The sequence below is a fragment of the Psychrobacter sp. NG25 genome (assembly GCF_015234355.1).
GTDB lineage: Bacteria > Pseudomonadota > Gammaproteobacteria > Pseudomonadales > Moraxellaceae > Psychrobacter.
The window spans coordinates 1-57,671 of record NZ_JADGMV010000003.1 but is presented as its reverse complement, the minus strand read 5'-3'; the positions used below and the strand labels follow the sequence as shown (position 1 = coordinate 57,671).

Below are 57,671 nucleotides of genomic sequence, written 5' to 3'. Positions count from 1 at the left end.
GATCCGTCAATGGTAGTACGGCAAGGGGACCTGCTGGGCTAAAACGCTCAATCGCGACATGCTCATGTGCTTTGTCAGTTTCTACCACACCCACGATAGCTGTTTGCTGATAGTCATAAGTGGTTGTGCCAATATCCAATAGCTGACGCACGGTAGAGTCGCGGCCATCACAAGCGACCAAAACACTGCCCTGTAATTGCTGCTCATGCTCTTCTTCACCATAATGGCTAAAGCTCAGCGTGACACCGTCCGCTTTTTGTGTCACTGCGCTGACATTGGCATTATCAATCAACGTGACCAATGGTGCTTGCTGCGCGGCTAATAGAAGCTTGCGTCCGAGCCATGCATTTTCTATCACTTGACCAAACGACTCGACCTTTTCTTCAGCTTTATTGAGTTGCGCACGGCCAAAGCTGCCTTGTTCGCTAACCTGTACTGAGTCGATACGGCAGGCATGGCTTTGTAACTCATCCCACAGTCCAATCTCTTGGTAAATCTGTACCGTGCGGCGTGATAGTGCCGTATTGCGACTGTCCAAATAGTGACTACGATTGTCATCATCTTTTGGACTGATAGTTGGATAGCTGTTTTTTTCTAATAACGTGCTGGCAATACCCTGATTCGCTAGCAGCAGTGCAAAGGATAAACCGACATGGCCACCACCAGCGATAAGTACTTGCTGCTCTGTGATTGCCTTACTATTATTAGCTATGTTTTCAACCACATTGTTTTCAACCACATTTTCAGCGTTGCTTTTAGCATTCGATAAAGTTACATCATCATTTTGTGTCATTATTATTCCTACTTTATTATATGGGGCGTGCTTTCTATAATTGATCAGTGGGCTATTGGTTGCTGCTAATTAATTGCTGCTAGCAGTCACTGAAATCTGATGACCTTTGGTCAAGTTAACTCTGTTTTAGGTGCAATCAGAGAACACTATGATAGACTCAATAGATTAACACAAATAACCCATTATTCTGTGCGGTTAACGGTAGGCAAAACGTGTACTAAAACAGCTTTAATATTGATAACAATGAACGCAGTAACCACGAAGCATTGAGAAGTAACCAAACCTGAAAAATGCACTCTACTAAAATTATTAAAAAACTACTAACGATTGCAATCACCATACAAAAACAGCGTCACGTATATGATGTATGGCTTGAAATTTAAAAACTATCTACCATAATAAAGGCAAGACCGTTACTTATCACCATTCCTAAAACAAACAACAAAACTAATAGCACTGCTACCGTCATTTCTATCTCTACCATTTAAAGCCAAGACAATAACGACCGACTACTTTATCTCTTAAGTCCAAAGCTTAATAAAACAACATCACTTTGGGCACACAATAAAAGGATAATCGCTTGACTGATTCCATGAGCCGCCGTATAAAGTTTGAATCATTGACGCCAGCACAGCTCAAAATCGTGCTAGGTGAATACAACAATCACATGAAATACATCCAAAAACGCCTCGATATCAAAATCATGCAGCGTCAAGGTGATTTTTGCCTGAGCGGTGATGTGACTGGTGTTGAGCGTGGTGAGCGTATTATCTACAAGATGGTAGATGAAGCACAAAACAAAAAAGACATCAGCGCAGAAGAGCTGCATCTCATTATCCAATCAAGTATCTCTCGTGACGAAGACATGGCAGCCGATGCACAACAGGCAGAAGAAGCTGCCAAAGAAGAAGATTTCGATATTGCTAGTGAATTTACGCCCGTTAGCTTGCGCACCCGTAAAGGTCGTATTATTCCTCGCGGTGGCAACCAGCAGACCTATGTCCAAAGTGTGCTGAACTCTGACGTCTCATTTGGTATTGGTCCTGCTGGTACTGGTAAAACGTATCTAGCGGTTGCCTGCGCCGTGGATATGCTTGAGCGTAATGAGATTGAGCGAATTTTACTCGTGCGTCCAGCGGTAGAAGCTGGTGAAAAACTGGGCTTTTTACCGGGTGATTTGACGCAAAAAATCGATCCCTACTTGCGTCCATTATACGATGCGCTATATGAGATGATCGGCGTTGAAAAAGTTGGCAAGCTGATCGAAAAACAAGTCATCGAAATCGCACCCCTTGCCTATATGCGCGGTCGTACATTAAACAACTCGTTTGTCATCTTGGATGAAGCGCAGAACACCACGCCTGAACAGATGAAAATGTTTTTGACCCGTTTGGGATTTGGCTCACGAGCTGTCATTACTGGTGACGTCACCCAAGTGGATTTACCCCGTGGTCACAAGTCTGGCTTAGCACAAGCGATGGAAATCTTAAGCGGTATTGAAGAGATTCATATCACTAAATTTGACTCAAAAGATGTGGTACGCCATCAACTGGTACAAAAAATCGTCGAAGCGTATGATGTGTTTGATGAAGAACAAATCATATTAGAAGAAAAACGTAAGTTTGAGCGCATCAAAGAACAAGAGCGCAGACAAGCTATCGCTAATGCTGCAGCCAAGCTATAAAATGGCAGGTTTGATATTTGCCACCTTAGAAGTGCAAATATAGAAATGCAAAACCGGATTACTGATTAGTAGTCCGGTTTTTTGCTGCTAGACTGATAATTAGCGTAGTAGATTAGGGTTAGTAATTTAGCCTTGAGTAGTTTTAGCAAATTAAAAAAATGGCATGATAATAGAGTAAGGAGAGAAAAACATGAGCCAGTATGACGATAATGAGAACTCTAACCAAAATAAGGCAACTGATATCACTAATAATGATGAAAGCTTTGAGATATTAGACATCAGTGCAACGAGTAGTATTGATGACACACTACTCGATACTTTTTATCATCGTGACACGCTATTACCTGTGATGGTGGCAACTTTAGATTACATAGATAAGCAAATTAATAGTGGTTTAGTACTGCCTTATTTTGCAGATATTGATGTTGAATTATGGCAAGAAAAAGCCAAATCACTCGATATATATATCACTGATGAGACTGAAGGTCGTGAGTTGAATTTGGAAGCACGAGGCAAGGATTATGCGACCAACATTCTGTCTTATCCTAGTGACTTGCCAGCCGCTATCATCGGGCTGATGCCGACCTTAGCGCTTGGTGAGCTGATTATTTGCCATGACGTCATAGTGCGTGAAGCCGCAGAACAAGAGAAAACAGTCGCACAGCACATTAGCCATCTATTAACACATGGTGTGCTGCACTTGCTTGGATTTGATCATGAGCTTGGACAAGCTGAACAAGATGAGATGGAGCAGTTTGAAATTGAGGTTTTGGCAGGCCTAAACCTACCAAACCCCTATTTATAATGAATACGATTTAAAGGTTTTGATCTTTGTCTAAAGATGGCAATGGCGATTCGTTTTTGTTGCCCATCAACATCTCTAAACCTTTAACATGTACACTGCGCTGCGGGAATGGAATGTCGATTTTATTGTCATCAAGCGCATATTTAAACTGCTCAAGTAAATCACATTGCATGCTCCACCAGTCCGCATTGGTAGTCCAAACGTTCAAGGTCAGGTCCACTGAATTGTCCCCTAAATTGGTCACACGGACGATAGGTTCAGGGTCAGTAAATGCCAACGGATTGTCGGTGGCCAGCTTTATCATGATGTCTTTTGCGGTCTTAATATCGGCATCATAACCAATACCGATAGTGATATCCACGCGGCGATTGGGTAACGACGAATAGTTGATAGTCGCGGTTGTGGTGATGTCACCGTTAGGGATAATAATATCGTGATTGGTGGTCGTGGTCAGATGCGTATTAATCAAACTGATCTCTGTCACCGTACCTGTGTGACCCAGTATTTGCACATAATCACCGCGTACAAACGGGCGAAACGTCACAATCATGATACCAGCGGCAAAGTTAGACAGTTGATCTTTCAGTGACAGACCAATCGCAACGGCTGCACCACCTAATATGGCGACAACTGAAGTCGTCTGCACACCAACTTTGCTAAGTGCTGCTAGTGCGACTATTACCAATAGCACGCCGTAGATTAAACGACCCAAAAAGCTAGAAACCGTGTCATCTAAGTGACTACGCAGCATGATTTTTTGTGCGATAGCGACCGATTTTTTGGCAAGCCAACGTCCTACGACGAATATCAATATCGCTAGTGCTACTTTTATAACCAAACTTACTGCATTACTGGTTAAGGCCGCAATATCTATGGTAAAACCTAAAAATTCCATACTGACTCTTTATTTTATAGCTGTGTTTTATGAATTTGGGTGTTTGTCATACAAAAACTAGAATAAAACATGAATTACTATGCTTTATTCTAGTTTTCATCATTGATTACATTTGAACCATCTTAAGAAGCATCTTAATAAGTCACATTCACTTTATCGCTGTATTGATAAGTACGAATCAAACGTAACTCGACAATATCACTCATATCTTTGGTGAACTCACCAAAAGGCGCGGCTTGTCTAACCGACTGTTTGGCCGCTTCGTCTAATATCGTTGAGTTTGAGCTCTCAAGTAAGCGAATGGCTTTAATATTACCATCGCTACTAATGATTACCATCAGACGTACTTCACCAGTGATCCCTTGCGCGCGCGCTTGTACGGGATAATGTAGATTGCCGATGCGCTCGACATGTTCACGAAACGTATTGATATAGTCCGCTGCTGCACCGCGTGTCGTTGAATTACTATCGACAGTCACCACTTTCGATTTGGTGGCATACACTTGCTGGCGCTGAGACAACTGAGCTTCCAAGGTGGCGACTTGTTTTCGCAGACGCTCCTCTTGTGCAATCATGTCATCTTGTGCTTCTTTGCTGTCATTATCCGACTCTACATTGGCCTGACGCCAACTCAAAGTAGTACGTAGGTAGCTCTCTTGATACTGCTGCTGTCGAACCTGCCGTTGCAAGCTAATCACATCTTGTGTCTCACTCATTTGCTCAGCGGACAATGGGCTAATCTGATCCGTTTCTTGCCTCAGTTGCTCTTGTACCGTACCACCACCTTCTTGGGAGGCATCAGCAATAAAGTGAGCATCTTCATTTGGCTTCATATTGTCAGTCAGTGCTTTTGCGACATCTTGCATCATCGCAGCGGGGTCTTTCCCCATAGAAAAACTAACACCAAAAATAATAAGCGCATGTACACCAACTGCGATAACGATAGCAACAGGTAAGCTAATATCTCGCTTAGGTACTTGTGCGGAAAAGTGATAGCTTTGTGAATCTTTAATATAGGCCACAGTCGATCTCAGCTTATGGGTACGAGCTTATAAGTATAAAACAGCAAAAAATAAGCATCATAATGGTATGTATGATTTATTCTGGCGCTATCATACCATGACATAGAATCATGTCACCACGAGAACCTGTACGTTAGCAATCTAACGCACTCATACAAGGTTTACAATTCTTTAGTCGAATGATTAAAAAAATACCGTCAAACCTAATACAAATCGCATACGCCAGATGATAAAGCGTTAATGATTGCGCTGTAAGCATCTTATATACCAACGTTTATAGGGTGAACACTATTATAAAAAATAGATTTCTTATTACCCACAATTTATATTTCCCCAAAATAATCGATGTCAGGGATATATTCTGATGTTCTATATCGATAGAATGAATGACTACAAAGTACATGTGTGCATTTTGAAGCCATCATATTTGATATATACTGTATTTCAATAAGCATCGTATTATCAATAACAGTCCATCAACTACTTTTGATCAGCGGTTCTGAGCGCTCTATACAATGATGCACCCCGATAACGATAAGGATAAGAAGTTTGAGTGATTTTGATAACATAGATACTTCAGACAATTTTGACGAATTCTTTGAAAATTTAGGCTACCGATTTGACGAGTCATTCAGCGGTGGCTGGGAGCGCCTTACCCAATCTATCAGACAGATATATGATAGAACAACGGATAAATTTGAAGATGAACTTGCGCTGCCAGTGACACAAGAGTACGTCAATGACGCACTACAGAAATTCGTCACAGATAACGTAAAGGCCATTTTAGAGTTGCGTGTTGAGATGCATGATGACTGGTTCCGCTTGTACTGTACGATTAACGTGTCAGGCATTTATGTGGAAATCGCGAGTAACTTTGGCTTGATTCATGTTCAGCTCGATCGTAATGTCCAACGTTTTGTATTTGGTCAGCAGACTTATACTGACGTACTTAACTTACGCTGCGAGTCTTTTCTCAAACGCCAAGGTGTCAAACTGTTCGTCTGGTTCTATCACAGTATTCTTAAAAAAGACCCATTAGGATTTCTGCTCTCTTATATCAATATTGCCCGTGCAAAAGATGAAATCATTTACATTGATATCAATCGCTGGCTAAAAAAGAACAAAAAAATCATGAGTACCTTGCATAAGGTACAAGTGAATTATGGCGAACTTGAAGAAGAGCAAATGATTTTAAAGACTCAGATTAATTATCGTGACTTACTAGCCGCAAGTAGTAACGAAGATATCATTAGTGACGATGATGAACCTGAGTTGATGCAAGGTCCTGTCAATCCCGTAGATGATGCGACTGAACCAAGCCAAGTTTAACTGTTTCACCGTATAAAAAACGCTGAGCTTCAAAAACAATAGTCTTTGAAGCTCAGCGTTTTTATTTTGTCAAAGCAGATCTATAGAATACTCAAACCAGTTATATGGCTACCAATAGTTCTCTACAGCGATATTGCCCTCGCCTCGTCGATTCATCACCAGTCCTAGCGACTTTAATGCTTCTTTGGTGTCATCCACCATATCTGGGTTGCCACATAGCATGACATGGGTAGTCTCGATATCTAAATCGATGCCTGCACGCGCTTGCAACGTACCATCCAGTAGCAGCCTTGGCAGACGTTCTGTCAATGCACCTTCAACAGGTTCACGAGTCACGATAGGGATAAATATTAACTTTGCTGGATTCTCAACCAACGAGCCAAAGTCTGCTTGCAGGCTTTCAATTTTTTCAACGTAAGCAAGCTCCTCTAGCGATCGAGCGCTATAAGCCAATACAATATGTTCGTAATCTTCCCACGTTTTCAAATCCTGTAGCATGGATAAAAATGGTGCCAAACCCGTACCTGTTGCGAGCAACCATAGATCCTTGGGCAGTGGCTTTTGATAACGCGCCAATGTTAAAAATCCAAATGGTAAGGTGTTGAGAAGCAACTCATCCCCTACTTGTAAGTGTTGCAACTGTGAGGTAAATGCCCCGTCAGGAATAACGATAGAGAAAAACTCTAATACTTCGTCGAATGGTGAAGAGATAATCGAATAAGCGCGAAAGATATCTTCATCTAATGCCTCATCAGATATATCAGCATCAGACTTGCCACTCTGCTCTGTATAGTACTTCAGTCGACTGGGATTGACACCCAAGCGCACGAACTGACCGGCAGTAAACTTAAAGCTGTCAGGACGGCTGACCGTAAAACTAAATAGGTTTGGCGTCCACGTGGTTTTGCTGAGCACGGTTACCGTTTGAATATTGTCACTCATAATAATTAGCCACTCGCTTTTTATTGTTATAGTTAGAGAACCACTAAATAGCTACGGCGTTACCCTCCTTAGATGTACGAATTGTACTATCTGCAGTCGGCTGCCTTGTAGCTGTTTTAGACCTCTTTGACTATAGTTATTTTTATAAAAACTTTAAACGATACAAAATAAAAGATGCGCCAAGCTTATCACAAAGCTGGCGCATCTTGGTTTTCTAACCGTAACAGCAGATAAGCCACATGCAGCGACTTATCTCACCTCTCTCAAGACTACCAGATACGTGCCAAACTTGACCATTCAATCATATTGCTCGGCAAGATACCGAAGAAGATAATCATCGCTGTCACCGCAATAATCATGATACCGCCAGTACGCATCGCCCATTGTCCAGAAACATCAAACTCAATAAACTGCTTAGGACGTTTGAACAGCGTAAGCATCACGCGCAAATAATAGAATAAACCGATCGAGCTGCCTAAAATAATCATTGCTGCTAAGAACCAGTTGGTTCCTTGTACCGCAGCCAATATCGCAAATAGCTTCGTGATAAAGCCTGCCGTCAACGGAATACCCGCCAATGACAACATCATGATAGTCATGACAGCAGTCAGCACTGGACGACGCCAGAACAGCCCTTGATAATGAGTCAACTCATCAGCTTCGCCAGATAGACGATACGGACTCGACATGAGAGTCACTACGCCAAAGGCACCGATAGAGGTCAACGCATAAACAGCCATATACATACTAGAGATACTATCTGCTGCCGTACCAATACTGACAATCACGATCATCACATAACCCATATGGGAAATAGAAGAATAGCCCAGTAGGCGTTTCAGACTAGTCTGACGTACGGCTAACAAGTTACCGACCAATATTGACAAGGTAGCCATTACCATCAATAGCATTTGCACAGAGGGTAATGCTAGCAAAGCAGTATCAATTAAGAAGCGAACCGCAAGCGCCATCATCGCAACTTTTGATACAGATGCCAAGAAGGTCGCGATAGGTGCTGGTGCACCCTCGTACACATCTGGCGTCCACATATGAAAAGGTGCAGCAGACAATTTAAACGCGATACCAAACATCATCATCGCCGCGCCCAATATCAACAGTGGCGATTCAAAAAGATTACTCAATTCCACACTAATAGGCTTAAAGGCCAGTGACCCTACTTCTGCATAAATAAACGCCATACCCATCAACAAGGTGGCCGATGCCGTTGCAGATAGCACTAGGTACTTTAGACCAGACTCTAGCGAGTTTTTGCGCATATAGGTGTATGACAGCATACCGTACAGTGGTATAGACAGCATCTCTAAGCTCATAAAGAATGACGCTAAATGCTGAGCACTGACCATCAGCAAAGCACCAATCGTCGATAACAACATGAGCAGATACAGCTCTTCTTTATTATCCTTAAGGTTTGCTAAGTACGCATAAGACAGCGTACAACAAGCCAATGCACAGATAAAAATAATCACCATATTAAACTGAGCAAAGTTATCAATTACAAATAACTGTTCAGCACTCGGTATCATGGTTCCACTATTCACGATGCCAGTCATTTGACCAAGCAAAGTAAATAAGCCAATGTTTAAACCAACGACGGTAACTGTACCCGTCACCATATGTGAGCGTTTAACTGCGATGGTAATCATGACCACCAGTACCGTAATCACTACGGTAATGATTGGCGCATAAGGCAACAATCCCATCAAATCATTCATCGTAATATCATTCATGACTTAACGTGCCTCCATTGCATCAAGCAGGTGCGACGCATCTACTTGTGTTACTTGACTATAGGTATATGCATTGTTAATCCACTGCATCGCGTGACTCGATGTATCAAGGAAAGGCTGTGGATATAACCCAAGCCAGACCAGTCCGGCAGCTAGCATAAGTAACAATGACAACTCACGCTTGCCCAAATCTTTGAGTTTACGCGGTGGCAAACCATGTGATTTGGTTTCTTGCATTGCGACTGCTTCGATGTTGTTTTTACCAAATAACGCGCGATGAATCAGAATCAGCGAGTATAGCCCTGCTAGCACCAAACTGAATGTTGCAAAGACGACAAACACAGGATATTGAGCAAATGAGCCAAATAAAATCATGAACTCGCCAATGAAGTTACCTGTACCTGGGATACCCAGTAACGCTGCGCAGAAGAACATCAGTATCGGCGCATAATAGCGGAACTGCCCCCACATGCCACCCATTAAGGTCAAATCACGTGTGTGCAGGCGCTCATATAACTGACCTGCCATAATGAATAGTGCCGCCGAGCTAAGACCATGTGCGAGCATCTGAATCATCAAACCTTGCAAGCTGAGCAATGTACCAGCATAGATTGCTAAGACCACAAAACCCATATGCGAGATACTGGTATACGCCAGCAAACGCTTCATATCGGTCTGCATAAAGGCCAACCATGCACCATAGAAGATACCAATTGTACCTAAAGTAATGGCAATCGGCGCAAACTCTTGTGACGCTACTGGGAACAATGGCAACACAAAACGAATCAGACCATATGCCGCAGTCTTAATCAGTACACCAGCCAAATCCACTGAGCCTGCCGTTGGTGCCTGTGCATGCGCATCTGGCAACCAACCATGGAAAGGAATGATTGGCAACTTCACCGCAAAACCGATAAAGAAACACAGCATGATTGGATATTCCCAACCACCCAACGACGTACCGAGCAAGTCATTATAGTTAAAGCTTACGACACCTTTTTGGGCATAGCTAATAATGACCAACATCAAGATACCAATGAGCATAATCAGCCCAGAAGCTTGGGTATAAATAAAGAACTTGGTTGCTGCATACTCTTTGGTTTTGCCAACCACATCATGACCCCAAATCGCGATCAAGAAGTAGATAGGAACCAGCATCATCTCCCAAAAGAAGAAGAATAAGAACAAATCAATGGCTAAGAAAACACCAATGACGCCGCCTAAGCTCCATAGCAAGTTCAGGTGAAAGAAACCAACTCGGCGTTGAATCTCATTCCACGAACAAGCAACTGCTGCAATACCTAGCAGTCCTGTCAAAGCCACCATCATCAGTGACAAACCATCTAATGCCAAATGAAAACTAATACCAAAGCTTGGTATCCATGGCACACTGAATTCAGCGACCCAAGGCACGTTTGCACTTGGGGCAATCACTTGCTTACTCATTCCGCTAAAGTCACCGTAATGCCACAATACTAGTGACAATACAAAGGTCAGCGTCATGCCGATTAAGGCAATCCAGCGCGGTAGACGTTTATTAAACCGTTCGACCAACCAACATAGCAATCCTGCAATAAAAGGAATTGCGATTAATGCTGGTAGCATCCACGTTTGTTGTAACTCAATCATCTTATACCACCGTCATCATTACCAGCACCAGCAATACAGCCATACCCAAGCCAAAGCTTGCAGCATAACCTCGAAGTGACCCTGTTTGCGTCGCAGACAACACTTTATTACCTGCTGAAGCCAGCTTAGGTAGGATGAGCCACGTTTTATCAATAGGGTCGGCTTTAAGTAAGCGGCCGATGAACAAAAAGGGTTTTACAAAAATTACATCGTATAGCGCATCGAAGCCTAGGCCATGATAGCACCAGTGATATAGCGCCCCACCAATACGTGAGCGCTTAAAGCTGGTAAGCATTCTACCTTTATCTACGACGTATAATAATGCTGCCAATATCAAGCCCGCGCCCATCGCACCCATCGCGATATATTCTGCGGTATGCTTAGCATGCGCTTGACCCGCGACTTCTAATAAGTGACCAACACTCTCTGGCAATACACCATCTAATGGCGGTGTAATCCATGCACCAACGGCTGTAGATAGTACTAGCAATACCGTCAACGGCAACCAATACGACATACCTGATAATTTGTGTGCAGGCGTTTTTTCTTCACCAAAGAAGATAATCCAAATCATACGGAACGTATAAATTGCGGTTAAGAAAGCACCGAATACACCCATATAGAATAGTACTAAGTGACCTGTGGCATAAGTCTCCCAAAGAATCGCTTCTTTAGAATAAAAGCCAACGGTGACCCAAGGTATGGCTGCAAGTGCACCACCACCGACGACATAGCACCAAAATACCAATGGTATCTTTTTACGCAGGCCGCCCATCTTAAAAATATCTTGCTCATGGTGTACTGAAAGGATGACGGCACCTGATGATAAGAACAGCAGCGCTTTAAAGAAAGCATGTGTCATCAGATGGAAGATAGCCCCTTGCCATGCGCCAACGCCCAGTGCTAAGAACATATAGCCGATCTGACTCATCGTTGAATAAGCAAGAATACGTTTGATATCTGTTTGCGCAAGCGCACAGAAACCTGCAACGATAAGCGTCAATGCACCCACGCCGCCGACCCAATACAATAAGATACCAGGCGTCAGTTCAAACAACGGATGTAGACGGGCGATTAGATAAACGCCTGCCGTGACCATCGTTGCTGCGTGAATCAATGCTGATACAGGTGTTGGACCTGCCATCGCATCAGCAAGCCATGTATGTAGTGGCAACTGCGCTGATTTACCCATCGCGCCGCCAACGAGCATCATCGTCGTCAGCATCATCGTTGGATTATTGATATCGAATACTTCTGGCGCGCGCGTAATAATCTCTTGGATATTAAGCGTACCGAATTCACGGAATAATAAAAACAAACCAAAGGCTAAGAACACATCACCCACGCGAGTAACCGTAAAGGCTTTCATCGCCGCGCGTCCATTGGCTCTGTCATGGTAATAATAACCAATCAGTAGGTATGAGCAGATACCCACGCCTTCCCAACCAAGATATAGCAGAAATAAATCATCTGCTAGTACCAGCAATAACATACTGGCCACGAACAAATTCATATAGCTAAAGAAACGGGCAAATCCAGTGTCGCCTTTCATATACCAAGCGGCAAACAGATGGATTAAAAAGCCAATACCCGTAATGACACCCGTCATCGTTAGTGCCAAGCCATCAAAACTAAGACCAAAGCTTGGCGCAAAATCACCGACTTGGAACCATGTCCAAAGTGGAATCTCGACTACCGTACCCGCTGGGTTACTGGTTAAAAAAGTATAGCTAACGAATAGCGTACATAGTGCTGATAACAGCATGCTACCCACACCGACAATCGCTGCCACCTGCTCTGTTAGCTTGTCGCGCATAAAGGCTAAAATCAAAAAGCCAACGAGCGGGAATATAAAGGTTAATGGTAATAAACTCATGACATCATCCTTTCATCTCATTGGCGCTATCGACATCTAGATGCCCACGCTGATGATAAAACCGCAATAATATTGCCAAACCAATGGCGGCCTCTGCTGCTGCTAACGTCAAAATAAAGATAAACATAATCTGTCCATCTGGATCGACCCAACGACTGCCTGCCACCACAAATGCTAGTGCTGCCGCGTTCATCATGATCTCAAGGCTCATAAGCATAAAGAGAAAATTGCGACGTACCATGACACCGCATAGACCGATAGCAAATAAAATACCTGCCAAAATCAATCCATGGCTCATGGGTATCAGACCCAATACCTGTTGCACCTCAACAGCTGGCTGTACTAAGCCTGCTACTTCATGGGCAAACGGCACATTCGCGACCTCTTGTGCCACGCTCGCTGCTAGTACCATTAGTCTGACTCCTTGCGCGTGACTTTCTTCGTACTCATCTGCGTGCCTACATTCATACTTACGTAGTCATGCGGATCTACTTCTTTATATTCGTAGGGCTCAGCTGTTTTCACGGCATCGTTATCTGTGTGTGTGCTGTCTGGATGAATGTCATCGTGCTGTTTGACACGATCATTCGAGCGTGCTGTTTGGCTATCATGACTGATAACCTCATCATCTACAGACTCTTTGCCTAAATGATAAGCGGCGACCAGAGCTGCCAATAGTAGCAATGCAGCCACTTCTATTAGCATCACGTATTTAGTAAATAACACCGTGCCGACTTCTTTCGCCGAAATTGACGTCACACCAATCATTGCTGCTTCGTCATGATTGAGACCAATCATCGCATATAGCACAACCGCGATAATAATCGTCAATCCTGTCGGTATCGCCCAAGTGCCCGCATCAAGCCAACGCTCTTCACGCTCATCATTGCTCATGCCCAAGTTCAGCATCATAATGACAAAGACAAACAGCACCATAATGGCGCCAGCGTAAACAACGATTTCTAGTGCCCCTGCAAATGGCGCACCGAGCACAAAAAATATGCCAGCAATCGCTAACAATGACACAATCATCGACAAAATAGCATGCACCGGATTGGCTTGGGTTACCACACGCAAACTGGCAAATACTGCCACTGCTGCGAGTGAATAAAACCCTGCCAACTCAGGATGGTTCAAAATATTCATCATGGCAGCAAACTCCTTAGATCAATAGGTGCAGCTTCATTTTGCGCCGCCCCTTTTGGTTTGTCCGCTACCGCCATACCCGTCACACGATAATAGTTATAATCGGGATATTTACCTGGTCCTGAAATGAGCAAATGCTCTTTTTCATAGACCAAATCTTGGCGCTTATATTCACCCAACTCAAAGTCAGGTGTCATTTGAATGGCTGTCGTTGGACAGGCCTCTTCACACAATCCGCAAAAAATACAGCGCGAAAAGTTAATTCTAAAAAACTCTGGATACCAGCGGCCGTCTTCACGTTCAGCTTTCTGTAATGAGATACAGCCAACGGGACATGCCACAGCACATAAGTTACAAGCAACACAACGCTCATCACCATCAGGGTCACGCGTCAGCACAATGCGCCCACGAAAACGCGGCGGTACTGGTACGGGCTCTTCAGGATAAAGAATGGTGTCGCGTGGCCTGAGCGCATGACTATTGACCATCCACATACTGCGAACAATGGTAAATATACCAATGACGGTCTTTTTTATGGTAGTAAACATGGGATTATTATCCTTATCAGCTTTACCCTAGTTCATCAATGATGGCTAGTAATGATTATAACGTTGGGGAAAAGATCAAAATGACCGCAGCAGTAACCAACAGATTAATCAGTGTTACTGGCAGACAGACTTTCCAACCAAAATTCATTACCTGATCATAGCGCGGACGCATAAGTGAGCCACGAGCCAAAACAAACATCGTCATAAAAAACAGTGTTTTAATCATGAACCAAAAAGCTGGTGGAATAAATGGAATATCTAAATTGAAAGGCGCAAGCCAACCGCCAAAAAACAAGCAAGTCATCAATGCAGAAATCAAGACAACGTTGACATACTCTCCGATAAAGAACATACCAAACTTCATGCCAGAATATTCAACATGATACCCTTCGGCCAGCTCTTGCTCTGCTTCTGGTTGATCAAATGGATGTCTATGCGTAACGGCAACACCAGCAACCACAAAAGTCAAAAAGCCAAAAAACTGCGGAATGATATACCAACCGTCTGCTTGTGCTTCAACAATAGCACGTAAGTTAAATGAGCCTGTCAGTGCAACCACACCCATCAAAGATAAGCCTAAAAAGACTTCGTAACTGATGGTTTGTGCCGCTGAACGTAAGCCACCTAATAATGAGAACTTGTTGGCAGAAGCCCAACCACCGAACATCACTGCATAGACAGCAATACCTGCCATAGCAAAGAAGAACAAAATACCAATATCCCAATCAACCACGCCAAGCGTTGGCGAGATAGGAATGATGGCAAATGAGGCCAGTGCGGTAAACATCGCGACCGCAGGTGCCAACGTAAACATAAACTTATCGGTAAAGTTCGGCGTCCAATCTTCTTTAAAGAAGATTTTGAGCATATCAGCGACCAGCTGCAGTGAGCCAAATGGACCCACACGGTTTGGACCATAACGATCTTGCCATAAGGCCAACATGCGGCGCTCATAGATAATCATCATCGCCGCAACCAATACCACGACTAAGAAGATAACCAGTGACTGCCCAACCAGAAATAAGATAGACCAAGCATCAAAGCTCAGGCTACCAGTCAAAAAGCTTGGCACATCAGGGATAATACGGGTAACTTGCATATTACACCTCCTGTGTGGTAATCGGCGCTGCGTTCATTTGCGCAGTATCGTTATCGTTAATCATGTCATTATTGTTCATCATATCGTTAGCCATACTGCCCATCATAGTGACCGGTGCATCTACTTTACGTACCGACGCTGGCATTGATGGGTGAATAATACTCACCTGCCCAACTGGGTAACCGATACAACCTTCCGCTAAGTAACCGACAATCTGTACTGGCAAGGTGATTTGTTGCTTATCAATCTCAATCGCCAAGTAATCACCAGCAGCAATATTCCAGTCCTTAGCATCATCCATACCGATACGCCATGCGGCAACAGGTAGTTGCTCAGCGACGATTGGACTACGTGATGCCATCATTGAGCTGGCATAGATATTGTAGATAGGCACTAGCTTCGCTTGGCCTTGCTGCATATCAGTCGTCGTCGCAGACATCGCTTCTGGCGCAACATATTGACGTGTTTCTAAACGTGATAGCTGATCGAACAAACGCACACCTGGATCACCATTTTTGAGATGACCGCCGACCTTGTCTTGGTATTTGTTCCATGCTTGCGGTGAGTTCCAACCTGCCGCATTGGCAAAAGGAATCATCGAGCTTGGTGTTTCTTTACCACTATAGCCTTCCATTGAGAAGGTCAAACCAGTGTCTAAATCTTTTGGTTGCATCGGCTCATGGACTGATATCGGTGCACGCATGGCGGTACGACCTGAATAACGGCGCGGCTGACGAGCAATCTTCAGACCAGTCATACGGTAAGCAGCATCAGGTGCAGCGCCTTTAATCCCAGCAAGCTTAGGATGCGTGGCGATTAGTGCATTGATGACATCATCTAGCTGCGTCCAATCGACATCACGACCCTCGATGCTGCTATGCACTGCATGCAACCAGCGCCAGCCTTCTTTGATGCTACTCATTGGATGGTAATATTCGTTATCATAGACTTGGAAGAAGCGCTGCGCACGGCCTTCAGCCGATATCAATGTGCCGTCGGCTTCTGCAAAACTAGCCGCTGGCAATACGATATCGACATCTTTATACCAATCAAGCAACTGATGATCCAGTGCAATGACCGTTTTATCCGTCAATAGCTGCGTCAATTTATTGGCATCGATGGCATCAGTCAGCTGATTTTCAGCAACGATGACCACATCGAAATCAGTCGCTAACAACTCTTCTACTGACTGACCGCCGAGCATGCAAACACCCATACTGTTAGCATCGGTAACCGTTAAGTAGATACCTGCTTGTGCCTGATAGCGGTTGTTCACTTCTTTTAATTCGAGCAGTTCGGCAGGAGCACGTTCTACGTCATCTTGCGTTTCTGTATCAACACCTGTTTCAGGTTTGTTCGGCTTAGCAGATAAATCTTGGTCTTCTTCAGGCTGATCATTAGCAGACTGCGCTTGAGCTTTTACCTTGGCGTTGTGCGCTTCAACTTGCTGCTGTTCAGTCGCTCTAATAGCCGAGCGTTTTTGCGTCAATGCCTGAGTAATCTGCGCCGCTGCTTCTATCAATGCGGTAGATGACAAGCTACTACCCGAGATAACCAGTGGCTTATCCGCTTGAATCAAATCATAAGCGATTTGCTTCGCTAATGCTTGCATACCATCAGTCTCAGTACTGGCATCTTGCTCAGCCGCTTGTGGATCTACTATCTCTGCTAAATCATCAGCAAAATTAGCAATCTCATCAGCGACTTTAAAGCCAAGCTTAGTGATATCCTCAGGTGTCGCCACCACGCTCACTTTACTGATGTCTTCTAGCTTAGTTTGCGTTACATCGATGACATAGACTGGGCTTAACGCATCTTGAGCAATACGTTTGACTGGTTCTGCAAGCCAAGGCTGCGTTTGCAACGCTGCTGCCATTTTCAGGCCTTCATTTTTTGCCGCTTGACGTACTGACAGCGCAACACGTGATGAAGTTTGCGTGATATCTTCACCCAATACCAATACTGCATCATAGCTTTCGATATCGGTCATACTTGGGTTATAAATGCCATCGGTACTTAATACTTCGATGCATTTATTGACCAGTGCTTGCTGCTGATGGTTCAAACCTGTTGAAAACTTATCAAAGCCAACGAGATTTTTTAGCGCAAAGTTGGTTTCTAGACTGGCGCGCGGTGAGCCAATACCGATGACTTTTTTATCTTTGATACGCTTAATGGTTTCATCGAGTGCGTAGTCAATATTGATTTTGACATGCTTGTCATTGATACGTTCAAGCGCTTGGGTTGGACGATCTTCACGATTGACATAGCCATAACCAAAGCGACCACGGTCACATAAGAAATAGCGGTTTACTTCACCGTTATAGCGGTTTTCGATACGGCGTAATTCACCATAACGCTCACCTGGTGAGATATTACAGCCAGCCGAACAGCCATGACAGATGCTTGGCGCATACTGCATGTCCCATTTACGGTTATAACGTTCAGAATGCGTTTTGTCGGTAAATACACCGGTTGGGCATACTTCTGTTAAGTTGCCTGAAAATTCGCTTTCAAACTGACCATCTTTATCACGGCCAAAATACACGCGATTGTTTGAGCCATAAACACCCAAATCTTCGCCACCCGCATAGTCTTTATAAAAACGTACACAACGATAACAAGCGATACAGCGGTTCATCTCATGTGCGATGAATGGGCCAAGCTCTTGATTGTGATGGGTGCGTTTGGTAAAGCGATAGCGACGACGGCTATGACCTGACATATAGGTCATGTCTTGCAGATGGCAATGCCCACCCTCTTCACAGGTTGGACAGTCATGTGGATGGTTGGTCATGAGTAACTCAACCATCGACTTGCGGAATGCTTTGGCTTCATCGTCAGTGACTGAGATGTACATGTCATCGCCAGGGGCGACCATACATGACATCACGAGACGACCGCGACCTGCTTCCATATCTTCTTTGTTTTGAAATTGCTTGACCGCGCACTGACGGCACGAGCCTACTGAGCCAAGGGCTGGATGATAACAAAAATACGGCACATCAATGCCGAGGGATAAACAAGCCTGTAGCAAGTTATCCGCGCTATCTACTTCGACAGTGGTTCCATCAATATGTATGACTGCCATGCCGCTCTCCTTATTTCACTACTGGCTGTTGATTGGCTGCAGCATCAATGATATCTACACCAACCGCCTGAGTGATTTTTTGATCAAACTCTGGACGGAAATATTTAATCGCACTCATTAGTGGCTCCATCGCACCTGGGGCATGCGCACAGAATGTTTTACCAATCCATAAGTCACGCGTGAGGCCCTCTAGTTTTTCCACATCGCCTACTTGCCCTTCACCATCATTGATGGCGGTAAGCAGTTTGACACCCCAAGGTAGACCATCACGGCATGGTGTACACCAACCGCATGATTCGCGTTGAAAGAAAATTTCGAGATTGCGAACGAGTGGCACCATATCTTGCGCTTCATCCACCACCATAATCAGCCCAGTACCCATACGGCTACCTGCTTTTTGAATGGTGTCAAAATCCACCACCACATCTAAATGCTCAGTGGTTAAAAAGTCAGTCGATGCGCCGCCCGGTAGCCACGCTTTAAGGGTTTTGCCCTCGATCATACCGCCCGCTAAATCTTCAATGATTTCGCGTGCCGTATAACCAAACGGTAACTCCCACAGACCTGGGTCATTGACTAAGCCTGAACAACCAAACAGTTTGGTGCCTGGAGTCTGGCTCTTACCTTTGATAGTAGATAACGACTGATACCATTCGACGCCATGGTTCAAGATAGCTGGCATGTTGCACAAAGTCTCAACGTTATTGACAACCGTTGGACGACCCCATGCACCAGAAATTTGCGGGAAAGGCGGTTTGGTACGTGGGTTAGCACGGCGGCCTTCTAGACAATTAATCAGTGCGGTTTCTTCACCGCAGATATAGCGTCCAGCGCCAGTATGCACATGCAGATTAAAGCTAAAATCTGAGCCTAAAATATTCTTGCCCATTAGATTGTTGGCCAAGCATTCTTCGATAGCAGCGACCAAACGTTCAGCGGCCAAGATGTACTCACCGCGGATAAAGATATAACCATCAGTTGCGCCAATCGCATGAGCGGTAATCAACATACCTTCAATCAGCTGAAACGGTAGACGCTCCATCAATAGACGATCTTTAAAAGTACCCGGCTCCATCTCATCAGCATTACAAATGAGATAACGCGGCAAACCGTCAGGCGGTGACATAAATGTCCACTTCAAGCCAGCATTAAAACCTGCACCGCCGCGGCCTCTGACGTTGGCAGCTTTGATCATATTCCCGACTTCTTTAGGAGATTGACTCAAAGCTTGCTTTAAACCAGTGAAACCTTTTAGAGATTCGTAGGTGGCCAAATCAAGTACTGCGTCATGATGTGCTAGACGCCATGTTAACGGCTTGGTTTCGCTAGTCGCTGTGGCTTTATCACCATAAATTGGCACGCGCTGCTCATTAAGCTGGCTTGGCGCTTTGCCTTGGCTACGTTGAGCAATCTGCTCTGAAAGTGTTAATCTCATGCGTATAGCTCCAATAATTGCGTTACCTCTTCAGGCTGGACAGGACCATACGTGTCTTCGTCAATCAACACAGCAGGTCCCTTGTCACAGTTACCTAAGCAGCAAATTGGCAATAGCGTAAAACGTCCATCAGCAGTCGTCTGACCATATTCAATACCCAGCTGCGATCTGATTTCAGCCGATAACGCCTCATAACCTGTCAAGAAACAAGCCACTGAATCACAAATAAGGATGACGTGGCGACCGACAGGCTGACGATAAATACGGTTAAAGAACGTCGCAACGCCGTCCATATCGGACATCGGAATGTCTAGAATATTGGCAATGGCATTCACTTGTGCATCATCGACCCAGCCGTTGCGCTTTTGCACAATTTTTAGCGCATCTAACGAGGCAGCACGCGCCTGTGGATAATGGTGCATAAACTCATGAATAGCCGCAATTTCCTCGCTAGTGAGGATGCTTGCCACATCTACTTTTGGCATTTTGTCGGAAACAATTTTCATAGTCTTCTATCTGTCCTCACTCATCACGCTTTATCAGCTAATAGCGACAGTCTTATGAGTGTCGCTACATGGCAAGATATCAGCATTTTGGTGTGCCATTTGGCAATGATATATTGATAAACGTATTTCTTTAATAACGATAATTTTCTGATCAAAGCATCAACGATCAAAGTATTAGCGATCACAATCGGCCATCACGATATCAATCGATGCCAAATACATAATGGCATCAGAGACGAGCGAACCATTAATCACCGATGGCATCTGCTGCAAATGCGCAAATGTCGGCGTACGAATACGGGTACGATAGCTCATCGTTGCCTTATCTGAGGTGATGTAATAGCTGTTCAAACCTTTGGTCGCTTCTACAATCGTCGTACACTCACCCGCTGGCATCACAGGACCCCAAGATACTGAGATAAAGTGATTAATCAATGTCTCAATATCGTTCAAGGTACGGTCTTTCGGCGGTGGTACTGCTAGTGGATGATCTGCTTTATAAGGGCCTTGTGGCATGTTATCCATGCACTGGCGAATGATACGTAACGATTGACGCATCTCTTCAACTTTTACCATACAGCGATCATAAGCATCACCGTTGTAACCCACTGGCACTTCAAAGTCGTAATTCTCATAGCCCATGTATGGACGCGCTTTACGCAGATCAAAGTCTACACCTGTCGCACGCAGACCTGCACCAGTGACGCCCCAAGCCAATGCTTGCTTGGCATTATACTGAGCAACGCCTTGGGTACGGCCTTTGAGCACGCTGTTTTGTAATGCTGCTTTGACATACTCGTCCAAGCGTTTTGGCATCCAATCTAGGAACTCACGCACCAGACGCTGCCAGCCACGTGGCAGATCAGCAGCTGTACCACCGATACGGAACCAAGCAGGATGCATACGATAGCCAGTCACGGCTTCGATGACGTCATAAGCTTTTTGGCGATCGGTAAACATATAGAATACAGGGGTCATGCCGCCCGCATCCTGAATGAACGTACCAACGAATAGTAAGTTATTGGTAATACGGAAAAACTCACTCATCATCACGCGGATGGTTTCAGCGCGCGGCGGAATGGTAATTCCTGCCAGCTTTTCGACCGACATGATGTACGGCAGCTCATTCATCACACCGCCAAGATAATCGATACGGTCGGTATAAGGAATAAATGAGTGCCATGTTTGACGCTCAGCCATTTTTTCTGCGCCGCGATGGTGATAGCCAATATCAGGGATACAATCGACGACTTCTTCACCATCAAGCTGTAGCACCAAACGAAATGCACCGTGAGCAGAGGGATGGTTAGGACCGATGTTCAAGAACATAAAGTCTTCATCACGACCTGAACGCTTCATGCCCCACTCTTCTGGGACAAAACGTAGGTTCTCTTGCTCGTATTGCTGCTTAGCGGTGTTCAAGAAATACGGGGTAAATTCCGTCGCGCGCGCATGATATTCTTTACGCAGTGGATGACCTTCCCAATATTTTGGTAATAAGATACGGGTTAAATGCGGATGTCCCGTAAAGACAATACCGAACATGTCCCATACTTCACGCTCATACCAGTTGGCATTTGGCCAAATATTGGTGGCGCTCGGTACATTGACGTCGTCTTCGCTCAGTGCAACCTTGATACGCACATCACTATTGCGCTCAAGCGACATTAGGTGATAAAACACCGTAAAGTCACTGTCAGGCAAACCAGCGCGATGCTGGCGTAAACGCTCATCTATCGCTGACAAGTCAAATAGCATGACGTATGGCTGTGGCAATTTACGCAGGAATAAGAGAACATCGAGCAAATCCGCACGCGCAACCCACACTGTTGGAATCTCATCAACAGTGTGCTGCACGACGAACTTACCGGCATACTTCTGCTCCAGCTCTTTGATAACGGCTGGGACAGGCTTAATCTTAGGATCTATGTTTTCGACTACCGTGACCATGAATGATGTATTCCTTCATTAATCATAACTGAACTATGTTAGTCATAACCAAGCTATGTCAATCATAACCGAACTATGATGAGCGCATAAAATATTGAGGTTGTTGCTATCGCTATAAATCTAAACGCACGAATCTAAATACTGTCTGGGCTACGCAAGTTTTTGACAGCGATACGATCTGCCTGCTTACGGTCACGCTCAGGCGTCATTTGTGGCTGATAGATACCTTGCTCATTGACATGGATACCTAGCGGACGACGCTCTTTGGTGATAGATTCTTGCAATAACATCAAGCCTTGAATCAAAGCTTCTGGACGTGGTGGACAACCCGGCACATAGACATCGACTGGAATGATTTTATCTACGCCTTGTACCACAGAGTAGATATCATACATACCGCCAGAGTTGGCACAGGCACCCATAGAGATGACCCATTTTGGCTCAAGCATTTGCTCGTAGAGACGTTGAATAACAGGCGCCATTTTGACAAAACAAGTACCAGCGACGATCATGACATCCGCTTGACGAGGTGAGGCACGAATAACCTCAGCACCAAAGCGTGACAAATCATGAACGGCTGTCAGGGTGGTGGCGTATTCTACATAGCAGCAAGAAGTACCAAAGTTAAATGGCCATAGTGAGTGCTTGCGCCCCCAGTTTGCTGTCGAATGGACGAGGTCTTCGAGACGACCCATAAAGACGTTTTTATTGACTTCGTCTTCGATAGGGTCATTGACCGTTTGACTGGTCTGTGCAGGATAGGTATCTGCATCAGGGTTGGCTTTTGTTAATGTGTATTTCATAACATACAACCTTTATATTAGACGTCGCGTGGCAATCGTCTTGCCGTCGCTAGCGCCTTAACTTCTATTATTAACAAGTGATCATTCATCCAAACATACTTGCGTCGTCGTAATCTTGCTACTAGCCTTTATAGACTATCGAAAACTAAGACCGTCCAACAAAACTAACGCTTACCGTTATCTTGTCGAGCAGACGTCGCAAAATCTACAGAAGTAACATTGCCTGTAGTATTAATATGATCGATATTTTCTAAATGATGACGATTGACTTCAATATTGTTCGAGACGTTGATTTGTCCTGAGGACTGTGCGGGTACTTTGCCTGTCGGATCGACCATCAGCTCGTGAGCACCATCGAATTTGGTGATATCTGCTAAATTAAAACCAGCAGGTGCGGCATATAGACGTACTTTTTTGCGCAGCTTATCAGCAGGTGCCCAGTTCATCGCACCCAAACTTAGCTCATAGATCAAACCGATGATTAAGATGGTGATGAATATGGCAGCAGCGGCAAAACCTAACCAGCCAGCCTCACGTACTGAAACGGCGTAAGCGTACAAATACAGCGCTTCTAGATCGAAGATGACAAAGAAGATTGCTACCAAATAGAATTTGGCAGACAAACGAATACGGGCGTTGCCAGATCCGACAACACCCGCTTCAAATACTTCTTCTTTTTGTGAGCCCTGAGAGCGACCGCCAAGCAAACGCGGCACGACCAGCATGAAGACAACTAGCCCAATGGCGGCTAAGATAAAAGCGATTGCTGACCAATTAAAAGCAGACATGATAATACGTGCTCCTCACCCAATCGAGTGTTTAGCACAGCGCAAGTACCGACCTATCAAGGTCGTCTAGCCACAGGCATCACACAAACGAAAACACAAAGCGACTGTCATTCAGTCGCTTTATTTAAGCAACTGTTATTAAGTCACATTTTAGGTATTTTGCTAGTAACAACCAATTATCAAGTGTATTGACGACGATGTCAGACATAACCAACTGCAGGGATTCCGATATACGCACGGAAACATGGCTGGTCGTCTAACGCATCTTCTAAAAACGTAAGATCAACTTATTAAATCAATATCATATTCGATAGTTTACTTAATTGATTTAATAGCTCATTACACGTAGTCAATAATGACGAGACAACTGGCATAAATTATGTACGTACTATACGCATATCAGTGTCCAAAAGCTAGTTTTTAACTGTATTGAGCGGTCATTTTATATGTAATAAAACATGTTTTTTTCATCAAAAATTATGATAGGGGTTGTACCTTATATTAACATCAAATCCATCTTATGAATTATCATAGGCCGTAATTGTAAATATGGTCAGAAATTCAGCCTTTAAACCCCTGCTCTTCGCCCAACTCATTCCCCAAAGTTCATGTTTTTGCTTTATAATAACCCACTTAATTTTATTGCCTTTATTGGGTGTTTTTTGATTAAAACATCATCATGACACTCATGTTAATAAGTCAATCAGCGTGTATCTAATGATGCCGCCATCAGTGCCACTCTCTCTTTTTGCTTTTGTCTTACAGGTTACGTTATGAGTCAACTCAATCCCAAACAACAAGAAGCCATGCTCTACGTATCTGGTCCGTTACTTGTACTCGCAGGTGCAGGCTCCGGTAAGACATCCGTAATTACCCGAAAGATTGCCTACCTGATCGAAGAATGTGATATGCCTGCTGAGCGCATCACGGCGGTGACTTTCACCAATAAAGCGGCTCGCGAGATGAAGGCCCGTGTCAGTAAACTGCTACCAAGTGAAAAAATGCGTGGTCTGACCGTGTCGACCTTTCACCAATTCGGTCTGCAGTTTTTGCGCTACGAGCTGATTCATACCCCGCTAAAGGGTAACTTCTCTATCATGGACAGCGACGACAGCAAGCGGCTGCTGATGGAACTGATGATGCGTGACAACTTAAGTGGTGCTGAAAGTCGCGAGTTGGTTGGCAAAGCAATCAAGATGATTTCTGATTGGAAAAATGATCTGATTGAGCCTGATAAGGCGATGGAAACGTTAGACGACCCAGAAGATATGATTTTTGCCACGTTGTATGCATTATACGAGCGTAATCTGCGTGCTTATAATGCCGTCGATTTTGATGACTTGATTGTACTACCAACCAAGATATTGCGCGAAAATAGAGAGCTACGTGATAAATGGCAAAACCGCATTCGTTATCTCTTGGTCGATGAGTATCAAGATACCAATACGGCCCAGTATGAAATGATTAAATACTTGGTTGGCCCGCAAGGTCGCTTTACTGTGGTTGGCGATGATGACCAATCTATCTATGCGTGGCGCGGAGCAAAGCCTGAAAACATGGCACTGCTAAAGGAAGACTTTCCTAAGCTAAAGATCGTCATGCTAGAGCAAAACTACCGTTCCACTACCCGTATTCTGACCTCAGCCAACGCGGTCATTATGAATAATGAGCATTTATTTGAAAAGAAACTGTGGTCAGATAAAGGTCAAGGCGAAAAAATTCGTATTATCAACTGCCGTAATGATGACGATGAGTCCGAACGCGTAGCAAAAGAAATCGTCACTCATAAACTGCGCTTTGGTAATGAGTGGGAACAATATGCCGTCCTTTATCGTAGTAACTTTCAGGCGCGGATGCTAGAAGCGCAACTGCGTCAGCTACAAGTCCCTTATAAACTGTCTGGTGGCCAATCTTTCTTTGCACGTAGTGAAATCAAAGATATCATGGGCTATCTGCGTCTGATTCTGAACCCTGAAGATGACAGCGCATTTTTGCGTATTATCAATACGCCTAAGCGCGGTATGGGACCAGCAACGCTCGAAAAGCTTGGACTGTTTGCGCAAGAGCACAGCATATCGCTGTTGGCCTCTTGTACACATGCTGGCTTAACCCATGTGTTACCGTCTAAGTCTTATGGCACCATAAAAGAGTTTGGTGAGTTTATCGAGCACTATACTCGTGAGTTAGACCAACACCCGGACCCCGTGCCAATCGTACGTCAAATGATCGATGAGACAGGTTATATTGACTTTGTGCGTAGTGATGCCAAAACGCCGCAGCAAGAAAAGAACCGTATTGATAATATTGATATGCTTTATACCAGTATTCAATCGCTGATTAATCGCGCCGAAGAAGACGAAGATCGGACGATTGATACCATCATTCGTAAGCTGGTATTGCTTGATATGCTCGAGCAGCAGCAAGAAGAAGAGAATACCAATAAGGTCAACTTAATGACCTTGCATGCGGCAAAAGGCTTGGAGTTTGATTTCGTCTATATCATGGGACTTGAGGAAGAGATGCTACCGCACCGCAACTCTATCCTGAGTGAAACCGTAGAAGAAGAACGACGATTGATGTACGTAGGTATCACCCGTGCTCGTCGCGAGCTAACATTGACACTAGCCACGCAGCGCCGTGCAGGCGGTCAGATGCGCGTTACGTCAGAATCGCGATTTTTAGATGAGTTACCAGAAGATCATATCGACTGGCCAGCCAAAGCGAAAAAGAAAAAAGCCACTAAAGACCCAGAAGCAGTTGCTGATGAGTATTTGGCAAATATTAGAGCGTTATTAGGCAATCGCTAGTCTTAATGAAAATGCTTAAAAACACACGCCTGAGACTGGGCGAAAAATGACTGTTTTAGTTGTTATTTATATTTTTTGAAAACCTTGGAAATTTTATGCCTACCCCGATGCCGAATCAAGAACGACCATCTGCGCTACAGGGAGATTATAATCCAGCTGAATATAATGCTGAATATAAGCTGCTGTATCTACAGGGATTGGTAGCTGACAAGGCATATGAAGCCATTACCGAGTTTTTAGAAAAGCAGTCAGAATATGAGATTGCCAACTTATTAGAGTCTTTCCCGACTCAAAACCGTCTTTTAATTTGGGCGCAGGTTCCAGAGAGCATTAAAGGTGAAGTCCTCGCTGAGCTAGATGTCGATACACGCCAACCCTTAATGGAGAACATCTCTTCAAAAGAGATTTCTTTATTTACCCAAGACCTCGATGCACAAGACATCTCTGAGATTTTGGATACAGTGACCGAAAGCGTACGTACCTCCGTCATGGCAACGCTGGACGAAGAGACCCGCGTTCAGGTCAACAAACTCGATACTTATGAGGATTGGGAAGTTGGTAGCTATATGGATCCTGATATTATTCAGGTACGAGAAGATATCACGCTAACAGAAGTACAACACTGGCTACGAGAGAACGACGACCTCCTCGATGATGAAAGCCAAGAGCTATTGGTGGTTGATCAAAGCCAGCAACTATTGGGTCTATTAAGTTTGGTTGATTTAATTAAACACCATCAAACCACTTTAGTATCCGAATTGATTGACACTGCCATCACGATCAATGATCGTCTAGATATTCAAGATGCCGCTGCGATTTTTCGTTCAGAAGATATTCGTTTCGCCCCTGTTACTAACAGCCATGGCGAGCTAGTCGGTCAGCTAAATGGTGAGGACATCATGGAAATTATCCAAGATGATGTCGACAGCACCATGAAAAACTTGGCGGGTGTCAGCCAAGATGAAGAGTTATTTGCCCCTATCTTAACCAGCGCCAAAAGCCGTAGTGTTTGGCTAGGTATTAACTTGTGTACCGCCCTATTGGCCGCAGCGGTAATTGGACAGTTTGAGGAAGTACTAGCACAAGTCGTGGCGCTAGCGATACTCATGCCAGTGGTTGCGAGTATGGGCGGTATTGCTGGATCACAGACCCTTACCGTTGTCATTCGCGGTATGGCTATGGGTCAAATCGGTGGTTCTAACCGCGTGTGGCTGTTGAACAAAGAGCTGTGGGTCGGGGCGATAAACGGTATTATATGGGCTATAATCATGGCGTTTATTGCCCAGCTATGGTTCCATGATATTAAGATTAGTGCGGTCATTGGCTTTGCCATTGCGATTAATATGACGGCCGCCAACGTCTCAGGCATCAGTATACCGCTGATGCTCAAACGTATGAATATCGACCCTGCGCTATCTGCTTCCGTTATCCTAACGACTGTTACGGATATTGTCGGTTTTATGTCATTTTTAGGCTTAGCCAGCGTATTAATACTATAATCAATTGCTGAATTGCCCAATCAAAATATAGAATTGTTATTTATATAAAAACTCTGAATACATTTTGTTCAAAGCCCTAGTTCAAAAACATCATTTAAAAACCATCAAATCGTTAAGTGAGTTCGTTATGCAAGCTGTACAAGTTAAAGTTATAAACCCTAAAATTATCGAAGACGCAGCATTTTCTCTTCCGACTCGTGCCACCGATGGTAGTGCGGGTATTGACTTGCGCGCTTGCATCGATGAGCCATTAACCATTAAAGCAGGTGAAACACACTTAATCGGCACAGGCCTCGCCGTTTATATCCAAGATCCTAATTATGCAGGTATGATTTTACCGCGTTCAGGTCTTGGTCATAAGCACGGTATCGTCTTAGGTAATCTGGTTGGGCTGATCGATGCTGATTATCAAGGTGAGCTGATGGTTAGTATTTGGAATCGCAGTAACAACGACTTTGTGCTTAATCCAGCAGAGCGTATGGCACAATATATCGTCGTACCTGTCGCTCGCCCTGAGTTTTCAGTGGTAGCAGAGTTCAGTGATGAAAGCGAACGCGGTGCCGGTGGATTTGGACATTCAGGTCGCCAGTAATCAATCGGTAACCATAACTGATTTATCGTTTTAACTATTGTTAATCATCAAGATAATAATAATTACAATGACAACAATAAAAATAATAGCCACAACCATCATAACCACGATATAAGGAGCGTAAGCGATGCCATCTTTTGCTGAGCAGCAATCCTTATTTCGTGCTTATGATATTCGTGGTTCACGCCAGCATTTCACCACTGACTTTATACAAGCGCTCGGCAATGCTTTTGCTCACCTCTATAATGGTCTACTTTGTCTATCAGAAGATAGCGATTCAAAAGATAACCTGTTAGCGCAACCCTCCATCTCTAAAAGCATCATTATTGTGATTGGTTATGATGTGCGTAATGGTAGTAATGCTATTGCACATAAACTCGCTCATACATTGGCTCAGCATGGTCTAACTGTTATACAGCTAGGTCTCGTCACTACACCAATGATGGTTTTTTGGGCAGAGCAATATCAGGGGCATGGCATCATTGTGACCGCCAGTCATTCTGCTAAAGAAATTTTAGGCGTTAAGTGGTTGGTAAACCACCAATCTCCTAGTAGCTCAGAAATTCAGTCACTCTACCAACAGCTGTATTTGCAAAAGCTGATAATGAGTGATAGATCAGAGCATTGCCTTAAACAGAAATCTCATCGTCAAGATGAACTCTCATACACGACTGATAATTTCGTTCATAGTCAACAGGCTGACTTATCTACTGAGCAGATAGCAACGGCTTACATTGAGGCTATCGCTGAAGTCTTTCAGCAAATTTATCAATTTAATCAGCAGCACTCAAAAGAGACTCAGCAGCCCTTATCTAAACTTGATTTTCGAGTCGTTATTGACTGTATGCATGGTGCGACCAGCGCTATTGCACAGCGTTTATTTGGCCATTTCTGCCAAGATGTCATCATGATGAATGACATACCAGACGGCAACTTTCCCTCTGGCAATCCTGATCCTACTGAACCACACCGCCTCACACAATTACAGCAAAACGTACTTCACCATCAAGCAGATATAGGAATTGCCTTTGACGGTGATGGCGATCGACTGATGATCGTCGATACCAACGGCAAAGTCGTCTCGCCTGACCATCTATTATATTTATTAGCGCAAGTGGCTATCGCAGAACGCCCTGACACTTTGTATAATGCAGAGTCAATAGACGATACAGCCTTAATAAGCTCACAACGCTCACCTCAAGTCCTTTTTGACATTAAGTGCTCTCATCATTTACCAAAGCTGTTATCTGATCTTGATGCAACACCCGTCATGAGTAGAACGGGTAGCAGTTTTATGCGCCAACAGATACAGCGCTCTGATTACCAAATTGTCTTTGCTGGAGAGTTGTCAGGGCACTTTATCTTTAATGATAGCCGCTTTATTGTTTATGATGATGCGATGTACGCAGCATTACGGCTGTTGCACTGGTTGGCTACTGACAATCTGGTCGATAGCAAACGAGCATTGACACACATTACGGAAAGTCTACCTGCAATGGTAAGTACAGCGGATCATTATTTGCCGATGCCAACAACTTTTGGAACAGAATACTCACTCGTAGAACAGCTGGCCAGATTCTGTCGTTATTTACGCCAAATTTTGGAAGCAACAGCAGCAGATTCTGACCATCATTTGATAAATACTGACCTGCTATTAGATTGTCACTGTTCGGTGGTAGAGCCTCACTTAACACTCAAGCAAGCCAGAAACTTAATGCCCGTAGGGACAACGCTGAGCTGTATCGATGGCGTTCGTTTGGATTTCCCACATGGCTTTGGGGTGCTGCGCCAATCAAACACCAGTCACCATCTGACCGCACGCTTTGCTGGTGATAGCATCGATGAACTAACAGATATTCAGACAAAATTTGCCGCATTATGTAGCCCATTTGATAAAGAATTGGCAGCCAAGATTGTCGCTATTCCTGCTGAATAATTGTATTAAACACATTATGACCTTATTAATGATATTAATAATGACGATAGTTTTATATCGCACAAATAACCAACCCGTACAAAACCGTACTTTAGGAGTTTGTAATGACGCTTAACTTAGATGATGCCAAAAACACCGCTGAAGTATTGACCACGGCACTGCCTTATATCCAGCGCTTTGTCGATAAGATCATCGTCGTCAAATACGGCGGCAATGCGATGACTGATCCTGCGCTAGAAAGCTCATTTGCCCGCGATATCGTTTTGTTAAAAACCGTTGGCATGCATCCTGTCGTCGTACATGGCGGTGGCCCGCAAGTGGATAACTTGTTAAAAGAGCTTGGTCGTCAGTCTAAACGTATCGATGGTATGCGAGTCACTGATAAAAGCACCATGGATATCGTCGAGATGGTGTTAGGCGGCGGCGTCAATAAATCGATTGTTAGCTTAATCAATAAGCACGGTGGACGCGCGATTGGTTTAACTGGTAAAGACGCCAACTTAATCCTGGCCAAAAAGTTAAAGATGGAAAAAATCGGCGAAGATGGCATCGCTGTTCCGATAGACCTAGGGTTCGTCGGTGATGTGGTCAGTGTCAATAAAGACGTGATTAATATGCTCATTGCGTCTGACTTTATCCCTGTCATCGCCCCACTCGGCGTCGATAGCGAAGGCAATACCTATAATATCAATGCTGATCTAGTCGCAGGTAAAGTCGCAGAGTTTTTGCAAGCAGAAAAGTTAATGCTGCTGACCAACATCAAAGGCGTATTGGGCCGTGATGGCGAAGTCGTGACTGGACTGACACCAAAGAAAGTCGACAGCTTAATCGAAGATGGCACTATCTCAGGTGGCATGATTCCTAAAATTCAGTGTGCGCTTGATGCCGTACGTAGTGGCGTAAAAAGCGCTGTTATCGTCGATGGTCGTGTGCCTCATGCTACCTTGCTTGAGATTTTCACCAATGAAGGTGTCGGCACATTAATCAGTCGTGAATTGGATTCATAATTGCGTTAGCAACCTATAATTACTAACACTGATACTAACACTGAAAAGCCCGAGCTTGGATACCAAGCTCGGGCTTTTTTATGGTCTATCGATGCTTCAACTATAGCCAAAGAAGGCTAAAATGACTACAAGGCAGCCGACTGCAGATTGTACATTTAGTACCTCTAAGGAGGGTAACGCTGTAGCGGTTTAGTCGTTAACTGACTAGGGGCGTGTTGAACATTCAAATGTGGTGCTGGCAGTGACTATTTTTTAGACAATACGCAGTGAAATTTTTGACGCCTAGTCGTTCTAGGTTAGACAATTTCGCCATGTATTGGCAAAAAATAGTCCTGCCCTGAAAGGCTGATGCTAAAATCATTCCAAACGTTGTTATAAACCTAGCTAAGGTCTCGACATTATCGTCAGTTTATGCCTAGTTTGGTGCAATTTTAGCAATCAGCAGCCCTAATATTTGAATATTCAACACGCCCTAAATATTAATAAGCACAGAACTCGACAGAACTATGGCTACTATTGCCATAAACCTTCATATAATGATTGCCTTTACTCTCAGTAATGTAAGACGTTTCATTGTCATAGCGATCACCATCCAAACGACCACTTGGCCCTGAGACATAAGCCATATTGATGCGGTCATCACCAACATTGCGAATCACTAAGTTCTGATCTGACGCAAGCCATAGACGAAACACTTTTCCGTTTTTAATGTTACCTGTAAAGCTACCGCAATAGCTGTCTTTTGCGAAGGTAATCTTAGTAGAATTGTCCGCTGCTTGCACGCTTGTGACCATGAGAGGTGCTGCTGCAAGGGTGGCCATTAGTAATAGTTTTTTCATGATTTTATCCTTGAACATTATAAACGAGCAAACTTAATTCCATTGATGAAATCATAGTTTATAACGTGTCAAAGTGATAGCTTTTTTATGAAAAAGTTGTATCGAATACAGCCTCATCAAAACCGCACAGTAATATCGGCTGACCTTGGTTTTTGTCATCGATCTGACCTTCTACAATCGGACGCTTAATCATACTGGTATTCTCTACTAGCAAGTCAATCGCGTTATCTACATTGGCATCAGCTGATTGCTTTTGCTCGTCGGTCAGCTTACGCCATGTGGTGCCACGCTTGTTCAGTACTTTATCAATGCCTAGCTCATTTACCCAACGCTGTACTGTTTCTTTCTCAATACCTTGTTTTTTATAATCGTGAAAATCATAGCTGATATCTAGCTCTTTTAGCTTAGTGAACGCTTTTTTCATCGTGCTACAAGACTTGATACCGTAAATGGTGATGGTCATTTTTCTTCCTCTAATTTCTCTTCTGACGTGTATATGTTTTCTAAAATAGTACCCTTTAGGTTAGAACCTTTGAAATAAGCCTCTTCATGATTCGTGCCTTCGAAATTACCGTTTACAATATTTGAATCAATAAATCTCATATTCCCAATGCTAGCATTCTTAAAGTTTGCATTTTCAAGATTAGAATCAATAAAGTTAACTTGCCCAGCAATATTAAACGAATCTTCAGATACATCTATATTTTCGAGATTACATTCTTTAAAGTCAATCTTCAATAAAACTGTGTTTTCAAAAATCGATTTTTTCAAATTACTATCTTTAAATTCTGTATCTATAATTCTTGCTTCAGAAAAATCGACATTTAATAAATTATTATCATTAAAATTAACACCTATACAAAATGAGTTTTTCATACTAACTTCTCCAAAATTACACTGATAAATTTTATTAAACATTATGAAACTATTATCTAATATAGTTGAAGAAAAATCGCATTCATTGAAACTATTTTTAAAAGTAAGGCTAGATAAATCTAAATAATTTAAGCTTGCATTTTGTAGGTAATTCAATCTAGACAACCAAACATCAAATGACTCTTTCTCTCTATAAGATACGTTTTTAATTATCTTTTTTGTACGTTTTGCACATAAAGAATGAAGCTCTAAAAGTGCAATTTCAGAATTATTGCTATATGTTAAATCATCACTGAAGCTATCTAGACCTAATTTTTTGACAGGCGACTGGCCATTTACAGCCATCTGTATGAGTTCTATAAGTAGCTCTTGAAACTTATTTATCTTATGCAAACCAGAATCAGTACTAGCTAATATTTGGATTTCACCATCTAAGAATTCTCTTAGATATATATCTATTCTTTGAGGTCCACAAACACTTATCCATTTTCCAAATGCATCTTCTAACGTCCAACCTGAGTCAGCCTCTTCTTTAAACCGTTCTACTTCATTTAATATTTTAGACAGTTCGAGCATTATTCGCTTTGCTGTCAGATACTCACCAAAGCTTTTATGAGTAAACTCAAAAGTTTCATCACTATTATTTCCATCAAACTTTCTGAAATAAAATGCCATCAATAAACGGATAACGCCTGATTCCGCATCTTTAGTAAACTCTTTGAAATAGCTATCAATATTAGCTTTTTTACATTGTTCAGTAATCTGGCTAACGCTAGCCGTTCGCCCATTCTCATGCCAAACTGTCAGTGCAATTTCCTGTAGAATACGTACGAATTTCCTTTTATCCATACTATCGACACTTCTGTGTGTACCGCTATCCGTATATTTGCGCTCATGTACTGAATCTAATAAATCGGCATATATTTCATTTAAATTAGTATTTTCTGAAAATGCAATACCGTCTTCTTTCAAATAACTTAATGACACAAGATAATTAAGTAGCGGTTCGGTCGTAATAGGCTCTAAGTGTTTAGTAGCTAACTCTGTTGGTATGTCATCAAATTCAAAACCTTTCAACTCAGCCAATTTTTGCCACCACTCACTACGCTGGTCAGTCATCAATAAGCTATTAGCATCATTAAAATCTTCTCTATTTTCTTCATCAATATAATAAGGTAATAAATGATAGATAGTCTTTGGCTTCTTAAGTTTATGTTGTTGCGACTGAATAGATAACTCACGGCCTGTAATAATTGCTTTCCAATGGACGTTTTTTCTGTCTCTTAGGGCGTCTTGCACTTCAGTAATAAATCTGTTTGACACCTCTGCTGCGTTAGTACCACTTTGCATAGACAACTCATCTAAGCCATCAAATATAAGCAACAAATTTTTCTCTTCACTCATACTGGTATGAGAAAGTATTAGTTGATTGTCAACGAACTTCTTAATAGCTTCTAGTAGATAGTCATTAAGATGAAAATGATGTAGAGGAATAAATAAGATTGGTATATTTGATTGTGCAGATAGATTTGCAGCTAACATTTTAGCAAATGACGATTTCCCAGAGCCAGGACCTCCGCTGATGACTCTTAACGCGTCATGTTCATTGTACTCCTCCAGCCATTCCCGAATTTCACTTTCTAAATCACATACGATTTTATTCGTTTTTCCATGGGTTTTAATGCCTAAAGGTTCTGTCAGATCTTGTTCAATTATATTTTCGTCTTGCTCCTCTGATTTCACGTAGTAAGCTCTCAAAGGAACATATATCTGTTTTAAGCCAAATGCTTCATCAAACATACGCTCATTGACTTGTTGCTGCAGCCACGAACGATACTGTCTAATGTTTCTTTGCTTTACAGTAGCCTTAGTAAATGGCGTATTTAATTGATCTATAATTGAGGTATATTGTGAAGCGTTAGTTACCCATTCTTTATCAAGTGAAAAAGAAAACTGACCTTTCAAACGCTTATAAGTTGATTTGGCTTTGGCTTCATCAAGTCCTAGTTGCTGGAACCATTCAATTAAAACAATTTCCAAGTCATCTAATAGAGCTAAATGATGAGGCGCTTCAAAAAAATCGTTATCTATAGCAACTTCTGACTCATTAATCTTATTTTCTATATTAGTAGCGACACTTGTTATCGCTGCTTTATCAATATTACTACCGAATAAATCCTGATCGCTAGTTAGCATCTCAGTAATAGCCTGAGTTAGGGAACGGGCAATAAGCAACCATGCTAACTCTTCAACCTTTAACTCAAGCTCTGTAGTCTTAGATATATCAAATACACCTTTGACAATCGTCGCTGCACTACCTATTAAGTTTCCAGTTACCCCTTGAGCAGTAGCTTGAACAGCTGTTTTAGATGCCTGTATAAAAAAATCTTTGATATCAAAGTTTATTTTTCGATTGAGCACGCTGACAGGTTGCTTAAGAATAATTTCACTCATGTTGTATCTACTGTATTAGGTGATTGATAGAACATCTGTCTATAAAGACTAAGCCCCTATATTCAACTATAACAACGTCACAATCAATCGCAATTTTCGCCAAATTACGCTATGCTATGGCATTGTCGAATTCCACCTATTTTTTATCTGTATTAACCAATTTCGAGCCCACTATGAGTAATACTGTGACATCTGAACAATCAGAAAACAATTATTATAACCCACAAGCTATCGAAGCTGCGCAACAAGCCAAATGGGCAACTGACAAGCGCTATGAAGTGGGCAATGAGCCTAGCGACAAGCCAAGTCGTTATATGCTGTCTATGTTCCCTTATCCAAGTGGCAAGCTGCATATGGGCCATGTGCGTAACTATACCATCTCGGATGTACTGAGCCGTTACTACCGCCTCAAAGGCTACGAAGTCATGCAACCAATGGGTTGGGATGGCTTTGGCCTGCCAGCAGAAAACGCCGCGATTGCCAATCAAACCCCACCTGCCAAATGGACATTTGCCAATATTGACAATATGCGTGCACAGCTTAAATTACTGGGCTTATCTATTGACTGGTCACGTGAATTTGCCACTTGTAGCCCTGAGTATTATCAGTGGGAGCAGTGGTTGTTTTTGCAGTTATATAAAAAAGGCTTAGTCTACAAAAAGCTAGCGACTGTCAACTGGGATCCGATTGACAATACTGTCTTGGCCAATGAGCAAGTTATCGATGGCAAGGGCTGGCGCAGTGGCGCTGCAGTCGAAAAACGCGACATACCAATGTACTACTTCAATATCACTGATTATGCCGATGAACTATTGGATGATTTGGATGATTTGGAAGGTCATTGGCCATCTGAAGTATTGACCATGCAGCGCAACTGGATTGGTCGTAGTGCTGGTATGGAAGTGCATTTCCCATATGAGTTGGCTGGTGAAACCAACACTTTAGACGTGTTCACTACCCGCCCTGACACCTTGATGGGTGTGACTTATGTCGCCGTTGCCGCAGAGCATCCGCTCGCACAGTACGCATCTGAAAATAATAAAGCCATTGCAGATTTTTGTGCCCTATGCAAAAAAGGCTCAGTCGCTGAAGCAGATTTAGCCAAAGCTGAAAAAATCGGTATGGATACAGGTCTGACCGTGACTCATCCACTGACAGGTGAAGAAGTGCCTGTTTGGGTGGCCAACTATGTGCTTATGAGCTACGGTTCAGGTGCGGTTATGGCTGTACCTGCACATGATGAGCGTGACTATGATTTTGCAACCAAATACAGTCTGCCTATTAAGCAAGTTATCGACATTCCTGCAGGATATTTTGATGAAGCAGAAGCAGATGCCAAAGCGAATGATACTAAAATCAATCTTGCCTATACTGAACGCAATACCTTAGTCAATTCAGGCGAATTTGATGGTCTAGATTTTGAGCAAGCGTTCGAAGCCATGCTTGCCAAACTTGAGCCACAAGAATTGGCCAAGAAAAAAATCCAATATCGCTTACGTGATTGGGGTGTATCGCGTCAACGATATTGGGGCTGCCCTATCCCAATGATCAATTGCGAACATTGCGGTACGATACCTGTCGAAGAGCAAGATTTGCCAGTTATCTTACCGACTGATGTCGTTCCTGATGGACGCGGCAACCCACTCAAAAACATTCCAGAATTTGTGAATACTACCTGCCCTAAATGTGGTAACCCTGCTGAGCGTGAAACCGATACCTTTGACACCTTTGTTGAGTCAAGCTGGTATTACGCTCGCTTTGCTAGCCCAAATGATGCGCAAAGCATGGTCAACAAATCTGCCGCCAACAAATGGCTGCCTGTCGACCAGTACATCGGTGGTGTTGAGCACGCGGTTATGCATCTACTTTACGCGCGTTTCTTCCATAAGCTTATGCGTGACGAAAACCTAGTCTCAGGAAACGAGCCATTTGCCAACTTGATGACGCAAGGTATGGTACTTGCGGGTACTTTCTATCGTGTCAACGCTGATGGCAGTACCACTTACTACTTTACCGAAGATGTCGATATCGATTATGACGAGCGCGGTCAGCCGATCAAAGCCATCTTAAAGACTGATGGACAGCCAGTGACGATTGGCAAAATTGAAAAAATGTCTAAGTCAAAAAACAATGGTGTCGATCCACAAATCACCATCGACAAATATGGTGCTGATACGGTTCGTTTGTACACACTATTTACCGCGCCTGCTGATCAAACGTTAGAATGGTCAGACGATGCACTAAAAGGCCCTTACAATTTCGTCAAAAAAGTCTGGCGTTTGGCGACAGAGCATACGCAAGCGCTTACCGCAGCGAACTTAGATCTTGCGACGCTCAATAGCGAAGCATTGAATACTGACGACTTGAGTAAAGCAGCCAAAAACTTACGTCGCAAAACTCATGAAACCATCGCCAAAATTGATAATGATTTGGGTGATCGTTTGGCATTGAACACGCCAGTATCGAGCCTCATGGAGCTTGCCAATGAGCTGACGAGCTTTAAAGCGGCTAATGAGCAAGACCTAAAAGTACAGCACGAGGCAGTGACTGACTTGCTTATCATGCTATCAGTGTATGCACCGCACGTTGGTGAGCACTTACTTGAGCAATTAGGCCTAGATACCGTCACGCTAAACTACCCAACCGTTGATGAAGCTGCACTGGTGCAGGATATGATCACGATGGTCGTACAGGTCAATGGTAAAATGCGCGGTAAGATGGATGTGGCGCCGAATAGCGATCCAGAGCAGCTAAAAGCCCAAGCTCGAACCATGGAAAGCGTGGCGAAATTCATCACTGGCGAAATCAAAAAAGAAATCGTCGTCCCGAATAAACTCGTGAATATAGTGGTTGTAGGTTAGATGTTTTAGGCTTAGTAGATACTCTATCTAAGCCTTCTTATCATTTGAGGATAGCGATTATGTCGTATAAGCAGCAAGCCCTATCAAGTAGCAAAAGCCCTATTGCAAAAAAGTCCGGCGGACAAAAGCTAGTAACTGCATTACTTACTGCACTGCCGATGTTTACGGTGCTCGGTGCAACGGCTGCGCTTAGTGGTTGCGGCTTTCAGCTACGTGGTTATGATGCGCCGATGCTCCTCGATGTTGCCAAAACAGCGGTCATTATCGAAGACAATCGCACCGCTTTCCCGCTTAAGCTACCATTAACGCGACGCCTAGAAACATTAGGTGTCGATGTTATCAGTAACATGACTGCTGCAGACGTTGCGCTTAATAATAAACAAGCCAGTGCTGATCCTGTTTCTGTTATCAGCGTCAATAACCTGCGCTTTAGACAGTATGAATTAGTCGGTGTCTTAACAGAGATTCGCTTGATCATATCAGCAGATGTTAGCTATCAAACCACTGAAAATGGTAAGCCAGTGACACTGAGCAATCCTATCCAAATCGAGCGTAGCTATCAGTACAATGACGCCTCGGTGAGTACGGATGATCAGCAAGGCGATCAAATTCGCGAATGGCTCTATGACAGTTTGGCACGCCGTATCACTGATCAGTATGTTGCTATCTCTCTGCCTAAAGTACCGTCCACTGGCACTAAAACACCAGTGAAAATCGGTAACGGCTCAGCATCGACAGCCGTGGTCGTACCAACGCCTTAACGTCTCATTACGATACGCTCCATACTTATTTCCATTAACCTGTGTACTACCCATCTATTTATGCAAGATACCTTTATACAAGCCTATCCAAAACTACTACAACCCTCCGTTGCAGTAGCGGGCTTGTGGCTGGCGCACGGTGATGAGCCGTTGCTGAGTCAATGGCTTATCGATGCGCTGCGTCCACATTGGCGCGCGCAGAATTATGCCATCAAGCGCATAGAACTAATATCAGTTAAAAGCTGGCAAGAAGTACTGTCAGAATTGGGTAGCCAATCATTGTTTGATGATGCCAGCGCCTTAATCGTGACTGGCAATCATAAGCCCGATAAAACTGTCATTGCTGAGCTCGAACGCTTTGCGATTGAAGCACAAGCAGGTACACACGGTCATAGTGTATTATGGCTTACGCCTAAGCAAGACAAACGTAGCCAGAGCAGCAAGTGGTTTGCGCCTTTTGCGCAATATGGCAATGTCATTGACTGTAATTTATACAACGAGCAGCAGCGCCAGCAGCTCTTGCAGATTCAGGCTCAAAAATTTGGGTTACGGCTGTCTCAAGAAGCATGGCAACTACTGATGTCACATACTGAGCATCATTTGCTGAGTGCGTACCAAACCTTATGGCGGCTGTCTTATCTGTTTGCGCCGCAGTTAATGGCTCCTCATGAAGATACCGAAACCGCTGGCGATTTTGCACAGCCTACAAATACTGTGGCACTCGATATCACAGATTTACAAGCAGCATTGGTCAGTGACGCTCAATTTAGCGTGTTTGATTTGTCGGATGCGATGCTGGCAGGTAATAGCGCACAAGTGGCAAAAATCATCTTTCAACTCAAAGCGACTGATGAGCCGACGACCTTAGTATTATGGGCAATTAGTAAAGATATGCGTCAGATTATACAACTGATGGATGGACAAGATCCGCAAGCGCTTGGCATTTGGCGCAGCAAACAAGGGCTATATCAACAAGCCTGCCGCCGCCAATCAAAAACGCACACGGCTGAATGGCCTGCCCTACTTTATCGCTGTGATCAAGCAATCAAAGGACTCGTTCGTCAGCCAGCGTGGGAGTTACTATTGCAAGCTGCGCTAGAACTAGCAGGAAAGCGTCTGTTTACCGTTTGATTGGTTGGAAAAATTCAATAACTTAGGCCGTGTTTGATATTCGATCATGGCACTGGCAGATATTACTTTTTAGACAGTTCGACGTTAGAAATAGTAAGTTTAGTCATTCTAAGCGTCTATGCTTGTCTCATACCGAACTCCAGAGCCGACACATTAATTATTCAAAAGAGTATTTTCATCTATGTTTAAAGGAACGTGATAGGCGTTTTAACTACCGTGACCCAAAACGTCAATTACATCAGCTAAAACTATGGGTCACGCAGGAACTGAACTGGTTATCTAGGGCGTGTCCTCAATCTGAACGAAATCGCCTCAATGGGCTAAAAATGAGGACAGCTCCTACTTTAATTTTTATATTCCTGCCTTCAAATCATTTTTGAGGAAATAAATCAGTGTCTTTTCCCGTTCTTCATTCATTTTCGCCGACACATCTGGTTCCCACGAATAAAAGCCCTCTCCTGTTTTATCTCCTAGCTTATTTTCATTCGCAAGTTGAGACAGCACTTTACCTGAACGTTGATCTGTCGACAAATCTTCGAATAAATAATTGGAAATAGACGAACAGACATCTAGCCCACCCATATCCGCAGACATCAGTGGCCCTGTCACAGGCAGCCGGCGGCCTATACTGTAGGTCACAGCAGCATCGATATCTTCTTTTGAAGCAGCTCCAGCATCTAATAATGCTTGTGCTTCCCGAAACAGTGCATACTGCAAACGATTCCCAATAAACCCTGGGATTTCTTTATTAAGTACTATTGCTTTTTTATTCATCAGCGTTAAAACATCCATTGCTCGCTGGACTGTAACTGCATCTGTATGCTCGCCTTTTACCACCTCCACCAAAGGAATGAGATGAGCTGGGTTCCAGAAATGGGTTACAACAAAACGTGCAGGATGCAGCATATCCGCCGCTAATATACTCGGTGTAAATCCTGAGGTATTGCTGGCAATCACTACATCGTCTTCAACTAACGCTTCCAACTTGCTATATAGCTCTTTTTTTAAATCTAAAACCTCAGGGATAACTTCAATAATAAAAGTTGCCTCCGACACTGCTTCTTCTAGGGAAGTAGTAAATTGGATACGTTGTCTAATTTCGTTCATTTGTTCGGATGTAAACAGCTCGTTTTCAGTCATTACCTTGAGCTTATTGTTCAAGCCTTTAACAGCGTTTTCAAGATCATATTCATCGATGCCGTATATGTTTACGGTTTGGTTGGCCCATGCTGCTGATAAAGCAATTGAATGCCCCATCGTCCCAGCACCAAGAATTGTAATATTTTCCATTTTCTATATTCCTTTATATCTGGATTGTATGACGCAGACTACCCAACAAACCTTTAGGGCGTGTTGAACATTGGTTATAATGTGATGATAAAAATAGCAAACCGTTAATCTTTAAGTTCTTACACCAAAAGACCTCATTTCCTATGCCTCGCATAATACTCAAAGATGAACACTGAACCAGACTGAAACTTATATTACTGGAACTTAATGTTCATAACAAAGGGAATGTGAGACAAACGGTTGGAGGCGTCTTTATCATATGCGCGTTGGCTGTCCTTGGCGTGATCTACCGATTGCTTCAACAGACCCTAATCACAGATTCAGACCTTGAGTGGGTATTTATAAACGGTACTCATATTAATGAAGTTTGTGCTATGGACGGATAAGAAGGCCGTAGTATCTGATCTAAAAGTCTCTCCTGCGCTTCTATACCGCTGTGACCAAACCATAAAAGGACTGGTTCTTCAGCCAGCATGGGAGTTATTATTACAAGCTGCACTAGAGCTAGCGGGAAAGCGCCTGTTTACTGCGCGATAAATATCAATCACTATCGCCATTCCTGTCTTGCAAATGCGACGATTTAGACAGTGACACTTACCACCATCTCTAGCACAGCTTCTACCCTTTCGATCATTCTCAGACTCACCCATTTTTACTATTCATCACTCAACTTCTATTATCTCTCTATTCCCACCACGTTCAAAAACACCTTAACCTTTCTTAAACTAATTGCCATTCCCTTTTAGGGATGAAGCATCTACTATAACCATACTTGAGTTTATTGTCATTGGATTGTTGTTATGCGCAAAATGAGCAAAAAATCTGCTATCAAATGGGGCGTCATTGTCCTGATTATTGCCGCATTGGTGGCGTTGGCTTATGCTACGTTGAAGCCAGAAGAAGAAGGCCCAAACTACTTAACTGCCACGGTTGAGCTCGGCGATATTGAAAAAAATGTCATGGCTTCAGGCAAAGTCAAAGCCTTAAATACGGTTGATGTCGGTGCACAGGTCTCTGGTGAAGTAACACGTCTCTATGTGGAAGTGGGTGATGAGGTACAGAAAGGCGATTTGATTGCCCAGATTGATCAAGTCACTCAAAACAATAACTTAAGCAATCAACAAGCTGGCCTTCAGCAAAGTGAAGCCGCACTTCAAAGTGCAAAAGCAGAAGCACTAAGCAAGCAAGCCAGTCTAAAAAGCGCCTATGCCGACCTTGCCAGCCGTCAGTCTGAGCTGAAGCAAGCAAAGTCCGATTTTTCTCGTTTGCAGTCTTTGGTTGCCATTGATGCCATCTCTCAGCAAGAGTATGACACGCAAGCAACTAGCGTTGAGACAGCCGAAGCAGCCGTTGCTAATGCACGTGCTGCCATCGATACAGCAAAAGCAGCGATCGCTACCACAGATGCTAATATTAATAGTCAGCAGGCAGCCATACGCATATCACAGACGAACGTAAGTACCGCAGAGGAAGATCTCAGCTATACCACTATTCGTGCGCCCATATCCGGTACGGTCGTTTCTATCACGACCGAACAAGGCACGACCGTCAACGCCAATCAAACGGCGCCAACACTAGTGACTCTAGCCGATTTATCAACGGTTCGTATCAATGCACAAATCTCCGAAGCTGATGTCATTAACGTCAGTGCTGGCATGCCTGCCTACTTCAATATCATTGGTAATCCAGACAAACAGTATGATGCGACCTTGACAGCCATTGAGCCAGCACCTGAGGAGATTAGTGAGACCAGCTCAACGGACTCTGCAATCTACTATGTCGGCTATGTGGAAGTGCCAAACCCTGATCGATTATTTAGAATTGATATGACCGCTCAGATCTATGTCATTATTGATGAAGCCAAAGATGCACTACTTGTACCATCAACGGTCGTACAAGAAAGGGCGGCTAAAAAGAAAGTAGAAGGCCAAGCCCAAACCAGCAAATATGTACGGGTGCTAAAAGATGACGGTAGCGTCGAAGAACGAGCCGTAACAGTAGGTATCGACAACCGAGTAAATGCGCAAATATTAAGTGGTTTAAAAGAAGGCGAGGAAGTTATCATCAGTGGAGAGAGCACTAAAAAATCAGGTAGCGGGCGTGGACCTGGCGGTGGTGGCATTCCAGGCATGTAACCTATTCTTTGTATATGTTGATTGTAATAGAGCTGGTACAAATCAGCTCTGCTACACCGACGCTCACGACACTTGATTAAAGACATTGCTATGACTATATCTCAATCTTCTAAACCGTCGCCCATGAGCGCTGACGTCTCAGCAGAAGCCCCAAAGAATAATGTATCCTCCATCGCTGATAATCCTATTATGCAGCTGTCGGGGATTATTCGAGAGTTCCCTGCTGGTGAGCAAACCATTCGAGTCTTGCATGATATCAACCTAACCATCAATCAAGGTGAGATGGTCGCTATTATTGGGCAATCAGGTTCAGGCAAGTCCACTTTAATGAACATCTTGGGCTGCTTAGACCAAGCATCAGCTGGTGATTATAAAATTTATGGCCAATCAGCAAACAGGCTAGATGCTGATGAACTGGCTAAATTGCGCCGTGAGCACTTTGGGTTTATTTTTCAGCGTTATCATCTGCTCGGTGATATCAATGCCAAAGACAATGTCGCCGTCCCTGCCGTATATGCTGGCATGAATACTGAGGCACGCATCAATCGTGCCGAAAAGCTCCTGACAGACTTAGGACTGGGAGAAAAGGTAAACAATCGACCTAGCCAGCTCTCAGGTGGTCAGCAGCAGCGCGTCTCGGTTGCTCGTGCTCTGATGAATGGTGGCGATGTTATCTTAGCCGATGAGCCAACGGGTGCGCTAGATAGTAAATCTGGCGAAGATGTGATGGCCATCTTACATGACCTAAATGATCAAGGTCATACCATCATTATGGTTACCCATGATCCCAAGCTTGCCGCCCAAGCCGAACGCGTGATTGAGCTGAAAGACGGTTATGTCATTGCTGATTATAAGACTGAGCATTATAAACCGACAACTCAACAGCCTGAGCCTATTCTGAGCCAACATCGAAAAAGCGCCTTTGGTAGCTTTGTCGATCGTTTGCTCGAAGCCTTTAAGATGTCCTTGCTCGCCATGCGTGCACACAAGATGCGCACCCTACTGACCATGTTAGGTATTATCATCGGTATCGCCGCTGTTGTCTCTATCGTCGGCCTCGGTCAAGGCTCTCAGCAGCAGATTCTCGCGAATATCAGTTCACTCGGTACCAATACTATAACAGTGAATGACGGCTACCCTAGAGGCGACCCAAGACGCCGTTACAATGATGACAATCTGACCCCAGAAGACTCAGAAGCGGTCGGCAATCAACCTTATGTCATTAACGTTAGCCCTCAAGTGAACGCCACTTCTAGTGTTCGTTATCGCGGTGTAGAAGAGAGTTCAACGATTAATGGCGTTGGTGAATACTACCTAGGGGTTACTGGTGAGACATTAGCACTGGGTCAAGGTTTTGATGCACAAAGTATTAGCCTGCGCAGTCAAGACATTATTATTGATAGTAATGCTCAAGAAGCCTTCTTTTCAGACGTTGAAAACCCAGTTGGTGAAGTACTGCTCATCGGCAGTGTACCTGGGCGAGTCATTGGCGTCCTAGAGGAAAGTGACAGTGGCTTTGGCCCAGACGTTACCACACCTACGATATATATGCCCTACACCACTGTCATGTCACGTATTACTGGTAGTGCTAATATCGACCGTTTTGTTGCGTTATTAGATGATAGCATCTCCTCTAGTGCAGCTGAGTCTGCTATCTCCGACTTAATAGAAGGTCGTCATGGCAAAGATGACTTTGAGATTCGAAACTCAGACTCTATTCGTCAGACCATTGAATCGACGACAGGAACGATGACGCTGCTTATCTCCTCCGTTGCCGTTATCTCATTAATAGTTGGTGGTATTGGCGTTATGAATATCATGCTAGTTTCTGTGACCGAGCGTACCAATGAGATTGGGGTACGAATGGCCGTAGGCGCCCGTCAAAGCGATATTATGCAGCAGTTTTTAATAGAAGCCGTACTGGTCTGTATTTTAGGGGGCTTACTGGGTATTGGTATGGCCTTTGCCATTGGCGAATTGATCAATCGATTGGGCGGCGATAGTTTTAAAGTTATCTATTCATCAACTTCTATTATTGCAGCCTTCGTATGCTCAACGCTCATCGGGGTTGTTTTTGGCTTCTTGCCTGCCCGTAATGCTGCCAAACTTGACCCTGTGGATGCCCTCTCTAGAGATTAATAGTGAATGACAAGCGAGCTGAATCATTAAATTAGGGTCTGAAACGGCTCTAATAGCGAAATCCTGAAGAAATATAACTTTTTTTCTAATATTTGCACTTTATTTATCATTTAGGGTTGTAATTGTCATAATAATATATATAATGTGCTCTCACGTTTAGGGATACAAAATATTTAAACGTTGAAACAAACTTAATGTGCTTATTAAAATTAAGTTTGATTAACAAAGTTTTTGTTTAAAGAACTTTGACTTGTAGAACTAAAAAGCAATGCTTTTTTATGTGTTCTTCAGGGCCGATAGCTCAGTTGGTAGAGCAGTTGACTTTTAATCAATTGGTCCCGCGTTCGAGTCGCGGTCGGCCCACCATATTTAGTATTACGCTTGTTGTGTACCTTACCCTATCAGGTAGCGGCATAATAAGTCACAAAGTTTAAGAAGATTTCTTTTAGAAAACTTCACCGAATTTACGAAACTGTAAATTCACTTGTAGAGTTAAAAAAGCCAGTGCTTTTTTATACGCTCTTCAGGGCCGATAGCTCAGTTGGTAGAGCAGTTGACTTTTAATCAATTGGTCCCGCGTTCGAGTCGCGGTCGGCCCACCATATTTAGAGAGCTCAGTTACTATAATAGTAACTGAGCTTTTTTTCGTTTAAATTTTATTTTTTTCGTTTTTTCTTAAAGACAGTAAATTCGCTATTTTTTCGCCACAGCAGTTTATGTTTGATTGTGTCTTTAATCGTACGTGGATGCTTGGGTGCTTGCGTAATCAACATATCAAAAGTTGCCTCATCTATCGCCAGCTCACACCCATGTGCCATCATAACCATTGAAGGTTTTAAGTCTTTTATCTTTTGGAGTGATTGAATATAAACCTTAGGATCATAGACTGGAAAAGGCGCCACAAACTTGTGGCGTAGCTTGATAATTAAGTCAGCCGTATAGACCTGTCGACTGGGCATATGAAACAAAGACAAATCACGGTCTGTATGTCCTGGGGTCTCTAACACCTGCCATTCATCAAACCCTGGCACGCAGTCACCCTCACCAACGGTGATATCGGCTTTGAGATGTGCTGGATAATATAAATTTTTTGGAGAGCGACCTTGACGTCTCGCCACATAATGCGCAAGGTTCATATCTACAAGGTGCATGGTGCGCCCAGCGATACGGCTGTACCACTGCGTATCTTTGTCTGCTGAGACAATCAGGCAACCTGTCTGCTCTCGGAACTTATGGGCCCCACCTGCATGATCTGGATGCATATGAGTGACCACAACTACTTTTAGGTCTGTGACTGGTCTCTGTAACGTCGTTTTAATATAATCTAATACCATCGCCACATCAGGGCGACACGCTCCATCTAGCAGCATAATCTTATCTGGATATACCGCCAGATATGTGCTTTGAATATATCCTTCTAAACGTACAATTTCACATAAACTCATTTGCATTCCCTGCTACATGATTGGTCACTATAGTCGTCCTACTATAGAAGACGCTTTTAACGCGCCTTAGTAGACTTTAGTATAACCCTCACTATTCATATTGTAATGACTTTGAGTGAACGCTTGTGACTATAAACCACTTTTCCTCACATAAACAAAAACCCAGCACTTAGGCTGGGTTTCTGAAGAAATTTAACGTATTTGGAAACTGTGTGAGATTAATTACGCCAAATCACGTACCTTTGGCTCACGCTCCCACAGACGAGACTTCGCATTGTTAATAAAGGCATCTAGTTCAGCCAGTGGCGTGACAAAACTGTCTTTTTCAACAGGGAGCTTACTCAAAATGAATTCATCCGTCGCACCGCAATAAGCAATCGCTTTACAATGGTTGTAAGCATCATTGAACCAATCTAATGCTGAGCTGTCTTTTGCGAGCTTCTTAGCCTGTTCAGGCATAATGATACTCACTACCGCATCGAACATCACTGATGGGCCACCAGCGAGACGCTCATCGGCTTGTATACGGGTGCCATCATCCAGTACCACTTCCTTATTAGGTGCTACTATCTTGACACTGGCACCCTGCGCCTTAGCAGCATCTTCGAATTTTTTGACTTCACTACTATTGGAACCTTCTGCTACCAAGATACCGATCATACGACCTTTTAGGCTATCAGGAGTCAAGCCAATGGTTTGTATTGCTTTAGACGTTGCCATGTCTAGTACAGGCGCCGCAGCATCAGCAGGCTCTGGTAACTCCATACCGAGCGCTGTTGCCACACGATTGGCCAAATCTTCATCGATGTGAATCAAATGACCAAGCATGCGAGCACGTACGTGTGCCGTATCTACTTTACCAAGCTCAAAGGCATAAGCCGTTGCAATGTGTGCTTGCTCCGTCGGTGTTTGGCTACGATAGAACATACGCGGCTGACTATAATGATCGGCGAAGCTCTCTGCACGTACGCGACCTTTTACCCCATCATCTAACTGCTCATGGAATGACTCAAAGCCACGTTTGGCGCTTTCACGAGGTCTCGTTGGATCTAGGCTTTGTGGCTCATAAAGCGTGCGAGTTTTTGGTACTTGCATCTGCATATGACCATCTTGCTGATTGTTCGCAAATGGACATTTTGGTGCATTGATTGGAATTTGTGCAAAGTTTGGCGAGCCTAAACGTGATAGCTGGGTATCTAGATAACTAAATAGACGACCTTGCAATAATGGATCGTTACTGAAGTCAATACCTGGTGGCAGATGTGATGGACAGAACGCGACTTGCTCCGTTTCCGCAAAGAAATTATCCGGATAACGATTGAGCACCATTTTACCCACTACCTTCACTGGCACCATCTCTTCTGGAATCAGTTTGGTCGCATCTAAATGGTCAAACGGAAACGCATTGGCTTCTTCTTCTGTAAATAACTGAACACCAAATTCCCATTCAGGATAGTCGCCATTATTGATTGATTCAAACAAATCACGACGATGATAGTCAGGATCAGCACCCGAGATTTTCACGGCTTCATCCCATGTGGTTGACTGCACACCCAGTATTGGCTTCCAATGGAAACGTACAAAGGTACTTTTGCCTTCTTTATTGATGAGACGATAGCTATGAATACCGAAGCCTTCCATCATACGTAGGCTACGCGGTAGACCACGATCACTCATCAGCCAAATCAAGTTATGCATGGTCTCAGGAGTCAATGATACAAAATCCCAAAAGGTATCATGCGCAGATGCTGCTTGCGGGAAACCGCGATCAGGCTCTGGTTTTACCGCATGAATCAAATCTGGGAACTTCATCGCATCTTGAATAAAGAAAATCGGCATGTTGTTACCGACGATATCCCAGTTACCTTCTTCAGTATAAATCTTCACAGCAAAACCACGGACATCACGAGGCGTATCTTTTGAGCCTTTGTTACCAGCAACGGTAGAAAAACGCGTAAATAAAGGCGTTTGCTTACCCGTCTCGGTCAAAATTTTCGCCGTGGTATATTCTTCTAGTGATTCTGTCAGCTCAAAATAACCATGTGCAGCACTACCGCGCGCATGGACGATACGCTCAGGAATACGCTCATGGTCAAAATGATGAATCTTTTCACGCAGTACAAAATCCTCTAGCAATGTAGGGCCACGACTGCCAGATTTTAGAGAGTTTTGATTATCAGAGATGGCAACGCCTTGTTGCGTTGTCAAAACTTTAGTGTCATCACTGGCACGCTGATGAGTTTCGCCACCATTGCCACGTTCAGTATTCATATCTTTAGCGGGGTCAGTATGATCAATATTATTTTTCATTATGCATCCTAGCTAGTAATTGAAAGTAGGCTCTATGCTGAGCTGTATCTAATATTAGCCAAAAGATATGACTAATTCATGGCACTCCTTGTTGATATTTGGTTAAAGTTTGCAGCCGTGATAAATAAGCCGTTTTAGATGGTTTAAAGTGAGCATCAACACTGATAATAGATTCTTGTAATGTAGTGATTTTTTAAGGTATGCTTTTATGAAGCATTAAAAACGACTGATAAATACATTGGCATGGTTTTAGCCTCATATTTATCTTTTTTATATCGTTGGATTCAAATAATTCCGATACAAGGAAGCCGAGCGCAAGTTATACATTAGTATGGTTAGCGAGGATGACGATGTAGCGGGTTTGTATGGATTTAACGATGCGACTATTTTTTATATGACTATAAGGCGACCTACCATGTTACCAACTTTAAATTCCTTATCCAAAAAACCTTATCACTCATTGCTAATGGGTGCGTCAGTCGGTCTAATGGCACTGACTTTCAGCCAAACAGCCGCCGCGATTACGACCAAAAACGTTACTTACACAGTGGATGATCAAGCATACGAAGGCTATTACGCCAAAGCGGATAAGCCCAACGCACCTTTTATTTTGCTCATTCATGATTGGGATGGTCTAACCGACTACGAACGCAAACGCGCTGACATGTTAGCAACTGAAGGCTACAATGTGCTAGCAGCAGACATGTTTGGTCAAGGCGTTCGCCCTACTTCTATTGAAGAAAACAAACGTCTAACGGGGGAGCTATATGACGACCGTAATAAAATGCGTCGGATATTAGCAGGGGCATTAACGGCAGGACAACTGCAAGGCAATGATGTGCGAAAAGGCACGACTATGGGATATTGTTTTGGCGGTACGGTTGCGCTAGAACTAGCACGCTCAGGATTTGAGCAAAAAGCGTTTGTACCATTCCATGGGGCTTTTGAGGTTCCAACCGGTCAGAGTTATGATAAGACCACAGGCGAGATACTGGTGTTCCATGGCTCAGCTGACCAATCTGTCTCTCTAGAAAGCTTTGCGACTTTGGGTAAGACGCTAGAAGCAGCTAAGATACCTCACGAGATGGTCACTTATAGCGGCGCGCCACATGCCTTTAGCGTGTTCGGCAGTGATAGATATGATGCACGTGCGGATGAACGCTCTTGGAAGCGTTACTTGGACTTCTTATCAGAAGAGTATAAATAGTCTAACCGCACAAAGCAGATAAGTAGATAAGTAGACGAAAAAAGACACCTCAATAAGATCTTATAATGATCCATTGAGGTGTCTTTTTTTATACAATATTAAGCATTTAACTCTTCCGAAATACCAATAATTGATTGTTGGCAGGCATTGCATAAGTATTATTCAGTTGCAAATGATGTTCACTTGCTAAACTGACAATGTCTTCTTTATGGCGAATACCACTATCAGGATTGCCTGCTCTCAACATCGCATCAAATCGCTGATTACCCTCACTGGTATATTTACCCTCTTCGTTAAATGGGCCGTATACAATCAGTTTGCCATCAGTAGGTAGCGCATCACCAGCCAATGCAAATAACCGTTCAACCAAAGCCCAGCTGATAATATGCAGCGTATTGGCCGTAAACATTGCATCATAAGATAAGTTTAACTGGCTATTGACAGGTACGGCATCCGTACTCAAATCAAACGCCAAAGGGGCATATAGATTGGGCGCAGGGTAAGCATGATGCCAAGCTATTATGTGCCGATGATTACTAATCACATCACTCGTTTGCCATTGTAGCTCAGGCAGATTGGGCGCAAAGTGCACACTATGCTGACCAGTCCCAGAGCCAATCTCTAGCACATAATTAAAACCTTGTAGCTCAGTTTGCAGCACTTCTAAGATAGGCTGCTTATTATTCTCACACGCTTGAGAAAACGGCAATGCAGCGATGTCCACTTTACTATTCAGATTATCACTATTTAGATCAGTGTCATGCATGACTACTCTCTCCAGACCGTCTATTATCGTCTTAGTATTAATGTCAATAGATTCATAAGCATTGTCAAATCCTACCCTAGTCACTGCCAAATGTCTTAGGACTAGTAAATACCCGCTTCTACGCCAGCGGCTAGCGTCATGGCTAGCGCCTCTACTTGCGCAGCAAAGCTGTCTTGCCAATCGCCCTGTAGTATCAACGCTTCTTGCGCCCACGACCAGCGCAATCCCATGGTAATGGTTTTGAGCGCAAGTTTAGTACCCGTACCATCATGCCCTGCACGTATGTATACCGCAAATGGCATGCCCTGCTTTTCTTCTAACACTGGATAATAGCAACGATCAAAGAAGTCCTTGGTCAGCCCTGCCATATACGCCAGATTTTCAGTCGTACCTAGCAGTAACGCATCGGCTGCCAACACATCTTCAGGCTGCGTGTCCTGTGGTGATTTCAAGATGACAGTGATATCTATATCAGGATGATTGGCACCGTCTAAAGCTGCCTGCGCCAATTTCTGAGTATTGGGCGATGGCGCATGAGCAACGATGAGTAAGGTCTTATTAGACATATTAAGCGTCTGTGCCATTGTTAAATACTAGATTTTGAGTAATGGCAGGATCCAAGCTATTGCCTACTGGGCAGGTCAACGCAGCTTTGTAAAATCGTTTTAACGTACTCTCATCCAATGCCTTTGAGAAATTGACTATAACGTGTATTTCACTCACACGCCTTGGTTTGGTAGCCATGACTTTGGTGACTTCTGCGGTCGTACCTGAGATATCGATGTCCATCGCTTCGGCTTTGATACCGATAATCGTTAAGATACAACTGCCCAAACTGGTGGCTAGCAAATCAGTGGGAGAAAACGCTTCGCCCTTGCCGTGATTGTCCGTAGGGGCATCAGTGATGATTTGATTGTTTGACTGTAGATGGATGGCTTGGGTGCGTAAATTACCTTGGTAGGTTACTTTTGAAGTTGTCATGGGGTTCTCTTTGATTATTGTTGTTGGAATAACATCCTGTAAAAAATTTATAACAATGAATTTATACGTATAACAAATACATCAAAAATAAAAGCTCAATATTTTTGAATAACTTTCTACAGGACTGTGTCTTGCCCTTTTTTTTCTATTTCCAGTTCAATTAATAAGGCCGAATGAGCATCATTAGCAGCATATCTCTTCTGATGCTCCTTTAAAGGAAATATCGACCAGTTTGATTTTTGTGCTCCCTTAGAAAGCCTTTGATTAAAAAACATTGCAACAGCAGCTCTAGCACCGACTCTTTGCTTGGTCCCTGCAAAACGCATAACTTTTGAAGAAAGGTCTTCCGAGTTTACTAATTTAATTCCAAATTTACTAAAAATTATTTTTTTATCTTCTTTTAATCCAAAACCCACTTTTTTTATTTTTGGATCTGATAATATTTTTTCTATATCAGAGAAATTTTTATAAAATTTCGTAGGAAACAAAAACACTTTAGATTTTGTTGCTATCTGTATGAGATGAGGTCCATCACTTACATCTTCTTTCCTAAAACAAGGCTTACTTTCTGTATCAAACCCTAAGCATGTATGTTTTTTTAATTCTGCTATTGCGTGAGTAGCATCTTCTTTCTTAGTCACAATGACTATGTTTTCTAGAGAAATACCCTCATATACTGGTAACTCTCGAATTTGTTCTTTTGTTAATCTTTCCATTGAAACCTTCTATCTTATGACTATTTATTTCAAGTTAAACAAGTATACTTAACTTAACTAATGACGTTATCAAGTGTGGCTCCAGCACCATTCACCACTAGATAATTCTAGAAAGAATATTGTCAGTAAAGGTTGTTCTCCTGATAACTTCAAAGTCTTGCGAATGAGTCGACCATCTCTAACTACTCCATAGTCACTCATCTTTGAAAATATTTTTCAGTAATTATTAGAATAATTTCTATAATATAGTATATATTCTGATTAGATACACCTGTTTGTCTAACCCCAGAAACTGTCTTATGATAAGAACTGAATTTATATTTAAATACATTGCTCACTTTATTAGCATCAAAAAGGCATATCTTTATTAAGATTACTAGCTATCTCAAACGATTTAGGTTGAAGAATATCTTCGTTTTTCAAAAGCTCATCTATGCCTAACTCAGTAATTGAATATACGTAGCAATCATATCCGTTCTGGTAATCTGTTTCTATAGACTTACTTATTAGCCCCATACGTTCAAGTTTAATAAGTGATATTTGAAGAATAGCCTCATTTATTCCACGAAAATTATTAGATATTGTATGGAACGGCAGACCTATGGGATCGGCAACATAACTCTGAAGACAAGTCGCTAAGAATTTATAGTCTTGTTCTTGTAGATGATAGACCGCAGGGTTAGCAATAATTATTCTAGATTCTGAAAGACTAGTATGACTTATGAGCCCTAATCGTTCTACCTCAGATTTAATCAAAGAACACGCTCTATTAGTTGCAGAAACTAAATCCCCATCTGAACGATTTGCATCAAAGTCTGCAGGGGTTACTCCCAATAAGTCAGTTGGCAAATGCATATCTACATCACGCGGCTTTAAAACAAAAGAACGAGATTTTCCAATTGCGCCCACAAACAGACCCATTTCGAATATCACATTGTCCCTAACTACATGCTCATTTCTACTTCTAATCGTAGCAATGTCATCAGGTGCAAAAATAAATAATGCAAAATCTACAGTAGATGATTTTTCTACTAAATCTTCAATTGTTGAAGAAGATAGTTTAAATGTACCATTTTTCCAAATAGTAACTTCAAAATCATGATCAAGATTGACATTTACGGCCTCAGCGATTGGAATACTCTCAACCGAGGACGCAATAAATAATCGTGGTTTTCTCAACTCATAATCTCCATATTTCATTACCCACTAACAGGTTATTATCCTACAATTGTAGATGATATTAATACTAAAAGGTATGAGTTATTAAAGTATGAGCATTTCTAAAAACTAGACATCGCAAACAGAGAAACTCACTTTCAGTTTAGTGCAAGGGAGTTTTCTAAAAATAGAGAGCTAATGATTAACCTTTTCAAATCAAAGAATACTCTACAACTGCTAAATCCAATCTGCTGAAAAACCTCACTGATTTGTCAAATACTCTTAAACCATTTGTTAGCTAAACCTTGCTGAAATATAGGTCCAATAACCTAACAGCAGTATGAGCAGGCCCCAAGACAACGAAAAGCATAAGTAATATGACTCGCTATCAAGTGCAACATAATAGTAAATGGCCAGTCCAGTACTCACTAATAAAGATACTGTATATGCGATGAGTAAAGTAAACAGAGCCGTATTTTCAAATCTAGATAAATCTGGGCTATTCTCTGCACAAATATAAAAGAGAAAACCAAGGGAAAAAGCCCCACCAATCGTAATATGCAAAAATGATATTAGAACCAGTGACCAAATTGACATAAGCTTTCCCTTTGCTGCCTCAATTCTTTCTTAAAAATTCTGAGTTATAACCTTAATAACTTAGTACGATTATATTTTAAATGGTGTCAGATCTATCTTTTCAAACTCACATACTGCTTTTATACTAGAATTTTCACTTAATCGATTTAAATACATTGCCAAGTTTTTATAGGTCATAGGCGATTTTTCTGATACCAATGACCACTCCGCCAACATAAAGAGAAAGTAATCACATGCCGATAGTTTTTCACCAAGCAAAAACTCATTAGACTCCAGCTGATCATTAATGATAGACAAAGCCTCTGCAATGCGATCATCTTGCGCAGATATAACACTTGGTATATTACGTTCATCATTAGTATGACGATGTGGATAATAACGAACCATCAGCTCCGCTTGCAACGTATTGTTTAAGAATGCGAGCCACTGAAAAAATAATGGCCGTTTGGGATCGCCAAGTGGCGGTATCAACTCGTACTCTGGGTGGGATTCACAAATATGAATGCAGATAGCAGGACTTTCAAAGATTGGCTGATCATCAACGACCAGCGTGGGAATACGCCCAGTAGGATTTAACTTCAGATAGTCGGCTGATTTGTGAGTGTCCTTCTCTCTTTCGACAAGCACTAACTCATAATCCGCTTGCACATGGTGCAGGAGAAAATGTGGAGCCAAACTAGCATTGTTTGGGTAATAGTAAAGTTTAAACAAAATATAGACTCCATTATTCTAAAGTTACCAGACACTCATAACAGCTTACTGTGTGACTAAAACATATCTTAAATCAAAGCTCAATCGATTAACAGAAGCTCACTAATCGCTTTAGTGGTTAAATCTACCTTTAATAGCAGGTTCATCATTATTGATACTTTCTAGGGTCTCAAATCCTTTCTTAGTACCAAAGTATAAAGCGTCTGTTTTTTTCTCTCTATGAAAACGCATTTCATCGCCTTTATTATCAGTTAGCGTAAACTCATTGAATACTTTTTCCCAGTGCGCTTTCTTTTCAGATTCATTGTGATCTACTTTAAATGTTGGCTTCAAAATATAGGAAATATCCTTACCTTCTTCAGTGGTTATCAAAGGCAGTAATTCTTTGTGTTTTGTTAAATATAGACATATTTTCTCAATATCGTCCAAATTTTCTCTACTATCAGTTAGTTTAATAATTAACATCGGTTTATATCCTAATTTGCTTTCTAGCTTAGTGTTATTGAAAGTTAACTAACCTTTTAAAATGATAAAAGATCAATACTGATGATCCCAGCTGCTTGCTCTTAAGCCTAGCATTATTATGCTCATCTACTTTAAACCCATATTAAAGACAATACTACTAAACTCCGCTGTTTACCCCAAACGGCAGGCAAAAGAAAACCCCCTCCGCATGAGCAAAGGGGGCTTTCTTTTGAATAGAAAGCTTGCTAATAAGGAGAGCGCCGTAAAACTTATTCATATAGACTCAAGCTGATTAACAGTTAATGGCACACTTTGCCTAATACTAACAAGTTATTCTTCCATCTGCCATTTATCATCTACCCATACTGCATCAGTATCGTCTAAGTGCACATGCCACTCTGCATCAGTGACTGCCAATCGAATCTCAGTCAAACATTCTAGCCAATGACCAAGCGTATATATAAGATCCTCAACATCCATACTAGAAGATATTTTCGTGGCACCTGCTAATATCACCTCTGACTCACTATCATCATAGGCGTAAAGATCAAACGACTCTGCCTCTTCTGTATGCTCAAAGCTTTCATTATACTTATCAACGATCAGCGTAATATTTTCTTGCTCTTGCTCCGTTAAAAGTGTCGTACGCTCAGCTGTATAATAAAGTGAAACGCCCATGACTTACTCCGAAATATGATAATAGTTATAAATAATAGCACACAGTACTTTATCCCACGCAAAGAAAATCCCCCGGCTAGATAACTAGTCGGGGGATATTTCAGTATAGAGAGCTGACGATGACCTACTCTCACATGGACGAATCCACACTACCATTGGCGCTACGATGTTTCACTTCTGAGTTCGGGAAGGGATCAGGTGGGGCCATCGCGCTATTGTCG

The 57,671-nt window shown here is 43.0% G+C and carries 46 protein-coding genes, 2 tRNA genes, 1 rRNA gene and 1 pseudogene (1 of these 50 running past the window's edge); 18 read left to right on the top strand and 32 right to left on the bottom strand.

Annotated elements, in window-relative coordinates; all coding sequences use genetic code 11:
- Nucleotides 1-793, bottom strand: the 5' portion of a protein-coding gene (locus tag IPZ60_RS05610; protein ID WP_194196881.1) for an FAD-dependent monooxygenase. 557 nt of this gene lie to the left of the window's left edge; only the first 793 of its 1,350 coding nucleotides appear in the window; it begins with the start codon at nt 791-793; the stop codon falls past the left edge of the window.
- Nucleotides 794-1,385: 592 nt separating this feature from the next.
- Between IPZ60_RS05610 and IPZ60_RS05605 the strand changes: the two genes are divergently transcribed.
- Nucleotides 1,386-2,477, top strand: a complete 1,092-nt coding sequence (locus IPZ60_RS05605) for a PhoH family protein (protein WP_194197127.1) — start codon at nt 1,386-1,388, stop codon at nt 2,475-2,477.
- A gap of 190 nt (nt 2,478-2,667) precedes the next feature.
- Nucleotides 2,668-3,282: an rRNA maturation RNase YbeY gene (gene ybeY, locus IPZ60_RS05600; protein ID WP_194196880.1), complete on the top strand. Its 615-nt coding sequence runs from the start codon at nt 2,668-2,670 to the stop codon at nt 3,280-3,282.
- 10 nt (nt 3,283-3,292) lie between these two features.
- Here ybeY and IPZ60_RS05595 read toward each other — a convergent pair whose 3' ends face one another.
- Together IPZ60_RS05595 and IPZ60_RS05590 are read right to left on the bottom strand one after the other, a co-directional pair.
- Nucleotides 3,293-4,177 carry a mechanosensitive ion channel family protein gene (locus tag IPZ60_RS05595; RefSeq protein WP_194196879.1) on the bottom strand — a complete coding sequence of 295 codons (885 nt, stop codon included), beginning with the start codon at nt 4,175-4,177 and terminating at the stop codon, nt 3,293-3,295.
- A gap of 134 nt (nt 4,178-4,311) precedes the next feature.
- Nucleotides 4,312-5,199: an energy transducer TonB gene (locus IPZ60_RS05590; protein ID WP_194196878.1), complete on the bottom strand. Its 888-nt coding sequence runs from the start codon at nt 5,197-5,199 to the stop codon at nt 4,312-4,314.
- 549 nt (nt 5,200-5,748) lie between these two features.
- Here IPZ60_RS05590 and IPZ60_RS05585 point away from each other — a divergent pair.
- Nucleotides 5,749-6,528, top strand: coding sequence for a hypothetical protein (locus IPZ60_RS05585; protein WP_194196877.1), 780 nt, complete (start codon nt 5,749-5,751; stop codon nt 6,526-6,528).
- 108 nt (nt 6,529-6,636) lie between these two features.
- On the opposite strand, the gene IPZ60_RS05580 is transcribed toward IPZ60_RS05585, so the two are convergent.
- The 14 genes from IPZ60_RS05580 to ndhC form a co-directional block, all read right to left on the bottom strand.
- Nucleotides 6,637-7,470, bottom strand: a complete 834-nt coding sequence (locus tag IPZ60_RS05580; protein ID WP_194196876.1) for a ferredoxin--NADP reductase — start codon at nt 7,468-7,470, stop codon at nt 6,637-6,639.
- A gap of 269 nt (nt 7,471-7,739) precedes the next feature.
- Nucleotides 7,740-9,218 carry an NADH-quinone oxidoreductase subunit N gene (locus IPZ60_RS05575; RefSeq protein WP_194196875.1) on the bottom strand — a complete coding sequence of 493 codons (1,479 nt, stop codon included), beginning with the start codon at nt 9,216-9,218 and terminating at the stop codon, nt 7,740-7,742.
- A gap of 3 nt (nt 9,219-9,221) precedes the next feature.
- Entirely contained in the window at nt 9,222-10,847 is a 1,626-nt protein-coding gene (gene nuoM / locus IPZ60_RS05570) for an NADH-quinone oxidoreductase subunit M (RefSeq protein ID WP_194196874.1), read from the bottom strand.
- Nucleotide 10,848: 1 nt separating this feature from the next.
- The gene (gene nuoL, locus IPZ60_RS05565) at nt 10,849-12,723 is read right to left on the bottom strand and encodes an NADH-quinone oxidoreductase subunit L (protein WP_194196873.1); all 1,875 of its coding nucleotides are present in this window, start codon (nt 12,721-12,723) and stop codon (nt 10,849-10,851) included.
- Nucleotides 12,724-12,727: 4 nt separating this feature from the next.
- A complete protein-coding gene (gene nuoK, locus IPZ60_RS05560) occupies nt 12,728-13,036 on the bottom strand; it encodes an NADH-quinone oxidoreductase subunit NuoK (RefSeq protein WP_041753378.1) in 309 nt (102 codons plus the stop codon).
- A gap of 98 nt (nt 13,037-13,134) precedes the next feature.
- Nucleotides 13,135-13,872 carry an NADH-quinone oxidoreductase subunit J gene (gene nuoJ / locus IPZ60_RS05555; protein WP_194196872.1) on the bottom strand — a complete coding sequence of 246 codons (738 nt, stop codon included), beginning with the start codon at nt 13,870-13,872 and terminating at the stop codon, nt 13,135-13,137.
- The gene (gene nuoI, locus IPZ60_RS05550) at nt 13,869-14,417 is read right to left on the bottom strand and encodes an NADH-quinone oxidoreductase subunit NuoI (RefSeq protein ID WP_110922265.1); all 549 of its coding nucleotides are present in this window, start codon (nt 14,415-14,417) and stop codon (nt 13,869-13,871) included. Before nuoI ends, nuoJ begins: the two co-directional genes overlap by 4 nt.
- 55 nt (nt 14,418-14,472) lie before the next feature.
- The gene (nuoH, locus tag IPZ60_RS05545; protein ID WP_194196871.1) at nt 14,473-15,516 is read right to left on the bottom strand and encodes an NADH-quinone oxidoreductase subunit NuoH; all 1,044 of its coding nucleotides are present in this window, start codon (nt 15,514-15,516) and stop codon (nt 14,473-14,475) included.
- A 1-nt stretch (nt 15,517) separates the two neighbouring features.
- Nucleotides 15,518-18,607, bottom strand: coding sequence for an NADH-quinone oxidoreductase subunit NuoG (gene nuoG / locus IPZ60_RS05540; protein WP_194196870.1), 3,090 nt, complete (start codon nt 18,605-18,607; stop codon nt 15,518-15,520).
- 10 nt (nt 18,608-18,617) lie between these two features.
- A complete protein-coding gene (gene nuoF / locus IPZ60_RS05535; protein ID WP_194196869.1) occupies nt 18,618-20,042 on the bottom strand; it encodes an NADH-quinone oxidoreductase subunit NuoF in 1,425 nt (474 codons plus the stop codon).
- Entirely contained in the window at nt 20,039-20,548 is a 510-nt protein-coding gene (gene nuoE, locus IPZ60_RS05530) for an NADH-quinone oxidoreductase subunit NuoE (RefSeq protein ID WP_045444735.1), read from the bottom strand. The genes nuoF and nuoE overlap by 4 nt, the downstream gene beginning before the upstream one ends.
- A 174-nt stretch (nt 20,549-20,722) precedes the next feature.
- A complete protein-coding gene (gene nuoC / locus IPZ60_RS05525) occupies nt 20,723-22,498 on the bottom strand; it encodes an NADH-quinone oxidoreductase subunit C/D (protein WP_194196868.1) in 1,776 nt (591 codons plus the stop codon).
- A gap of 134 nt (nt 22,499-22,632) precedes the next feature.
- On the bottom strand, nt 22,633-23,301 hold the full coding sequence (locus IPZ60_RS05520; protein ID WP_021813431.1) for an NADH-quinone oxidoreductase subunit B family protein: 669 nt from the start codon (nt 23,299-23,301) through the stop codon (nt 22,633-22,635).
- 164 nt (nt 23,302-23,465) lie between these two features.
- On the bottom strand, nt 23,466-24,089 hold the full coding sequence (gene ndhC / locus IPZ60_RS05515) for an NADH-quinone oxidoreductase subunit A (RefSeq protein ID WP_194196867.1): 624 nt from the start codon (nt 24,087-24,089) through the stop codon (nt 23,466-23,468).
- 773 nt (nt 24,090-24,862) lie between these two features.
- Between ndhC and IPZ60_RS05510 the strand changes: the two genes are divergently transcribed.
- The 5 genes from IPZ60_RS05510 (at nt 24,863) to argB (ending at nt 31,930) form a co-directional block, all read left to right on the top strand.
- The gene (locus IPZ60_RS05510; protein WP_194196866.1) at nt 24,863-26,896 is read left to right on the top strand and encodes a UvrD-helicase domain-containing protein; all 2,034 of its coding nucleotides are present in this window, start codon (nt 24,863-24,865) and stop codon (nt 26,894-26,896) included.
- 95 nt (nt 26,897-26,991) lie between these two features.
- Entirely contained in the window at nt 26,992-28,395 is a 1,404-nt protein-coding gene (gene mgtE, locus IPZ60_RS05505) for a magnesium transporter (protein WP_194196865.1), read from the top strand.
- Nucleotides 28,396-28,522: 127 nt separating this feature from the next.
- Nucleotides 28,523-28,987: a dUTP diphosphatase gene (gene dut, locus IPZ60_RS05500; protein ID WP_194196864.1), complete on the top strand. Its 465-nt coding sequence runs from the start codon at nt 28,523-28,525 to the stop codon at nt 28,985-28,987.
- A 127-nt stretch (nt 28,988-29,114) separates the two neighbouring features.
- A complete protein-coding gene (locus tag IPZ60_RS05495) occupies nt 29,115-30,923 on the top strand; it encodes a phosphomannomutase (protein WP_194196863.1) in 1,809 nt (602 codons plus the stop codon).
- A gap of 104 nt (nt 30,924-31,027) precedes the next feature.
- Nucleotides 31,028-31,930, top strand: a complete 903-nt coding sequence (gene argB, locus IPZ60_RS05490; protein ID WP_194196862.1) for an acetylglutamate kinase — start codon at nt 31,028-31,030, stop codon at nt 31,928-31,930.
- 479 nt (nt 31,931-32,409) lie between these two features.
- Here the strand turns inward: argB and IPZ60_RS05485 are convergent, their stop codons facing one another.
- From IPZ60_RS05485 to IPZ60_RS05475, 3 genes are all read right to left on the bottom strand, one after another.
- Nucleotides 32,410-32,769 carry a hypothetical protein gene (locus IPZ60_RS05485; RefSeq protein WP_194196861.1) on the bottom strand — a complete coding sequence of 120 codons (360 nt, stop codon included), beginning with the start codon at nt 32,767-32,769 and terminating at the stop codon, nt 32,410-32,412.
- A gap of 85 nt (nt 32,770-32,854) precedes the next feature.
- Nucleotides 32,855-33,232, bottom strand: coding sequence for a Spx/MgsR family RNA polymerase-binding regulatory protein (locus tag IPZ60_RS05480; RefSeq protein ID WP_194196860.1), 378 nt, complete (start codon nt 33,230-33,232; stop codon nt 32,855-32,857).
- Nucleotides 33,229-36,099 (bottom strand): pentapeptide repeat-containing protein, encoded by a 2,871-nt coding sequence (locus IPZ60_RS05475; RefSeq protein ID WP_194196859.1) that lies wholly within the window; start codon nt 36,097-36,099, stop codon nt 33,229-33,231. The genes IPZ60_RS05480 and IPZ60_RS05475 overlap by 4 nt, the downstream gene beginning before the upstream one ends.
- Before the next feature lie 173 nt (nt 36,100-36,272).
- On the opposite strand from IPZ60_RS05475, the gene leuS reads away from it, so the two are divergent.
- Genes leuS through holA form a run of 3 tightly spaced genes read left to right on the top strand, consistent with a single transcriptional unit; the run spans nt 36,273 to nt 40,852 of the window.
- The gene (gene leuS, locus IPZ60_RS05470) at nt 36,273-38,960 is read left to right on the top strand and encodes a leucine--tRNA ligase (protein ID WP_194196858.1); all 2,688 of its coding nucleotides are present in this window, start codon (nt 36,273-36,275) and stop codon (nt 38,958-38,960) included.
- 59 nt (nt 38,961-39,019) lie between these two features.
- Complete coding sequence (gene lptE, locus IPZ60_RS05465; RefSeq protein WP_227669249.1) at nt 39,020-39,721, top strand: LPS assembly lipoprotein LptE; 702 nt, start codon at nt 39,020-39,022, stop codon at nt 39,719-39,721.
- A gap of 60 nt (nt 39,722-39,781) precedes the next feature.
- On the top strand, nt 39,782-40,852 hold the full coding sequence (gene holA, locus IPZ60_RS05460; RefSeq protein ID WP_194196857.1) for a DNA polymerase III subunit delta: 1,071 nt from the start codon (nt 39,782-39,784) through the stop codon (nt 40,850-40,852).
- A 351-nt stretch (nt 40,853-41,203) separates the two neighbouring features.
- On the opposite strand, the gene IPZ60_RS05455 is transcribed toward holA, so the two are convergent.
- The gene (locus IPZ60_RS05455; protein WP_194196856.1) at nt 41,204-42,142 is read right to left on the bottom strand and encodes a 3-hydroxyacyl-CoA dehydrogenase family protein; all 939 of its coding nucleotides are present in this window, start codon (nt 42,140-42,142) and stop codon (nt 41,204-41,206) included.
- A 182-nt stretch (nt 42,143-42,324) separates the two neighbouring features.
- On the opposite strand from IPZ60_RS05455, the pseudogene IPZ60_RS05450 reads away from it, so the two are divergent.
- The 6 genes and pseudogenes from IPZ60_RS05450 to IPZ60_RS05425 all read left to right on the top strand — a co-directional run.
- A pseudogene (locus tag IPZ60_RS05450) lies at nt 42,325-42,501 on the top strand (IS5/IS1182 family transposase); the annotation flags it as partial.
- 1 nt (nt 42,502) lies between these two features.
- Entirely contained in the window at nt 42,503-42,679 is a 177-nt protein-coding gene (locus IPZ60_RS05445) for a hypothetical protein (RefSeq protein WP_227669248.1), read from the top strand.
- A gap of 263 nt (nt 42,680-42,942) precedes the next feature.
- Nucleotides 42,943-44,277: an efflux RND transporter periplasmic adaptor subunit gene (locus tag IPZ60_RS05440; protein WP_194196855.1), complete on the top strand. Its 1,335-nt coding sequence runs from the start codon at nt 42,943-42,945 to the stop codon at nt 44,275-44,277.
- Nucleotides 44,278-44,400: 123 nt separating this feature from the next.
- A complete protein-coding gene (locus IPZ60_RS05435) occupies nt 44,401-46,416 on the top strand; it encodes a MacB family efflux pump subunit (RefSeq protein ID WP_370463020.1) in 2,016 nt (671 codons plus the stop codon).
- Nucleotides 46,417-46,706: 290 nt separating this feature from the next.
- Nucleotides 46,707-46,782: transfer RNA gene (locus IPZ60_RS05430), tRNA-Lys, on the top strand.
- 160 nt (nt 46,783-46,942) lie between these two features.
- A tRNA-Lys gene (locus IPZ60_RS05425) sits at nt 46,943-47,018 on the top strand.
- Nucleotides 47,019-47,072: 54 nt separating this feature from the next.
- Here IPZ60_RS05425 and IPZ60_RS05420 read toward each other — a convergent pair.
- Together IPZ60_RS05420 and IPZ60_RS05415 are read right to left on the bottom strand one after the other, a co-directional pair.
- Entirely contained in the window at nt 47,073-47,861 is a 789-nt protein-coding gene (locus tag IPZ60_RS05420; protein ID WP_194196853.1) for an MBL fold metallo-hydrolase, read from the bottom strand.
- A 222-nt stretch (nt 47,862-48,083) separates the two neighbouring features.
- Nucleotides 48,084-50,171: a catalase gene (locus IPZ60_RS05415; RefSeq protein ID WP_194196852.1), complete on the bottom strand. Its 2,088-nt coding sequence runs from the start codon at nt 50,169-50,171 to the stop codon at nt 48,084-48,086.
- A 415-nt stretch (nt 50,172-50,586) separates the two neighbouring features.
- Between IPZ60_RS05415 and IPZ60_RS05410 the strand changes: the two genes are divergently transcribed.
- Nucleotides 50,587-51,378, top strand: coding sequence for a dienelactone hydrolase family protein (locus IPZ60_RS05410; protein ID WP_194196851.1), 792 nt, complete (start codon nt 50,587-50,589; stop codon nt 51,376-51,378).
- A gap of 106 nt (nt 51,379-51,484) precedes the next feature.
- Here IPZ60_RS05410 and IPZ60_RS05405 read toward each other — a convergent pair whose 3' ends face one another.
- From IPZ60_RS05405 to rrf, 9 genes are all read right to left on the bottom strand, one after another.
- On the bottom strand, nt 51,485-52,144 hold the full coding sequence (locus IPZ60_RS05405; RefSeq protein WP_194196850.1) for a DUF938 domain-containing protein: 660 nt from the start codon (nt 52,142-52,144) through the stop codon (nt 51,485-51,487).
- A 101-nt stretch (nt 52,145-52,245) separates the two neighbouring features.
- Entirely contained in the window at nt 52,246-52,710 is a 465-nt protein-coding gene (locus tag IPZ60_RS05400; protein ID WP_194196849.1) for a flavodoxin family protein, read from the bottom strand.
- Nucleotide 52,711: 1 nt separating this feature from the next.
- A complete protein-coding gene (locus IPZ60_RS05395; RefSeq protein ID WP_194196848.1) occupies nt 52,712-53,125 on the bottom strand; it encodes an OsmC family protein in 414 nt (137 codons plus the stop codon).
- A gap of 116 nt (nt 53,126-53,241) precedes the next feature.
- Nucleotides 53,242-53,841 carry a 3'-5' exonuclease gene (locus IPZ60_RS05390; protein ID WP_194196847.1) on the bottom strand — a complete coding sequence of 200 codons (600 nt, stop codon included), beginning with the start codon at nt 53,839-53,841 and terminating at the stop codon, nt 53,242-53,244.
- A 348-nt stretch (nt 53,842-54,189) separates the two neighbouring features.
- Nucleotides 54,190-55,041, bottom strand: coding sequence for a nucleotide-binding protein (locus tag IPZ60_RS05385; protein WP_265087443.1), 852 nt, complete (start codon nt 55,039-55,041; stop codon nt 54,190-54,192).
- Nucleotides 55,042-55,665: 624 nt separating this feature from the next.
- Nucleotides 55,666-56,307, bottom strand: a complete 642-nt coding sequence (locus tag IPZ60_RS05380; RefSeq protein WP_194196846.1) for a glutathione S-transferase family protein — start codon at nt 56,305-56,307, stop codon at nt 55,666-55,668.
- Nucleotides 56,308-56,418: 111 nt separating this feature from the next.
- A complete protein-coding gene (locus IPZ60_RS05375) occupies nt 56,419-56,772 on the bottom strand; it encodes a hypothetical protein (protein ID WP_194196845.1) in 354 nt (117 codons plus the stop codon).
- A 330-nt stretch (nt 56,773-57,102) separates the two neighbouring features.
- Entirely contained in the window at nt 57,103-57,450 is a 348-nt protein-coding gene (locus tag IPZ60_RS05370; RefSeq protein WP_194196844.1) for a hypothetical protein, read from the bottom strand.
- Between the two features lie 111 nt (nt 57,451-57,561).
- A 5S ribosomal RNA gene (gene rrf, locus IPZ60_RS05365) occupies nt 57,562-57,671 on the bottom strand; the annotation flags it as partial.

What these genes read in the sequence shown, in the direction of transcription:
- IPZ60_RS05605 (WP_194197127.1), top strand. Translation starts at nt 1,386, where the DNA reads ATGAGCCGCCGTATAAAGTTTGAATCATTGACGCCAGCACAGCTCAAA.
- ybeY (WP_194196880.1), top strand. Translation starts at nt 2,668, where the DNA reads ATGAGCCAGTATGACGATAATGAGAACTCTAACCAAAATAAGGCAACT.
- IPZ60_RS05595 (WP_194196879.1), bottom strand. Translation starts at nt 4,177, where the DNA reads ATGGAATTTTTAGGTTTTACCATAGATATTGCGGCCTTAACCAGTAAT.
- IPZ60_RS05580 (WP_194196876.1), bottom strand. Translation starts at nt 7,470, where the DNA reads ATGAGTGACAATATTCAAACGGTAACCGTGCTCAGCAAAACCACGTGG.
- IPZ60_RS05575 (WP_194196875.1), bottom strand. Translation starts at nt 9,218, where the DNA reads ATGAATGATATTACGATGAATGATTTGATGGGATTGTTGCCTTATGCG.
- nuoM (WP_194196874.1), bottom strand. Translation starts at nt 10,847, where the DNA reads ATGATTGAGTTACAACAAACGTGGATGCTACCAGCATTAATCGCAATT.
- nuoL (WP_194196873.1), bottom strand. Translation starts at nt 12,723, where the DNA reads ATGAGTTTATTACCATTAACCTTTATATTCCCGCTCGTTGGCTTTTTG.
- nuoJ (WP_194196872.1), bottom strand. Translation starts at nt 13,872, where the DNA reads ATGATGAATATTTTGAACCATCCTGAGTTGGCAGGGTTTTATTCACTC.
- nuoI (WP_110922265.1), bottom strand. Translation starts at nt 14,417, where the DNA reads ATGTTTACTACCATAAAAAAGACCGTCATTGGTATATTTACCATTGTT.
- nuoH (WP_194196871.1), bottom strand. Translation starts at nt 15,516, where the DNA reads ATGCAAGTTACCCGTATTATCCCTGATGTGCCAAGCTTTTTGACTGGT.
- nuoG (WP_194196870.1), bottom strand. Translation starts at nt 18,607, where the DNA reads ATGGCAGTCATACATATTGATGGAACCACTGTCGAAGTAGATAGCGCG.
- nuoF (WP_194196869.1), bottom strand. Translation starts at nt 20,042, where the DNA reads ATGAGATTAACACTTTCAGAGCAGATTGCTCAACGTAGCCAAGGCAAA.
- nuoE (WP_045444735.1), bottom strand. Translation starts at nt 20,548, where the DNA reads ATGAAAATTGTTTCCGACAAAATGCCAAAAGTAGATGTGGCAAGCATC.
- nuoC (WP_194196868.1), bottom strand. Translation starts at nt 22,498, where the DNA reads ATGGTCACGGTAGTCGAAAACATAGATCCTAAGATTAAGCCTGTCCCA.
- IPZ60_RS05520 (WP_021813431.1), bottom strand. Translation starts at nt 23,301, where the DNA reads ATGAAATACACATTAACAAAAGCCAACCCTGATGCAGATACCTATCCT.
- ndhC (WP_194196867.1), bottom strand. Translation starts at nt 24,089, where the DNA reads ATGTCTGCTTTTAATTGGTCAGCAATCGCTTTTATCTTAGCCGCCATT.
- IPZ60_RS05510 (WP_194196866.1), top strand. Translation starts at nt 24,863, where the DNA reads ATGAGTCAACTCAATCCCAAACAACAAGAAGCCATGCTCTACGTATCT.
- mgtE (WP_194196865.1), top strand. Translation starts at nt 26,992, where the DNA reads ATGCCTACCCCGATGCCGAATCAAGAACGACCATCTGCGCTACAGGGA.
- dut (WP_194196864.1), top strand. Translation starts at nt 28,523, where the DNA reads ATGCAAGCTGTACAAGTTAAAGTTATAAACCCTAAAATTATCGAAGAC.
- IPZ60_RS05495 (WP_194196863.1), top strand. Translation starts at nt 29,115, where the DNA reads ATGCCATCTTTTGCTGAGCAGCAATCCTTATTTCGTGCTTATGATATT.
- argB (WP_194196862.1), top strand. Translation starts at nt 31,028, where the DNA reads ATGACGCTTAACTTAGATGATGCCAAAAACACCGCTGAAGTATTGACC.
- IPZ60_RS05485 (WP_194196861.1), bottom strand. Translation starts at nt 32,769, where the DNA reads ATGAAAAAACTATTACTAATGGCCACCCTTGCAGCAGCACCTCTCATG.
- IPZ60_RS05480 (WP_194196860.1), bottom strand. Translation starts at nt 33,232, where the DNA reads ATGACCATCACCATTTACGGTATCAAGTCTTGTAGCACGATGAAAAAA.
- IPZ60_RS05475 (WP_194196859.1), bottom strand. Translation starts at nt 36,099, where the DNA reads ATGAGTGAAATTATTCTTAAGCAACCTGTCAGCGTGCTCAATCGAAAA.
- leuS (WP_194196858.1), top strand. Translation starts at nt 36,273, where the DNA reads ATGAGTAATACTGTGACATCTGAACAATCAGAAAACAATTATTATAAC.
- lptE (WP_227669249.1), top strand. Translation starts at nt 39,020, where the DNA reads ATGTCGTATAAGCAGCAAGCCCTATCAAGTAGCAAAAGCCCTATTGCA.
- holA (WP_194196857.1), top strand. Translation starts at nt 39,782, where the DNA reads ATGCAAGATACCTTTATACAAGCCTATCCAAAACTACTACAACCCTCC.
- IPZ60_RS05455 (WP_194196856.1), bottom strand. Translation starts at nt 42,142, where the DNA reads ATGGAAAATATTACAATTCTTGGTGCTGGGACGATGGGGCATTCAATT.
- IPZ60_RS05445 (WP_227669248.1), top strand. Translation starts at nt 42,503, where the DNA reads ATGAAGTTTGTGCTATGGACGGATAAGAAGGCCGTAGTATCTGATCTA.
- IPZ60_RS05440 (WP_194196855.1), top strand. Translation starts at nt 42,943, where the DNA reads ATGCGCAAAATGAGCAAAAAATCTGCTATCAAATGGGGCGTCATTGTC.
- IPZ60_RS05435 (WP_370463020.1), top strand. Translation starts at nt 44,401, where the DNA reads ATGAGCGCTGACGTCTCAGCAGAAGCCCCAAAGAATAATGTATCCTCC.
- IPZ60_RS05420 (WP_194196853.1), bottom strand. Translation starts at nt 47,861, where the DNA reads ATGAGTTTATGTGAAATTGTACGTTTAGAAGGATATATTCAAAGCACA.
- IPZ60_RS05415 (WP_194196852.1), bottom strand. Translation starts at nt 50,171, where the DNA reads ATGAAAAATAATATTGATCATACTGACCCCGCTAAAGATATGAATACT.
- IPZ60_RS05410 (WP_194196851.1), top strand. Translation starts at nt 50,587, where the DNA reads ATGTTACCAACTTTAAATTCCTTATCCAAAAAACCTTATCACTCATTG.
- IPZ60_RS05405 (WP_194196850.1), bottom strand. Translation starts at nt 52,144, where the DNA reads ATGCATGACACTGATCTAAATAGTGATAATCTGAATAGTAAAGTGGAC.
- IPZ60_RS05400 (WP_194196849.1), bottom strand. Translation starts at nt 52,710, where the DNA reads ATGTCTAATAAGACCTTACTCATCGTTGCTCATGCGCCATCGCCCAAT.
- IPZ60_RS05395 (WP_194196848.1), bottom strand. Translation starts at nt 53,125, where the DNA reads ATGACAACTTCAAAAGTAACCTACCAAGGTAATTTACGCACCCAAGCC.
- IPZ60_RS05390 (WP_194196847.1), bottom strand. Translation starts at nt 53,841, where the DNA reads ATGGAAAGATTAACAAAAGAACAAATTCGAGAGTTACCAGTATATGAG.
- IPZ60_RS05385 (WP_265087443.1), bottom strand. Translation starts at nt 55,041, where the DNA reads ATGAAATATGGAGATTATGAGTTGAGAAAACCACGATTATTTATTGCG.
- IPZ60_RS05375 (WP_194196845.1), bottom strand. Translation starts at nt 56,772, where the DNA reads ATGTTAATTATTAAACTAACTGATAGTAGAGAAAATTTGGACGATATT.
- IPZ60_RS05370 (WP_194196844.1), bottom strand. Translation starts at nt 57,450, where the DNA reads ATGGGCGTTTCACTTTATTATACAGCTGAGCGTACGACACTTTTAACG.